This is a genomic window from Myxococcales bacterium, assembly GCA_016699535.1.
Classification (GTDB): domain Bacteria; phylum Myxococcota_A; class Polyangia; order Polyangiales.
The window spans coordinates 1,654,779-1,712,449 of the sequence record CP064980.1; the positions used below are offsets into that span (position 1 = coordinate 1,654,779).

Sequence of the window (57,671 nt, forward strand, 5' to 3'; positions counted from 1 at the left end):
CTCTATCCAAAAGAGCTCCGGAGCGCTCCTATCCGCCTGGCTTGGAAATGGTTTTGTTGCGCGCGATGGAAAAGGATCCCGACGAACGTTTTCAAACAGCCAAAGAGTTTTCTCAGGCGCTTCATGCCTGTATTGATCCTAGGGGGCAGAGTAGTCCACCCAGAAAAAACTCTGGGCGCGTACATCCACGTGAACAAAGCCACTTACAGGGTAGATGCCAACCCCGACGTAGCCCTGTTTCCTAAAGTAGGCAGCCAGTTTGCGATCGCTCACTCCGGGCAAAACCACATCCGCAGCACGCCCGTGCGAATGCCGGCTGGTGATTCGCGTTTTTCGATACCCGCTAATTAACCACGCAAAGGGCGTCTCAAAGTGACGTAAAGCGCCGTATAAGATTGATAAAAGACGAGGATGCACCGGATGGGTCGAGCCGTCTTCTTTCCAGGCGAAGGCTTGTTCCGCTTGTTGTATTGTGGCGTCATCAAATTCACCGTCTTCGGATAAGGGCAGCAGCGTCGCTTCTGGGTTTTTACCTACCGGGACAATGCGCAAAGGCGGAAGTTCAGAGCGCAAAAAACTTCTTCGAAGTTGCCCGGATGCTGGCCTATGCCATCTGGATCGTGCACGTCGATAACTCCGACTTATTGCGCGTGTGAAGCTTCGTTTGCGTCGTTTTCGAGAGCGCGACTGCTTTTTTCGCTTCCGTGCTTTCCCTGTTTTTTTTCTTTGTTTTTTTTGATTTTTAAGATGCCTCTGCGCTTGAGCACTTTGGGTTCCCAACTCATATGGCACTATGGAGGTGCTCAGAAAGCAAGCGAGTACGAGTCGCAGTATCAATCGTCTAAGCATAAGAACGTTATAGCGCATTTGTGAGGCAAAATGAGCTTTCCCATGATTGTGGTCTTATTGCGATGGATCCGAGGAAGGCTCGCGCTCGCTGTCTAGAGCAAATTGGGCCGCTTGTTGCTCAGCTTCCGTTTTTGTTTTTCCACTGCCTTGACTTACCGTTTTTTCTCCGAGCAGCATATCGACATAGAAGGTTTTATCGTGATCGGGACCTTCGGTATGGCTCAGTACATAAGAAGGTGTGGGGCGCCCTTGGCTTTGAAACCACTCTTGAGCGCGAGATTTATAGTCACCCGCACCGGCTTGAGTATGTTCAAGTCGTCCTTGAAACCATTGGCGGCCGCATTGCATGGCGCGATCAATCCCTGCGTCGAGAAAAATCGCAGCCAGGCAGGCTTCTAGCGTGCTCGATAGAAGTCTTGGTTTTTTTTGACCACCGGAAAGTAGCTCACCTTTTCCTAGTTGAAGAAATTCTCCGAGTCCAAGATCGACAGCGACTTCAGCTAACCCGCGTTCGCTAACAAGTTCCGCGCGTCTGCGCGTAAGTTCGCCTTCTGTGGCCGACGGGAAAGCATCCCAGAGCAAGCTCGATACAACAGTTGAAAGAACCGCATCCCCAAGGAACTCAAGCCGCTCGTTATCACCATGGGCGATTTGCGGGTTTTCATTTGCGTAGGAGCGGTGCGTAAGTGCTTCAGAAAGCAGCAATGGATTTTCAAATACATGCCCAAGTCTCTGTGCGCATGCAACAATTTGATCGTGCGGATCAGTCATTTTTAGTCTTTGGGCTTGAGCTCTTGGTTTCAATCCCGAGTTGCTTCATGCGCACTGCAGCATCGAAGAGGTAATCATAGCATTCTGCGTGTGTTTTGGCTTGAATCCAGTCTTTCCCCCAGACATAGACCCCGTGGGCTTTGACGAGCACCGCATAGCTCTGGGGATAATCTTTGATTGCTTGAGCGAGTGAATCTGCCAGGTCTGCTTCGTGTGCGGTGTTTTCGATGATGGGCACGACAAGGCGGTCGTAAAAACCCATCCCGGCAATGCCTTTGATCATTTCGAGCTGTGTGACACTAAACTCACGATCCCAAAGCAGCGAGGCCAACAGCGCATGCTGGCTATGGCTATGGATGACAGCGCCTGCATCACGTAACTCAAAGGCATGCATGAAAAGTGGTTTGCACGCGCTCAGCTTTAGCGATTTGTCTTTCGGGCTACCTAGTATTTTTCCATGTGCATCAAGGGTGAAGATATCTTCTTCACTGAGCATTTCTTTTTGAACCCCGCTTGGAGCCATGTAAATAGTCTCGCCCTGCCGGATACTTACTCCGCCACCTGTGCCCGATACCCAGCCAAGCTGGTAGAACGATCTGCATAGCTTGCTTACCAAGCTTTTTAGGTTAGCATCACCCATCATGGCTGCTCGGACTATCCCAGTCGCTGGCTTCATGCAAGTTAGGGCTTTAAGAGTCTTTTAAACGTTGTGCGAAGGAGAGGACTTGAACCTCCACGGGGTTACCCCCACCGGAACCTAAATCCGGCGCGTCTGCCAATTCCGCCACCCTCGCAAGGCCCCTTTTTTCGGCGTTGTTGAGCGAGCTGTCAAGTTGTTTTGTTAAAGGATCATTTTCGCATTGATCTAAGCAGCAAGAGAAGTATATTGAGCTCCCGTGGCCGATAGGCCGACGGGGGTTTTCGTTGAAACGTACTAAATTCATTTTTGTAACAGGTGGAGTGGTGAGCTCCATTGGTAAAGGCTTGGCAGCCGCGTCCATTGGGGCGCTCATGGAGGCCCGCGGCCTGAAGGTGACTCACATCAAGCTGGATCCCTACATCAATGTGGACCCAGGCACGATGTCGCCGTTTCAACATGGCGAGGTGTTTGTCACCGATGATGGGGCAGAAACCGATCTCGATTTGGGTCACTACGAGCGATTTACTTCAGCTCGCATGACACGAGCTAACAATTTTACCACCGGACGCATCTATGATGCGGTGATTTCAAAAGAGCGCAAGGGCGAGTACCTCGGTGCGACAATCCAGGTGATTCCCCATATTACTGACGAGATCAAAAAACGTGTTCTCGATGCTGCAGGTAAATCCGATGTGGCTATTGTCGAGATCGGCGGCACGGTGGGTGACATCGAATCGCTGCCTTTTATTGAGGCTGTTCGTCAGTTACGTATCGATCTTGGCGCCCAAAACTCGGTGTTCGTTCACGTCACGCTGGTGCCGTATATTGCTGCTGCAGGAGAGCTCAAGACCAAGCCAACCCAGCACTCGGTCAAAGAATTACTTGGTTTAGGCATACAGCCGGAGATTCTTATTTGCCGTGTCGATCGTGCGCTGCCTCGATCGTTGAAAGAAAAGATCGCCCACTTTACCAACGTATCCGTTCAGCAAGTGATTGCTGCGCGTGACGTGTCCGTCATCTATGAACTTCCAATTGCGATGCATGCAGAAGGGGTTGATGACCGGATTGTTGAGAAACTTAACATTTGGTCAAGGCAGCCAGAGCTTGCGAGCTGGAACCGGACTGTTGAGCTGTTTAAAAAGCCCAGCAATGGAAGCATTTCGATGGCTGTGGTCGGCAAATATGTTGATGTGCGTGACTCCTATAAATCGCTGCACGAAGCCTTAGTTCATGGCGGTCTGGCCAATGATGTCAAAGTCCAGCTTTTTTACGTCGACAGCGAAGAGCTAGAGGATGCTGCCGATGTCGAGAGTATTCTCGGGGCGCATCATGCGGTGCTGGTGCCAGGTGGCTTCGGCGATCGCGGCTCTGAAGGCAAAATTCGTGCTATCCGTTATGCTCGGGAGAATGGAATCCCCTTCTTTGGCATTTGCTTAGGTATGCAAATGGCCATCGTTGAGTTTGCACGCTCTTGTTGTGGTCTTGAGGGCGCCAACAGCGTTGAGTTTGACGACAGTCCCCCCTATCCGGTGATTCATCTCATGCCCGATCAACATGGCATTGAAGAAAAGGGTGGGACCATGCGGCTTGGTGCTTTTCCCTGCTCAATTAAACGTGGAAGCTTAGCGCATCAAATCTACGGGCGAGAGCAGATCAATGAGCGGCATCGTCATCGTTTTGAAGTAAATAACGAGTATCGCAGCCAGTTTGAAGACAAAGGCTTGGTACTAAGCGGCGTCTCTCCGGATTCGCGTCTGGTCGAGATGATCGAAATACCCGCGCATCCCTATTTTATCGCTTGCCAGTTTCATCCTGAGTTTAAGTCCAAACCTCATGCACCGCATCCTCTGTTTATTCGTTTTGTCCAAGCGGCGATGCAGCGCCGTGATGTCGGAAAGCATGACTCATCGGAACTTACGACGGCCGAAAATCAAGAAGCTAAAACACTCGTTCACTAAGGGTTTATCTGCCTTGCTCATAGGTCTTGGCGTGAGTGATGGGCCCATGCAGGGTGTCGTGAACTGTCGCACCGTCTTCCTTTCTTTGAAGCTAAGAGGGAAAGGTAGAAGGCGGCAACACTGACATTTGTGTCAGAGCTTGGGTTTTAACCTGAAACTATTTTCGAATATGCGGGTAGTTTGATGATATGAACGTAAAATTCATAATGATTTGCCTTATCCGGTTGGCACGGTGTATGCATAGTAATCCTTAGGGTCCTTAGGCCAATGTACTTTAAATTCTCGCGCTTAAACTTATCTTCTGTCGCACTGCTCGGAGTGTTGATCGCTATACTTTCGTCTTGTGGATCGGACAGTGATTCCAGTGGAGATTCAAACACAGGTCCCGCAGACAAAACGGATGCTGGCGTTGGCGCCACTGTTGATATCGACTCTTTTCAAACAGACTCTGGTGTTGTTAACGGAGTAGGCTTTGCTGCGTGTGAGAACACGCAATGCGATCCGAGCCTTCAGGATTGTGCCAACGGAGATTGTGTACTCAGCCTGGGTATTGCGGTGTGCATGGATGCGACACCGGGGATCAAGAGTGTGGGTCAAGCCTGCACCGACACCAGTGAGTGTGAGGTGGGGCTTGCATGCTTCGATACGAAGGGTGGAAAATTTTGCGAGAGATTGTGCTGTCCTGGATACGATAGCTGCGATGCAAATGAAGTCTGCGGTGGCTCGGTTCTACTTGCAGATAGCGCGGAGCAAAGTTCATGGGGCTATTGCAAGAGTGCCGTCTTTGGCTGCGACCTTTTTGACTATAGCAATGTGTGTGAGCAGGGCGAAGCTTGTTATATTACTTCTGCCGATGGCGATACGCAGTGTTTGAGAGAAGGCCGCGCAGATGTCGGCGAAACTTGCTCATCTGACGGTCTTTCAGTTCAGAACCTTTGCAAGCCCGGATTAGTTTGCTTGAGTTCACAGCGCTGTGCTCAGTTGTGCTCGCTTGAAAACGGGGGCAGCGCTCCAAGTTGTTCTGTAGACACTGAGCGTTGTGTTGCGACGCGCTTTACCCCAGAAGGGGTCGGCATTTGCTACAGCTCGCAGCCGCACTAGAGCATTTTGCGGAAAGCTTGCAGTAGTTTCTGCCCGCTTTCGCTGTCTTTGGCTTGTGTGCTTAGTGCAGAGGGATCGAGTCCTTCTTGAAGCAGCACTTCTTGACGGGCTTCAATATATGCGCGGATGATCTCGGCATCGAATTCGGGATGAAACTGCACGCCCCAGATATGGTCATCCATGCGAAAAGCCTGATGGGCGTCTTTGTCATTACTTGCAAGGCAAACTGCTTTCGGCGGAAGCTCAAGGACGCTTTCACGATGTGTTGCTTGCATCCAGAAATCTGATCCCAATCCAGTTAATAGTGGGTCACACCTCCCCAGTTCCGTGGACGTGATTTGCACACTGCCTATTTCACGTCCCTTGGGATTGCTTCCGACTTTCCCGCCGAGAGCGTGAGCCAAAAGTTGATGGCCATAGCAAATGCCAAGGATAGGCAGTTTGGTGTTTGCTCGTGCTTTTAGCCATTGGGCGCTTTGCTCCGACCAAGGCTCGCACTCTGAAACCATAGCACTTGATCCAGTGATGATAATGCCGCGGACAGCTTCCGAGAGTTCGGGCAGAGCTTCGCTTTCATAAACCGATACGACCTCTATTTCGTCTTTGCTAAACCCAGCTTTGGCGGCGATCCATTGCTCGAAATCACCACGCGTTTGGCGGATGGTTTCTACGGTGCTGCCGGTTTTGACGATGATGACTCTGCTCATACGATTCCGTTGATAGCATAGCACAGCAAGGGGGAGCCGAACTTGGCGACAATGGCGTTAAAATGCGCCTAAATAGCCACTTTTGTCATGAAAGAAGCCTAAAACACGCCAGTTTTGTCTGTTTTAGCTTGCAGGTGCTGCGCGTCCTTTGGCCCAATTGCGCAAGGCCGAGATTTTCTCGGACATGGTCACGGAAAGCGGCTGAGTGCTTTTTATTTCGCTGTGAATGAGTTCTGTATCGAGCGGGCGCTGCTCCGAAAAGGCCGTGTAGAGTGCGGAGACAATGGCTTGTTCAAGCTCAGCTCCACTAAAGCCCTCGGTAGCTTCAGCGAGGGCATCGAAGTCAATGGAGTCGGCTAGATGACCGCGCCTTTTGATATGAAGCTTCAGGATGGTTGCTCGAACTTCGGTGCTTGGTAGGTCGACGAAAAAAATTTCATCAAAACGACCTTTGCGTAAAAGTTCAGGAGGCAGCTGGCTAATGTTGTTGGAGGTGGCGATGACAAAGACATTGTCTTGTTTTTCTTGCATCCAAGATAAGAGCGTTCCGAAGATACGGGAGGAGACACCTCCATCGTTGTCCGAGCCCTGACCAAAGGCTTTTTCGATTTCATCAATCCACAAAACTACCGGTGCCATTGCTTCAGCCGTTTGAATGGCGCGCTTTAAATTCTTTTCGCTTTCGCCCAAATACTTTTGGTAGAGATTGGAAGGATCGAAGCGAACCAATGGCAATTTCCATTCAGCAGCTACCGCCTTTGCGCACATGCTTTTGCCGCAACCCTGAACACCGAGCAATAGAATGCCTTTGGGAGGATTGAGGCCAAATTCCTTGGCACGTTCAGGCTGCTGGAAGATGGCTTCTCTCTTTTTAAGCCATTTTTTTAGATTTTCGAGGCCAGCGATGTCCTTCATACCGTGCTCCGCTGGGAAAAACTCAAGGACACCCGAGCGACCGATAATCTCCTTTTTTGCCTCTAGCACATGCTCGATGGTCTTTTCATCAAAACACTGCCGGCCTGCGATGGCTTGGGTCATTACCTTCTTCACCTCAAACAAAGTGAGACCATGAAGTAGCGTGATGAGTCGCGATACGCCTTGCTCATCAAGGTTTACAGCCACTGGCATGCGAGCGCGAAGGTCGCGAAGCAGTGCATTCAAAAAGACGTGGTATTCGCGGTTGCTTGGAGGCTTGAGCGCAAGCACTGTGAAAAGCGGTGCAAGTTCTGAAGGGAGCTCCGTGTCTTGTCCGGTAAGCACAATGGCAGCTTTGTGTTTGTAAAATACATTATAGATTTCTTTGATGCGCGCGATGACTTCAACACGTTCCAGTTGAGAAGAAAAATCTTGAAGGTGATAGATAGCTTCAAAGTTTGCGGTCATGACATGATCGAGTGCTTGCAAGGGGTCGGCTGTGCCGTAGATGCTTTTCGAGCTTTGATCTTTGCGTGCGAGGCCCTTGTGAGCTTGCCAGCAAAAAAAAGGCAGCCCCTGATCGTCGGCAAGGTGTTCAAGAAGTGAACTCGCACGCTGCTCATCGGCAGTGTCAATCCAAATCAAGGGATGATGGGCTTTGACCAGGAGGGTCAGATCATGAAGCTGTTCAAGCGGAGCCGCTGCTTGCATGCTTCCATTCTACCATGGGCTCTGTGGGGTTGAAGTTTTTTGGTGTGATTGACGGGCTGTCTGCTGGTATTGAATCGACTTTCGCCAGACAGCAATCGCAACCAGCGCTGCGGTTCAGCGTGAAAAGGCCTCTAGTCGGCTTTTTCTTTGATCTTAAGCGCACCTCGCTCTTCGTCTTGCTTGATCGAATAGCGCACTAAAGCGCGTAAAACTTCGTTGCGCTCGAGATTACCTACCAGGCGTTTGAGGTCCTCGTAAAGCGACGGATCAACCAGTAGTCCGCCAAGGGTGCCTTTGCCATCACGCATGTCGTGGCTGATGACTTTGAAGTCTTCGCTGATTGCCGTGATGTTTTTGAGAAAATCATCTGCTTTGTTGCCGTAGAAAAGGTCGTGAACCGTGCTGTCTGTGGTCCGAACATCGTGCATGAGCATTGAGAGTTCACCCGTTGCATTTGCAAGGTTGTCTACCAGTCGTTTGCCATCTTTACCGTAGATGAGTTCGTGGCCGCCGCCGCTGCCGTGCTCAACCTCGGAGACGATGGAGCGAACCGAGGCCAGGGTTAGAGACAGTTCTTGGGTCGCTTGCTTTACGTTGCCTATGCTTTGCTGCATAGAATCGGCCAGCGCTTTGTCGGTAAACAAACGATTGGCAAAACCGTTGCCCTCAGCGACATAGCCCAAAATGGCGGACAGGTGATGCGCGGTGTTTTTGATGTCTTTTTTGAACTCAGGATCCGCCAAAGGCTCGGTAGCCGATTCAATATTTTGGGCGATGTTTTTGGCACTCTCGAGAATCGGTCCGGCTTTGTGACCGAGTTCTTTAAGTGCTTCAAAAGCGTCTCCACCGGTTTGGGTGGGGATGCTCCCACCTGGCGGGATGTTTTTTTTGTTTTGAGAGCCAGCGGTAATTGCGACAAGGCGATCGCCTAGCATACCTTTGCTGCCGATGGTTGCCAGAGAATCCGTACGAATGAGATGGGTTACATCATCGACGATGTAAAGCTGTACTTTGATTTCGCCGTTCTTTTGCAGTTCGACTTTGCCAACAGAACCCACGTTCACACCGCCCATGTGAATGGGACCGCCAGGCCTTAGTCCAGAGACATCGTCAAAGACAGCAAGATAGGTGGTTTTCATCGAAAACACATTGCGACGTCCGCCAACAGCAAACACCAATGCTCCGCCAATGAGGAGTGAGGTCAAGACAAAGATTCCGACGCGGATTTCTACTTTTCTATTCTTCTGCATGGCAATCTCTAAAAAGCGTTTCGCATAAGAGTTTCAGGATCTTCGTCTTCAGGAGCGATGCCTTCGACAAAATTGCGTACCCGCTCATCGTCACTGCGACGCATTTCCTCCGGGCTGCCTGTGAAAATTACTTCGCCTTCGTGAATCATAGCGATCCGGTCGCTGACGTAGGCAGCACTGTGCATATCGTGGGTGACGATAATCGAAGTAACATGTAAACGCTCTTTCAATTGCAAAATAAGCCGGTTAATCCGGGTCGTGTTGATAGGGTCAAGTCCCGTTGTAGGCTCATCATAAAGCAATACTTCGGGGCGAATGGCAATAGCGCGAGCCAAAGCCACACGTTTTTTCATGCCTCCTGAGAGGCTGGATGGCATCATGTCTTCGATTCCTGCAAGACCCACGTAAGCGAGTGATTCGGCAACGCGTTCGGTGATTTCTTGTTCCGAGGCGTGCTCGTGTTCGCGCAGGCCGTATGCGACATTTTCGCGAACACTGAGTGAGTCAAACAATGCTGCCCCTTGAAAAAGCATGCCGATGCGTTTGCGAATGGGAGCAAATGCTTTTTCATCAAGATGGGTCAATTCGTTTCCGTCGAATTCAATCGATCCGGCATCGGTGGAAAGCAAACCGATTAGCATCTTAAGCATGACGCTTTTGCCTTGGCCTGAGCCGCCGATCACTCCGAGTGATTCGCCGCGTTCGACTGAGAAGCTAAGATCACGATAGACTCGTTTGTCGCCAAAAGCCTTTTTGACATGAGAAAATTCTATTAGGGACACGGTTTTGGAGTATAGCCGTCTGGCTTGCGTCGCGCTAGCGCTGCCGGAGGACTAAATGCGGCCCGATGAATCAATCTTTTCCAAACGGAGCATGGGCGTGTATTAATGTAGCTGGAGGCGTAGTGTTGCTCGAGACAATGAGTTTGCGGCAAATGATTCAGGCCGTGTTTTTGGCGGCCTTGGTCCTGGCAATTGCTTGCCCAAGTTGCCAGCGGTCAAAGACGAAAGCACTGGATGAAGCAAGCGTTCCTTTTTTGGATCGCTTTTCTGAGTTTGATCGTTGGGTAAGACACGCCGCTGAAGGTGAAGGTGGTTTTGGCGACGATGGCGCTTTTTCAGAAGCGCTTTTTTCGAAACTGCGCGGCGATTCACAAGTGCTAGCCGCTTGGGTGCTTCGGCCGGATGCGGATCGTTCAGTCTTGGCTTTTCCAAAGGCGCAGGAGCTTCCCAAAACATTGCGATGGACGCGCTTGCGAAAACAGTCTTTTGACGAGCTGCTGGTCAGCCCTTGGCAATTGCGCACAGCCTCTTCAAATCAAGGCATTCCCGGTCTGCTTATTTCCCATCGACGCAAGGAATCCCACCAAACCACGGTAATCGTGGCTTATCGACTTGATCTTGAGTAGTTGAGTGAAGCAACGCTTGCTAAAGTGACGGTTGCTTAAGGCGTTTTCTTCTCGATTTGGATGATAGCAAAGCGGTGGTTTTGCAAATGGCAGCCGATGACTTTTAAATCAAGACTGCTTACTCGTACGCATTGTTCGGGATCAAGTTGCAGGCTGTCGGCGACGGGAGCATCCTCGGTGCTGGACAGCAGGATGGCCTCGGATTGGTCGCGATCAGCAAGCGCACTAAGAGACTTTTTATCGACCAAGCCGATTTTAGTTTTGATGTCGTTGCGTAAGCTCGGATGAAAGTAGTCAGCTACGCTTTTGCAATCGTCCGATTTGCATCCCGCCATGACGCTGCCAAGTGCGATGCCAACGTGCATGCGGCCGTTTTCGCTAGCCAGGGTTTCACGCAGCGTAAGTGCTGCCGCGTTCGTGCGCTTTACGAAATTGATGAACACAACGGCGGTTGCGAGGCAGGCTATCAGTCCCAATGCCGCGGCGGCTCCCATAATCCAGATGAACGGGTTGGTTTTCCTGGGCAACAGGGCTTCGCTTGCGTAGCTGTTGAGGCTGCGAGGGGCAGTTGGCGGTGGTGGCGGGGCATGGTGATCGAGCTGAGGGGCGGAGGGCCTGTGAGATGGGATGGCCGCCGCTTGAGCGCGCGCGGAAGGCTGCACTCGGGCTGGTGTGGCTGCTGCTGGGCTTGGCTCTTCGTTGGCAAGGCTTTGGGTTCGTGCGGTGGCCGCTGGTTGCTGAGTGTGAGGCTGCTTCGGACTTGCTGCCGGTGCGGCGGATGCAGCTCCCATAAGCATGGTGCCGTGAGCGCTGCGTTGTGCCACTGCAACTTTTTCTTCAGGGACCGCTTGGGCATGAGGGTTCGGCGCAGGTGCGGACGATGCAGCCCCCATGAGCATGGTGCCCTTAAATTTCTTTTTGGCCTGCTGTTTTAGATCGTAGCCGCAGGCGATACAGCGACTCGCGCTTTCTTTGTTTTTGGTTCCACACTTTGAACAATACAATGCCACCTTAGGCCTCCTGTCTTAGGGGGACTTTGGCAGACTATACGGATTTGCCCTATTTCGGAAAGGAAAGGACAATTGAGCCACCATGCACTGAGGTTATATGACGGAGACGATCCTTCAATCTCAGCTTAAAACCAGGCCCAAGAGCCTTTCCTTGCTGCTTGTATGTCTGGAATGGGAGCATGTGCTTGTCGGCCGAGCCCCAGAATGGTAAAGCGGCGCTCGGAATATGGCCTTTGCACTTTCAGAAGACCGTGAAAAAAAGGTCGAAGAACTACTAAGTCGTTACCCACGCAAACGCGCTGCCTGTTTGCCTTTGTTGCATCTGTGCCAAGAACAGCAAGGGTGGATAAATGCGGACGTTGTCGATTTTGTTGCCGGACGCTTGGAACTAAGCACCAGCCAAGTCAAAGGGGTACTCACCTTTTATACGCTGTATCATCAACAACCAGTGGCTCCGAATGTGGTTTGGGTGTGCCGAACCTTATCTTGTGAGTTGCGCGGTGCCAAAGCAGTGCAAGAACGGCTTGAAAAAAAGCTGAACTGTAAAATGGGACAAACCAGTCCTTGCGGCAAGTTTACCCTGAAAAAGGCCGAGTGTTTGGCCGCTTGCGGTTATGGCCCGATGATACAAATCAACGACAAGTATTTTGAAGATCTTACGGAAGAGAAACTTGACGCTATTTTAGAGGAGTACCGTGGCCGTGATTGACGCTCCCAAAATTATCTCAAAGCGCTACGGCCACGAACGCAGCTGGACCATCGACGAGGCCGAAAAGCTTGGAGCCTATGCATTGGCTCGAAAAGCGCTGCATGAGATGAGCCCGCAACAGATTAAGGATGAAGTTAAGGCGGCCAACATTCGCGGACGCGGTGGAGCAGGCTTTCCGGCGGGAATTAAGTGGGGCTTTATCAATCAAGGTCCCGATCAGCAGGTATATCTGGTGGTCAATGCCGATGAAGGCGAGCCGGGTACCTTTAAAGACCGCACCATCATGGAAAAAGATCCGCATGCGCTCGTCGAGGGCTGCATTCTTACCTGCTATGCGGTGGGTGCTCATGTGGCTTACATTTATGTACGGCACGAGTTGCAGTTTGCGATTAAGCGTCTTGAAGATGCCATCAAAGAAGCCTACGCGAAGGGTTATCTCGGCTCGAGTCCCTTTAGCAAAGATTATCGCATCGACGTTTATGTGCATCCTGGCGCCGGTGCTTATATCTGTGGTGAGGAAACCGCGCTTCTGAACTCGCTCGAGGGCAAACGTGGCGAACCTCGGCTCAAGCCGCCTTTCCCTGCGCAAGTTGGTGCTTTTGGCCAACCGACCCTAGTGAACAATGTTGAGACCATTGCAGCGGTGCCCAGTATCTTGGAAATGGGTGGGGAAAAATGGTCTGCGCTTAGCCGACTTGAGCGCGATGGTGGAAGCCGGCTCTATGGCGTGAGTGGCCATGTGAAAAAGCCTGGCATCTATGAAGCACCTGTGGGACTGACTCTAAGAGAGCTTATCTACGATTTCGGTGGTGGGATGTTGCATGAAGATCGTCCGCTAAAAGCAGTTATTCCTGGCGGCTCTTCAACTCCGGTACTGAGGCCTGATGATCTTGTTCATGCGCCCTATGAAAACGACCCGCTGCATAAATGGCACGGTCAAAGTCATATCGATGTGCCGATGGGAGTGGATACCTTTCGTGCGCTAGGCACTATGCTCGGCACCTGCTGCGCTATCGTGATGGACAGTTCCGTTAACATGGTCGATGCATGTTTGAATCTGATGAAGTTCTACAAACACGAATCCTGTGGTCAGTGCACCCCGTGCCGAGAAGGATCGGGGTGGCTGGTCGATGTCCTTGATGGATTTAGCAAGGGCAGAGCCAAGACTGAAGATGCGGCGCTGTTGGTTGATATAGCAAACAACATGATGGGCAATACGATTTGTGCTTTTGCAGACGGTACGGCCATGCCGATGTTAGCGATGGTACAGAAGTTTCGTGATGAATTTATCGAAGCCGCGCAAAACAAACGCGGCTTTGGGCGTCTTGATGATTCGACCCGTTCGCTGGTGCTAGGAGCAACGGCATGATCCCCTTGTCTAATTTTTATTTTTATATCTGTGCGTTGGTGGCCTTGGGTTCAGCGCTTGCCACCGTTTCGGTGCGCAGCCCCTTGCGTGCAGCCATGGCGCTATTGCTTCACATTATAACGCTTGCTGGTCTTTATCTTATGTTGCATGCGCAGATGCTTGCTGCACTGCAGTTGCTTGTATACGCCGGTGCGGTGGTCGTGCTTTTCGTCTTTGTTATTATGCTCGTTGGCCCGAGCGCAGTGATCGAAGGCACCGAGCGTGGTGTGATTGTACGCAGCATGGCCGTAAGTGCGATGTTGCTGGTCACTGTGGCACTTGCTTTTAGTATGGCCAATATAAAGCGAGAAGCTGGTGCGATAAAAGGATGTATTGAGAGTCCTTCCTCGGATTGTGCAACGTTTGGCGGAGTGCGGGCATTTTCTCAGGAGCTTTTCGGAACAAGTCACGGAGGAGTGATTCGCGCAGGCGCTTTGGTGCCCTTCGAGTTGATATCCATTCTTCTTCTTGTTGCGATTGTGGGGGCGATTGCCGTGGCCCGAGGCCGAAGTCGTGCTGAAATCAAAGCCTTGGAAGATCGTCGTGCAGAGTTAGCCCAGGGCGACACAAAGCACACTCAACCGCTTTCCTCTTCGGCTGCTGATTCGGGTGCGACGTGAAAGGAACAGACTTATGCAGGTAGGTTTGGGAGAATATCTTGCGCTGTCTGCTCTGATTTTTGGCATTGGAGCGATGGGTTTTTTGTCGAGGCGCAATGTGCTTATTCAGCTCATGTCGATTGAGTTGATGCTCAATGCCGTGAACCTCACGCTCATTGCCTTCAATCGTTGGATGCCCGCCAATCATACCGGGCAGTTGTTTGCTTTTTTTGTGATTGCGGTTGCTGCAGCAGAAGCTGCTGTAGGTCTTGCTATCCTTATTAGCTTGTATCGCTTGCAGAAAAATATCCGTAGTGATCAAGCCAAACTGTTGAGGCATTGAAATAGCTATGAACTTAGGTTTTGCAATCGAACGTACCTTACTTTGGATAGTGCTGCTTCCGCTTTTTGGAGCAGTGATCAATGGTTTTTTCGGACGAAGCAGTACCAAGCGTATGGTTGGCTTGGTTGGTGTTGGCACGGTTGCGCTCTCCTTTGTGCTTGCGCTCGTTGTGGTAGGCCAGGTTTGGTACAGCGGAAATCCCATTCGTTACGAAGTGTATGAATGGTTTTCTTTAGCCGTAGGTGAACATACCATTCCCATCAAAGTTGCCTTTGTGCTCGACCGCCTCAGTGCAGTGATGGCGATCATGGTGAGCGGCATTGGTTTGTTGATTCACATCTACAGTCTCGGCTATATGCACGACGATCCGGGTTACGCTCGGTTTTTTGCGTATCTGAATCTCTTTATGGCTTCGATGCTGATTTTGGTGCTTGCCAGCAGCATGCCGGTGATGTTTGTGGGCTGGGAAGGCGTTGGTCTGTGTAGCTATCTTTTGATTGGTTATTGGTATGAAAACCCCGACTACGCCAAAGCCGGACGTAAAGCTTTCGTCGTCAACCGCATTGGTGACTTTGGCGTGTTGCTAGCGATGTTTTTGCTCTTTAGCACCGTCTATAGTTTGGAGTTTGACACCATCAATGCCAGTGCGGGCAGTCTTTCATCGATGTTGATGCCGGGGAGCGTCAGCGTGACGATGACCTTAGCAACGGCGATTGGCTTGCTGCTCTTGCTCGGTTGCGCAGGCAAAAGCGCACAGATCCCTCTGTACATTTGGCTGCCGGATGCGATGGCAGGACCCACTCCTGTTTCGGCGTTGATTCACGCGGCCACGATGGTCACGGCGGGTGTTTATCTCTGTTGTCGTCTCTCAGTAGTATTTGCTCAAAGCGCAACTGCGATGGCGGTCGTAGCAGTGGTTGGATCACTCACTGCGCTTTTGCGGTGATGCACGCCGTTGGAGCGCATGGTGATGCGGACTTGTTCAAGCTCGGTGGCCTTCGAAAGAAGTTGCCCAAAACCCATTGGACCTTTCTGGTAAGTTGTCTGGCGATTGCGGGCGTTCCTGGCTTTAGTGGTTTCTTTTCCAAAGATGAAATCTTGCTCGGCGCAGCGCTTGGTAGCTCGGAGCATGGCGCAAGCTTCTTTCCCATTCCATGGCTTGGCAGTTTTGTGCTGATTGTGCTGTTGATTGCCGCTACCTTCACGGCTTTTTATATGTTTCGCCTTTATCTACTCACCTTTGCAGGTGAGTACCGCGGCGACGCTCATCCTCATGAATCACCATCAAGCATGACGGTGCCACTTGCTGTGCTTGGTGCTGGCGCAGTGCTCGTTGGTTACTTGGGCTTTCCGCATGTTTTGCATATCTTGCCAAACCTTTGGGGCTTGTGGCTGGAGCCGGTTTTCCGCGTTGCAAGTGTTGAAATCTACAGTGGTGAGGCTCACGCTCCTGCCAGTCTTTCGTTTCAGCTTATGGCTTCGGGCAGCACTGCAGCCTTGCTTGGCATCGGAGCGGCGTATGGCCTTTACCGTCGCGGACCCTCTTCAACGACCGAAACTTGGGCTAAGGCTATGCCAGGTCTCTATCAATTGTTGCTTGATAAATGGCGCGTGGACGAGCTTTATGGTTTTTTGATTATTCGACCGATGGCGCGCTTTGCTCGTCTGCTAGCTGGGGTTGACCGCTATGTCGTGGATGGCTTTACGAAGCTTATTGCAGTTCTGGTAAGGCTTGCCGGCTTTTTGGTTAGCCGCATCCAAACTGGCGTGATTTTTTCCTATTCTGCTGCACTCGTTGCAGGCCTTGTGTTTGTCGCGTGGTGGCTTTTGTTCCCACATGCTCAAGTTGAAGCGCATGCCGAAGGCAAGCAAGTGGAGTTCGAAGCTTCGCAGGGGCTTGGCTATATGTATCGCTGGGATTTTAACTCCGATGGCAAATTTGAAACGCCATGGAGTGCATCGAGTGCTCAGCAGGTAAGCGACTTTAGCAACGCAGAACCGAAGGGTGGCGTGCTCTTTATTGAGGGCGGACGTCTTGCTCCAGCGCGCAAGGAGATTCACTTGGCACTTGGTGAGCGTAAGAAGCTGTATCTCAACAAGATGCTGTACGGCTCAGCGGTGCAAGAAGTCTATAAGCGCTATGCACCCACAAGCGCCATGGTGGTGCAGTACGGCGCGGCTTTGCTTAGTGGTGCTGGCAAAGAGATTGAGCTAAGTGAAGGTGAAATTCCTGCTAACCTCCTGGGTGAAGCTTGGCATGCACAGGGCAGTGGCTTTAAGTTGCCAGAGCTGGTGCTGAGACATGGCCGCTACCTGCTTAAGCCTCACGGCGCTCAGGTGTTGTTTAAAGGCAGGTTAGTGAGTACGCCTATTTCCATGCTGACGGGCGATACCGTTCGGATCGGCGAAGCGCGGTTGCGCATTGTCGGCTCTCTTTTCATCCGGCCGAATGGCAATCCTTTGTTTGCTGGCGGTCGTGAAGTAGGCCCGCATCAAAGTGTGGTTGAGTTCAGGCCTGCCGATCGATTCTACCTTGGCCTAGTGCCCAACGGTGTAACCTTGCGTGCCTCTACCTATGTCGAAAGTACGGTGGCCGTTCGAAATGCTTTTGGCAACGTGCAGAAACGTAAAATACGCAGTGTGCTTGGCGCAAAACCATCTTCAAAGACAGGTGAAGCCAAGCCCCATGCCAGTTTGACCACTTTTGGAGGTGCTTTGTGATTCCTCATCTGCTTAGTGTGCTGCTGGCTCTACCGCTGCTCGGAGCGGTTGCTTTGTTGTTTTTCCCGCGGCAATCCCCAGGAGCGGTGCGGGTCTTTAGCTTGGCATTGTTGCTACTTGAGTTTGTGATTTCCGTTGCCGGTTTGTTGTGCGATCCGAAGGTTGTCTTCGGCGCCGACTACCAGTTGATTGAGCAGATCGAGTGGATACCAAGCTTAGGGATCGCTTATAAATTAGGCATCGACGGTATCTCCCTGTGGCTTGTGCTTCTGACCACCTTGCTTACACCGATTGCGCTTTATTCGTCGTGGAGCTCTGTGAACACCAAAGTTAAAGAGTACGCCATTGCCTTTTTGTTGCTTCAAGTCGGTATGCTTGGTGCGTTTGTGGCGCTCGACCTGTTCCTCTTTTACGTTTTTTGGGAGCTGATGCTGGTTCCGATGTATCTCATCATCGGTATTTGGGGCGGCCCGAGACGTGTTTACGCAGCAGTTAAGTTTTTCCTTTACACGATGGTGGGCAGTTTGCTCATGCTCGTGGCGATTCTTTACACCGTGATGCAGTACAAAGCTCTTGCAGGGCACTATTCTTTCGATATCCAAGAACTTACGCGACTGGTTCTTCCTGTTGGCGCACAGTATTGGCTCTTCATTGCCTTTGCGTTGGCCTTTGCCATCAAAGTGCCACTGTTTCCCTTCCATACCTGGCTTCCCGATGCGCACGTTGAAGCCCCAACGGGTGGTTCGATCATTCTTGCTGCGGTGCTCCTGAAGCTCGGCGGCTATGGTTTCATCCGTTTTGCGCTGCCGCTCTTTCCTTATGCAGCGCACAAGTTGGCGCCAATGTTCCTAGCGCAGTTTGCTGTGGTGGGAATCATCTACGGCGCTTACTGCGCTTGGGTGCAAAAGGATGTTAAAAAACTGGTAGCCTATAGCTCGGTAAGCCATTTGGGTTTTGTGATGCTCGGCATTTTCTCAATGAATGCGCAGGGTATCTCTGGCGCCATTTTGCAAATGGTCAGTCATGGCATCTCAACTGGCGCGCTCTTTTTACTCGTGGGTGTGATTTACGATCGCCGTCACACACGTGAGCTCGATGAGTTTGGCGGCTTGGCCAAAGTCATGCCGGTTTATGCGACGCTCTTTGTGATTATCACCATGAGCTCAGTCGGCCTTCCCGGCACCAACGGCTTTGTCGGCGAGTTTATGATTCTTGCCAGCACTTTCGTGTCAGGTTTTGGTGGCGCAGCAGGCCTTCCGTGGCCACGAACCTTTGCCGCATTGGCGGCAACGGGTGTAATCTTGGCTGCGATTTACATGCTTCATGCTGTGCTCAAGATGTTTTGGGGCCCGCTTAGCAATCCTAAGAATCAAGAACTACCGGATGTCTCTCGGCGTGAACTTCGTGCTTTGTTGCCTCTCGTGGTGTTTGTGTTTTGGATAGGACTCTTTCCAAAGACCTTCCTTGATTCGATGGAACCGTCGGTCGGTCGTTTTGTAAAAGAGTACAATGCAAAACTCATTGCCATTTACAATGACGACAGTGCGCGTTTGCTCGAAGCTTTTCCCGCAGTTCAGCCGGAACCTGAAGCGATGCCCGAAGCGCCTGCTGCAGCAGCAGTGAGTGCGCTTTCCCCAAAGAGCGATAGTCTTAGTCGAGCGCGCGTTGAGGCGGCGCGAGCATTACGTCGAGCGCGCGCTGGCGCGGCGCGAGCACTACCAGGAGATGCATCATGAGCGCTTGGATTCCTCTTACCCCATTGCTTTGCGTCGCATTGGGAGGCTTGCTTGTGATGGTGGCCGATGTTGTGTTCAAGAAAGCCCCTGACTATGCATTCATTGCTTCAGGCGCCTTGTTTTTGGCTGTGGCGCTATCCTGCACTCTTTGGAGCCATCATCAGGACTACACCTTGCCGGCTTTCTTTGGGAATTACCTTGCGGTCGATCGCCTTGCTTTGTTTTTCGATGTGGTGATTTGTGGCGGAGCTGCGCTGTGCACTTTGTTGGCCGGCGCTTACCTGCGTGAGCATGATCTCGAGCGCGGTGAGTTTTACGTGCTGATTTTGTTCAGCACCTTTGGTGCGATGGTGCTTGCACGGGCCACTGATTTGCTCAGTGTGTTTATTGGCCTTGAGACCATGTCGCTTGGTGTTTACTCCCTTGTGGCTTATCGGCGCTCCTCGATACGTTCGGCCGAAGGCGGGATTAAATATTTTCTTTTAGGGTCCTTTGCAGCAGCGATTTTCCTTTTCGGATCGGCCTTGCTTTACGGCGCCACCGGCTCAACCGAGCTTGTCGCGATCGGCCGTCAGATAAGCCAGGGCAGTGCGGATACCCGTTTGGTGATGTTTGCTATGGTTTTCCTCATCGTGGGCGTCGCTTTCAAAGTAAGCGCGGTGCCTTTTCACATGTGGACTCCCGATGCTTATGAAGGGGCGGTGACGCCCGTCAGCAGTTACATGTCCGTGGTGGTCAAGGCGGCAGCCTTTGCGCTTATGGCGCGTATTGTGCTTGTGGTTTTTGGTGATCCGCTGAGCTCCAACTTTGTGACAGGTTGGCCTAGTGTGATTGCTGTGCTGGCGGCACTTAGTCTCATTGTGGGCAATCTCTCTGCTATCGTGCAGCGCAGCGTCAAACGCATGCTTGCGTACTCATCGATTGGCCATGCCGGCTTCATTTTGATGGGCATTGCTGCTTCAACGGAGATGGGCGATGCAGCGCTATCAAGCGTGTTTTACTATTTGATGGCTTACACGGTATCGAACGTGCTTGCCTTTGGTTCGCTGATTCTCATGGGCTCGCGCGGCAAAGAAGCTGTAAGCTACGAAGATTTAGCAGGCGTGGGTCTAAGACATCCTTTGGCGGCTTTGCCCTTAACGGTAGCCATGCTCTCGCTTATGGGCATGCCTCCGACAGCGGGATTTTTTGCGAAGTATTACGTGCTAAGTGCAGCGGTGAGCATGGGCGGCGTGATGACCTGGCTTGCTGTGCTTGGGGTGCTTAGCAGTGCAGTGGCTGCTTACTATTATTTGCGGGTGCTTGTCTTTGCCTACATGAAGAGCCCTGAGCCGGGTGCTCCCATCGCGGTGCCGATGCGTTCTGGATACGTTGTCGTTGGCCTGCTCGTGGCTGCATTTTTTGTTATCAAAATGGGAATCACGCCCCAGAACTATCTTGACTGGGCGATTGAAGCGGCCGGTCGTCTTGTCTAAGTTTTATCGTCAAACCACCTCAACTGTTTGTTGTCGCACGAGCATAGGCTATTGCGTGTTGCTACTTTGCATGCTTGCTTTTTTGGCGGGCATAACTGGGTGCAGCAAAGAATCGAAGGATGCAAAGAAAGCCTCACCGGCGCATCCTTTGGTAGCAGAAAAAGAAACTTCGCCCGAGACGCAGACGCGCGCTGAGCGACCGGATGTTCCCGTAGGCACGTTACGAGGCGTGGTGAGTTTGAAAAAAGGTGAAGCGCTGCCCGACCTGCAAGGGCGCCCTCTTTTCGGCTACATTTCTGCTGGGAAAAAGCCCTCGTCTTGGCCGGCAAGCTGCACGGCTTTGAGTAAAGAGGATTTTCAGCCTTTGCATGCTTCTGCTCAGCGTGGTTTAGAGGGGTGTTAGTTAGCGTGACTGGTTTTTCTGTTGCACCCAAACACGAAGCAAAAAAGCGGCATATGCGCATCGAAAACTGTCGTCTCAAGCCCAGCTTTTTGGCAGCAGTGCGAGGCGATGAGCTTGTCATTGAAAACAAATCCGATTTTCCCTTTCTTCCGAAGCTAAAACGCGATTCTTTTTTGCAGGCTATCCTCAAAGGCACAAGCAGAAAAGCGCGACTTGATGGTGTGGGGCCACAGCGTATCAGTTGCGGTTTTGCCTCTCCCTGTGGCGTGGTCGATTTGGTAGTGCTTGGTCATCCCGTATTTGCGATGACGGACGCGCAGGGACGTTTTGAAATCGATAACTTGCCCAAACTCGGCGACTCTGAACAGAGTCTGATACTTCATGCATGGCATCCTCTGCTCAAGCAACATAAGGCGTTGCTCAGCAAGCAAACAGATCTGTCGCATGAAATACAAATAGAGATGCAAGCTGCACCTGCCAAAAATGGCATTAAATAATCGGAACATTGCCATGGTTGGCATGTTTTATGCCTCAAATAATGCCAAATTCAGATTTGCTAAGGGTGACGTTTTCTGGCCCGTGGCCATCGATTTTTGCGGCCAGAGCAAGGCTGTAGTGCTCCATGATGTGATAGCTTGAGAAAAGCCATTGCGCATTTTCGTTGTCCTGCAAGTGCTCGTTTGCAAGAAGGCGAATGGAATCACTTAGCGGCAACTCAAAGCAAATGTGTTTGAGCGAAAGAGCAAAACCAAGTCCGCGTGCTTTCATGTAGGCTTCTTTGAGTGTCCAAAGCTCAAAAAATAGTTTCTGCTGTTCAGCTTCTGTTTTGTTTTGGAGTAGATCAAATTCGTGCGAACTAAAATGTCGTCTGGCGAGTGTCAGGATATTAGCAGAGCGGGACTGATTTTCGATATCAACGCCAAGGTAATGGTGCTGTCCCAAGGCGAGCGCGATTGCTCCATCCGTGTGCGCTATATTGAACTGCAAATGTTTAGCGTTGTCTGGGGAAGCAATAAAGGGCTTGCCGTGTTTGCCAAAAGCAAAGCGCCATTGATCGGGTTTGCAATCATGGTGCTTACTGAGTACGGAACGCAGCATGAAGCGTGCACATAAAAACTGCCACTGTGTGGCTCGATGAGAAATGTGTTTCCAGCGTTCGCGCTCGTCATCCGAGAGAATGGCGCAAAAATGCTGTTCGCTTTTCGAACGATGAGTAGGGGTGGCGCTGTACCATAGCTCAAGCGCTGTGCTTGGTATGGGAGCTGTTTCGGTCATGGTGTTGCTCAGCGGATCCGACTGCCTACACGGCAGCCCCGGATACGTTCCCACCACGAAGGGGGCTGTTTTCCCATGTTCAGATAGTCGTCGGCATTTTGCGAAGACCAATAGATGCTAAGAGCTTTGCCTTTGACTCGATTGACCGGAACGAGGCCAAAATAACGGCTGTCGTTGGAGTGATCGCGATGATCGCCCATCACGAATACATGGCCTTCAGGAATAGCAGTTTTGCGGGTGCTGACCATATTATCCACCGCATCCGTGGCATAGCTTACCGCATAGCGATGCTCACCAAGTTGCTCTTCCCATAAAGTACATTCAAATAAATCGGAGGACCCACCGTAGGTTGAGCATGCATCGTCAAGACACTCGCCCTTGCTCCTGTGGGAGATTTTTTTTCCGTTGCGAATGATCGCATCTTGATCAACTTCGATCGTGTCTCCGGCCACACCGATGACGCGCTTGACGATGTCGATGTTTTCCATGGGGCTTTTGAGGATGACGACATCACCGGCTTTGGGCCCGCTCCAGTTGAACAAAGCATGGTCGGTAAAGGGAAGAAACAGGCCGTACTTGTACTTGGCCACGACCACTCGATCGCCGTTCAAGAGGCTTGGCTCCATGGAGGGCCCTTCGATTTCAAAGGCTTCAAACAGGACGATGCGAATGAGCATGGCTAAGGCAAGGGCGCTGCCGAGGGTTTTGATATTTTCGCTGAGCCAGTGTTCGGTCTTGGGTTTTGTATGGGACATAAATTGGGTTTCTTTGCTCGAGGGGTGGGCCTATCCGTGTACCGTGGGGCCAAGAGGAAGCTGGGATGCTACCTTCGATTCGTATTCTGCAAGGTGCTCAAAACGGCGTTTGGATGCGAGCAGCCCAAAGCACTGCTCCGAGAGCTCGCGGAATAAACGATAGTGTCGAGCCTCCGAAGCCATGAGCTCGCGGTAGAAGCTTCGCAATGAAGCGTCGTTTAGTTTCTCAGACAGCAAACGGAAACGTTCGCAAGAGCGCGCTTCAACCAAGGCCGAAATGAGAAGTTTATCAAGCAAAAGGGGAGTGCCAGGATCAAGCTCTTTGCTCGCCAACAGCAAGGCATTGACGTAGGGGTCTTTGCTAGGAGGACCCAGAGTGCTGCCGCGAGAGGCCAGACGTTCATGCACCAGTCCAAAATGTTCGGCCTCTTCTTGGGCGAGGGCGGACAGAGGCGCAGCCAAGGAGGGCTGCTCGCCAGCGAACTTGGCCACAAGGCTCAGCGCGGTGTGCGCGGCCTTGACCTCGCAGTGGGCATGATCGGACAGCAAAGCATCCAAATCGGCCTGAGCCGCCTCGACCCACGAGGGGTCCGTATCGCATAAAAGTCCAAGCATAAATGCGTTCACCTTCTATGATCCCCACCCCCAGCGGTCAAGCTGCTCTTCCCCCGAGCCCCGCAGGACAGAGAGTTTGGAGCGCTGCTGTGCAGCGGTCCAAACAGTAAAACCTCAAACTACCGCAAATAGGTCCAGTCGACCTCGGGGACAAGCTCGAGATGGACATGGTTTCGATGGGCTTTGTTGAAGTGGGGGGTTAACACCACTTGGAACAGTCCTCGATGGAAAGCTTCGCAGACGAGATCTCGAAATAGACGATTAGCTTCGCTTTGCTCTGGGTAGGATGCACAAGGCGGTGTGTTTCGTTTGTATGTTTCCCAATGATCGAGCACGTTGAGCGAAGTGTCTTCTTCAAAACGTAGATAGGATAGGTCGATAGCAAGACCTGTGGCATGGCCGCTTTGCTTGGAGGTGCCTGCCACAGTTGCGCCAGGACGATATATCGAAAAGTGTTCGATGCCGATAACCCCTGCGCCGCGTAAGATGGGACTCCATGCCAGAATAGCCAATGCTAGGCGGCAATCCAGAATGCTTTGATCCTCGTGTCCTCCATGTGTGTGAACAGTGATTCCTCCGATATCGCTTTGAAGCGACAAGGGCTGCTCGATGCTCTGAAACTCATCCGGATCGAGATTGGTAAATTCAACGTCGTGCTTTTTTAGAAGTGTCTTGCACGTGTCACTGTCGGTGCTGGCAATAGCTTTACCTGTAGGGATATCCGAGGCTGCTGTTTTTTGTTGTAGAAAACTAAGCTCAGGATAGACCTGCGGAATGGGATTGCGTTGCTTTGCAGCAGTAGTCGAAGTTCGATGAGTGCGTGTTTTCCCTCGTCGCACTAGGTTTTTTCGAAGCATTCGCTTTTTTCGTCTGATGCACGCAGCAGCCTTAGCTTTGTTGCGAATTTTTCGACACGATTGGTAGGGCAAAGCACGTTTTTTTTGAACACGTTGTTTTTGTGTTCTTGGCTTGTGCGTGGTTGCTTTAGGCGATGCGGTGACTAGTTCTGCTGACACCATGTGCAAAGCACAAAGAAAGAAAATCGCAAACAGAAATCGAATTTGCTTGGTGTGCACGACAGAAGTTGTCCCAATAACCTTTGTTATTTAGATGCTTACATATAGTTGTACAGCTATTTGACGTCCACAAAGTGGAGTTTATTCACGTAAAAATTAGGTCATTGTTAGCCACGGAAGCGTAAGGCTTGCGGAAGGACCTTAAATTCTGCAGGTAAGAAGCCTGGAGACTCGCCATCGAGGTCAATGGGTATCTGGGATGACGGATCGCTCGGTAGAGCTTTCAAATGCTGAATGCGATGTGCAATGACTTCATTAGGTAGTTTGCTTGTGTTGCCATACAAGGACGTTCCAAAACTCAGTTTTTTCAAGAAGCTCATGGTGCCGATATCGATTAGCTCGAAATAGCCATCTTGAAGGTTAGCGTTTTTTGCAATGTGCATGCCGCCACCGAAAAACTGGCCGTTGGCAATAACCGTGCACCAACTTTTACGTTTAATGCTTCCTCGCCCATCGGGGATAAGTTCAATATCCTGGGGCTTGTACTGATGGAGAGCGCGCAACGCTCCATTGAGATGGGCAAAGCGGCCAAGAAGTTTCGAGGACCGATTGACAATGCGATCCGTAGCACCGCTCAAACCAAAGCTCGCGATGTTAAGAAAATAGCGTTCTGCCATCTGCCCATGCTCTGTCGTGTACTTGACATGACCAACGTCCAAGGAGCGTGTCGCGGATGCGAGCATGTAGCGCACGGCCTCGCCGCCTTGTTTCGGTAAGTGCATGCTGCGCGCGAAGTCGCTGCCGGAACCCGAGGGGAGTAGCCCTAACCAGCTTTCTCGACCAAGCAAACTTCCATCGTCTGCGAAAAAACCATTGACCGCTTCATTGAGCGTTCCATCTCCACCGACCACGGCGATACCAACCTTAGGGCGAGAGGATAGGGCTTGACGTACGATGGCAGCGGCATGCAGGTCGGTTTCCGTGAAGCGCAGGCGGTAGTTTACCTTGCATTCGTTAAATGTCGCCTCGATAGCGGGCAGTTTGGCGCGTGCCTGACCTCCTCCTGAGGTAGGGTTCACCAAAAGAAGAACCGGAGCATGCTTTTGCATGTCTCGACTATAACCTATCGCAGGGCCTATCGTGTAAGAGTTGCTTGCCTCAAACGAAGGTAGCGGACGAGCCAGTCGATTCGATTTTGGAGCTGGAATACGGCTTTGCTCCTCCTCGCTGTAGACGGCATGCCTGGAGCGAAGCGTCGAGAAGTTCGGCTATGGCTCGTTGTTCCGACTTGTTTCACAGACCCCAACCTGGGCGATCTCTCGGGCAATTGAGCGGCGCTTGGCTCTATTTACAGTTGCGCCCGTCCAATGACTTGACCGCATGGCCGAAAGCGTCGAACATTTCGGCCATGATGATTACTGAAGAGGCCATTACCCGCCTCTCGCGACCCAATTTTAGTCTTATGCGGTTGCGAGCGCTATCGGGCTTTGTATTGATGGCCTATTTTTGTTTCAGCTATGGGAATTTTGGGCCGCGCGGCAAGGTCTAGCTAGTTTTTACGCTCGTTTTGAGCTTTTGCCGAGTGCTGCGCGAATCGGGCTAACCGTTTTAGCGATGGTGATTCCATTTCTTCTGTACGCGTATACGGGGCTGTTGTTAGCAATCCGCGGTGAAGGTCTTGCTCCTTCTCAGTATGGCAGTGTTGGGCTTCGTCGTTTGCAGCGAATCGCTGGGTTTGTTGTCATTGTCTTTTGCAGTGTTCATCTTTGGCAGTTTTGGCTGTCTAATCTTGGAAAGGCCGACTTAGCATCGGCTGTTTTTTTTGCGCTTTATGCTGAAGCAGGGAAGCCAATCTATATTGTGCTTTATGTGCTCGGTATCACTGCCGTGTGTTTTCAATGGGCCCAGGGCATCGTAGCCTGGGGTGTGCTTCGAGGCTGGGTTAGCAACGATGCGGTACGTCGACGCTGGCGTACGGTTTCGGGCGCAGTTGCTTTGTGCATGTGGCTCGTTGGTATAGAAGTGTTTAGTTTTTTTGCAACAGGTGACTATTTGTCTAAAGATCTCGTCAACCGCACTCAAGCGGTGTTCGAATCAACTTCTCATCTAACAGGCGGAAAATAACGGTGCTTTCTAGAGTCTATGCAATAGCGTTGAATACTTTTCGTGAAGCAGTGCGCGACCGAGTGCTCTATGGAGTTCTGGCCTTTGCAACGGCGGTGCTTCTTTTTAGTCTTGCGCTTGCTGAGCTATCGTTGAACCAAGAGCAGCGGATTGTCCGAAACATTGGTATGGCATCCATATCCTTGTTTACGGTTCTGGTGGGTGTGTTTTTGGGATCGTCTCTTTTGTACAAAGAGATTGAGCGAAAAACACTCTACGTTATTCTTCCCAAACCCATTCACCGTGCGGAGTTTCTAGTCGGAAAATTTTTTGGCATCGGTCTAACGGGCGCTGTGTTTGTGATGACCATGGGTTTTGTTCAGTTTTGGGTGATGGCTTTGCAAGCCGGTTTAGGTTTTTGGATCATGAGCCTTGTTCCTGGGGCGCTGGCTCTCGCGTTGGCTTTGGGGCTATGGCGAGTGCGTGATCGTACAGCCGTACTCATCCCTTGGTCTTTTTTGGCCATTGTGGCGGGCCTTTTTCTTCTGTGGAAAGCGAATATCGCCGTGTTTCCGATGGCAGCGATGCTTTCATTGAGCATTGCTGAGCTTGTGGTGCTGAGTTCGGTGGCATTGCTGTTTTCTTCGTTTTCGACTCCTTTTCTAACCGGGGTGCTTACCTTTGGCGTTTGGGTTGCTGGGCGCTCGGCGCATGAAATGGCCACCATGAAATCAAAAGTGCTTGCCCCAGCCATCCGCTCGGTTATGCACGTTTTAGCAGAAGTGGTTCCAAACTTTAGTTTGTATGTTCCGGGCTACCGCGCTCTTAGCCTGCAGCTGCACGATCAGGGAGGCGCCGTTCAGTATCTTGGCATGACACTCGGGTACACCGTTTTTTATTCGGCTATTTTGCTGCTTTTTGCCGCGCTGCTGTTTCGAAAAAGAGACTTCTTGTGAGCAAAGCATCGTTTGAAAAACGCATGGTTTATTTGGCACTACTGATCGTGCTAGCCGTGATGGTCATTCGTGTAACGCTAGCTGCGCATGCAGAATATGAAGAAGCCGCTACTTTACAAAAGAGCGGCGATCTTGATTCCGCCATTGTGCACTATCGCCGCGCGGCGCGATGGTATCTGCCTTTGTTCTCGACACCTACACGTGCCTTGGATCAACTTGAACGCATTGCGAACACCTACAAAAAGTCAGGCGATGTGCATGGCGCGCTTGCCGCGCGTCGTTCAATGCGGGCAGCTATCATGTCTTCGCGAAGTTTCTATACACCGCATGGTGATTATCTCGAGCGTAGCAACCGAGAGATCGCCAGCCTCATGGCAAGTTTGCCCCCTCTTCCCAAAGATGTCGCAAAGAGCAAAGCGTCGTTGCGCAAAGACTATTTCTCAGAGCTAGAACATTCTCGCGGTCCCAATACGTTTTGGACTCTTGTTTTGCTGTTGGGTTTTGCTCTTTGGGTAGGTGGCGCTTTTGTGTTTTTTCATCGAGCTTTCGGTCCTGAGCAGCAGCTTCTCAAAAACGAAGCAGTCCGCTGGGGCGGGTTGGTTTTTGTAGGGATATTTTGTTTTGTCCTCGGAGCATCCCTTGCATAGCTGAACTCCTGTCGTCTGCGTACTGCGTGGCCGACTTTCACAAATGCTTGCCTAAGCGGCAAGAGCGGGGTACAGGCCGTTTATGGACAGCATTGTCATCCAAGGCAGACGACGTCTGTGCGGGGAAATAAAAATAAGTGGAGCGAAAAATGCAGCGCTCCCAGTCTTGTGTGCTTCGATATTGGCAGAGGGGCGACACGAGATTACAAATATTCCACAGCTACGTGACATACAGACAACACTTAGTTTGCTTGAGCATTTAGGCCTGAAAACCAATCGGCAAGGCTCCACTGTGAGCATTGAGAACACGGGCGTGCATGAATACGAAGCCCCCTATGATCTTGTGAAAAAAATGCGTGCCTCGGTGTTGGTGCTTGGCCCCTTGGTAGCTCGTTACGGTCGAGCACGCGTTTCGATGCCCGGAGGCTGCGCCATAGGAGCAAGGCCCATCGATCAGCATGTCGACGGACTAAAAGCTCTCGGGGCGAGTGTATTGCTGCAGCACGGTTATGTCGATGTCACCGTACCGCCGCATGGTTTACGCGGAGCGGATATAGCACTGAAAACTCCTAGCGTGACAGGCACTGAAAACCTTTTGTGTGCCGCGACACTTGCGCGAGGCGAAACCATCCTTCGTCAAGCTGCCAGAGAGCCCGAGATTGTCGATCTTGCCTGTGCCCTTCGCAGTATGGGAGCGGTAATCGAAGGGGATGGTACCGACACCATTCGTATTGTTGGGCAGAGCGAGCTTGGTGGGATGAATCATAGCGTGATGCCAGATCGCATCGAAGCCGGCACCTATATGGCAGCGGTTGCTGCGACGGGGGGCGAAGGGCGTATTGTTGGAGCTCGCGCACGAGACCTTGGAGCGACTTGTGATGCATTTCGCCAAATGGGTATAAAAGTGGAAGAGAACGAAGATGTGTTATGGGTCTCTGCAGAGCTGCCTTTCACGCCCATCAACCTTACAACCGCGCCTTTTCCTGGCTTCCCTACCGATATGCAAGCCCAGTTAATGGTCTTGATGTGTATGGCTGATGGGCAATCAAAGATTACTGAGACGATATTTGAAAATCGTTTTATGCACGTCGGTGAACTTAGGCGCATGGCTGCCAACATTTCTTTGCATGGCCGAGAGGCCACCATTTCTGGTCCAACAAATTTTCAAGGTGCCGAGGTGATGGCTACCGATTTGCGCGCAAGCGCTTGTTTGGTTATTGCCGCTTTGGTGGCTGAGGGCAGCACTCAAATCCGGCGTGTCTACCATCTTGATCGCGGCTACGAAGGTTTAGAGCATAAGCTCGCAGCGGTCGGAGCCAGCGTTCGACGCATCAAAGGTGGCCTGTAGGCCTCTAACTTTTTTCTTGAGCAGTTTTGCGTTTTTCTTTGTTTGCCTTCGGCACGTGGTTTTCCCCGCTAAGCTTCAACATGGGTTGCAGTCGTTTTAGCGTTTTGCGGCCAATGCCTTTTACACGCAAGATTTCATGGATTTTCTTGAAGCTTTTTCGTTTGTCACGGAGCTTAATAATGGCTTCTGCTTTCGCTGGGCCGATCCCTGGAAGTAGCATGAGCTCTTTTAGGGTTGCTGTGTTGAGATTGATTTCTAGCGAATCGGTCGGCTGTGGCGATTGAGGCGCCTGCACCTCTTCTTTTTTCTCAGCAAACGATTTGCTTGGCGCTACAACCGGACTTGCCAGTGCGATTGATAGAAATATACCTGAGATGGTCTTACGGTGGAACATAGATCTCCTTCTTGGGTTTTTAGAATGCGCTTGTTGAGTGCAAATTGATGACCAAACGAGGCCTTTTGAGTTTTTCAGTACTTAGCGCGAGCATTTGGTGAATTGGCGGATTTAGAGCCGGCGACCGTCAGGCGGCATAGTTGAGCTTCGGCGTGGGCCGTGGCAGGATGCACTTCGTAATCACGAAAAGAGAGGCTTCATGAAACTGAGTTTGGCCACCGACGGAATTAAAAAGATCAAAGCAGACGTAGTTGGATTGGGAGTATATTCCAAGCAGCTAAAAAGGACGAAAGTCTCGCGCAGCTGGATCGAATGAGTAGTGGCGCACTGAAGCGAGTGATTGCGGAAGAGGGATTTAAGGGCAGCAAGGGGCAAATACTTCAATTCCAGTTTTCAGGCAAAGGCCAAGTGAAGCGTATCATTCTTGTCGGGTTAGGCGCGGCTAAGGTTAGCTCAGCGCATTGCAGGACAATTGCGGTGCGAACCGCGCGGCATGCGCGACGCTTCACCAGCATCGCGTTGATTCTTCCACAGACCGATATTCCAGCAGTACGCGCCGCAGCCGAGGGCTTGTTAGGTGGTTCGTATCTCTATGATCGTTATTTTTCTGAAAGTAAAAAACCAAAGACCAAACTTAACCGAGCAGTGCTTCTTGTTGATAAATCTCAGAACACTCCGGAGCTAGAACGTGCGCTTCAAGAAGGCGCTATCATTGGTGGTGCCGTCAACTTCGCTCGTGACTTAGTGAATTGCCCTCCGAATGATTTGACGCCAACGGCACTTGCTGATGCGGCAAAGCAAGCTTGTGATCAGGTTGGGGCGAAGTGCAAAATCTACAATAAGAAGGAGATTCAAAACATGGGCATGAACCTGCTTCTGGCTGTCAACCGTGGCAGCGCCCAGGAGCCGCGTTTTGTGCATATGAGCTACAAGCCTGCTCAAGCAAAAAAGCGAATTGTTTTTGTTGGGAAAGGCATTACGTTTGACGCAGGCGGTTTGTGTATCAAACCTTCGAAAGCTATGTTGGATATGAAATGCGACATGGCGGGTGCTGCCGTGACCATTGGTGTTGTCGTAGCAGCAGCAGCATTACGTCTACCCGTTGAAGTTCATGGTTTGGTGGCTTCGACCGAAAATATGACGGGAGCCGATGCCTATCGGCCTGGTGACGTCTTTACTGCAAAGAATGGCAAAACGGTTGAAATCATCAACACCGATGCCGAGGGCCGACTTGTTCTGGCCGATGCGTTGAGCTATGCAGATGAACTTGAGCCGGATTTGCTCATCGATCATGCAACACTAACCGGAGCGTGCATGGTGGCCCTTGGACCGCGTCGCGCTGGTTTCTTTTCAAACAGCGATGACATTGCACAGAGCTACATTGTGGCTGCCGAACAGCAAGACGAGATGTATTGGCGCATGCCTCTCGATACTGATTTACGAGAGCTTTTGAAGAGCAGTATCGCCGACATGAAACATTGCGATGGACCTTACGGAGGGACCATCACGGCAGCGCTGTTCCTAAAAGAGTTCATTGGCAAAAACAAATGGGTGCACGTTGATATTGCTGGCCCGGCATTTTTGGAAACAATGCACGGTGATACGCCCAAAGGCGGCACTGGCTTTGGTATTCGTACTGCATTAGAATACCTTCGCTCGATCGCGTAGCTTTGTTTTCTTAGAGTCTAAACGGGTAGTTGATACTGAAACTAGACTGCTTGAATTTAGGAAAACGGGCTTTGCGCACGGCGCCTTCGATGCACCTTGCTGCTGGGGTACCCGCAAAATTTCCTGATACTTTTGCACTCGCAACTCGACCTGTTGAGCCGGTTACACGAATGGCTGTTTGGGCGATTCCTGTTTTACCTGCGCCACAGCTTTAACACTTCCTTCTACGGCACGTAGTGCCGAAACCACATCGGAACGACTCGGTGTGTTAGGCAAGTTGCTTGAAGTTTTCTTGGACGAAGCGCTGCTAGTGGAGCCACCCGAAATAGCTTGATCAAGCAAGTCATCGATACTGCCCGATGATTTCTTGGTTGTCGTCTCTGCGGTGTCATTTGATTTCGATGATGTTTTTCCGCTGCTTCGTGATTTAGAAGTGCGGTGCGACGAGCTTTTTTTCTTGTCCTGCTTTTCATCACTGGCTTGTTTTTCGTTGTCTTCCGTAGAGGGGTCTTCTTTTCCCGCCGGTTGCTCTACCGTTGCTGCAGGCTGAGGAGCTTCCTGCTCTGTCGGTTGAGCTGTCGCTGCGGCTTGGCTGTTAATAGCGGTTGGTGCCGATGCGAGAGTGTCTTGCTTGTCGTCAGAGCCTGTAAACATAGAGACTGCTACGAGGACAATAGCAACCAGTGCTAAAATACCGACCACCCCTAACGCAATGAGCAATGTTTTATTATTGAGCTCAGAGCTAGACTCAGCGCGCAAGGACGGAGCAGCAAGCGGTGCGAGTGGAATATTGTTTTGCGCACTGAAAAACACCTGGTCGGCAATCGAGGAAGAGGACTCCCTGTTCTGAGTTGCTGCTGCGGTGCTGCCTGCTGCTGATGCCAGTGCCTTAATGTCTATTAGACCGGAAGCGTCATCGGATGCTGCCCCAGCAGGTACACCGGCTTTTACGGCGGCAGACTGTTGCTGGGTCTCGGGACGTTGGGTCGAGAGATCTTTAAGGTTGGACAATGAAAAAGTACGGAGTTTTCGTGACGAGCTCCAATTAAGTTATCGTCACCTGCATTTGAAGGAGCGCTCCCTAACGACTCAGAGTTGCTTGGTTGGATTGCTGCAGAGTTTGGCCCGTTCGCGCTTCCAAAAGGAGAGAAGGCGGCTGCTGTTGAAGGTGTGGGCTGCGCAGCGGGCGCCGTTGCAGGCAAGGGCTCGGGGCTGGCTGAAAACAAATCGGCTCCTGCGGCTGCCGAAGCGCGAGTTACTTTCGATGCGGATGCAATGATATCTTTGACGCTCTCAGTGCTTTGAGCACGCGTGACTTCATCGTCGCTATCAAACAAATCGGCTTCATCGGCACTGCTTCCCACTTGAATCGCGGCTTGGGATGAAACAGAGGAGGATCCCTTTACGGCTTGGACAAGTTCTTGGACGTCTCGCGCAACTTTCCAGTCATCAAAACCCTCCCGCCAGACGTAGCCATCCCAATCAATGTCGCCACCTGCAATGAGTTGACCCACGCGCTGTGCACTAAGCGGTCCCTGTTGTTCCCCATCGACTACGACGTGCCAAAGTTCAGTGCTACTATCGTCGGTCTCAGAAACACCCTGCTGCTCATTATGGATAACGATCGAAGCATTGCATTTCTTGCACTGAATCTTAAAAGCTTTTCCAGCTACTTTTTCATCGGCAATGGAGTATTTTGCGCCGCAGGCTTCGCACGTGATTTTCATTCGCTTTTTGATTTCCTATGTTATTTCAGCGGATTTAGTACAGCATACAGCGTTGTAGGCTACCAATTCCTCTTACTCTAGCATAGCCGGTCTGACCGGCGGCGATCAAGCTAATGCCTTTTATTTGGCGCGGTGTAACGTCTTTGTCTAGTTTTCCCTACCTGTTGCGAAGAGCCCACCACGCCATAATAAGTGCGGCTACACCCAAGCAAGTGGCTAATAATAGCCAGATATCCTGCTTTTCGCTCGGATTATTTGCAACCGGAGCGTAGCTTTCCAGTTGAAATGGCGCCGTTATCTCTGTGGGTGGCTCGGTGTTTTCAGGGGCAGAATCATAACTCGTTCCAATTTTCCAGCGATTTATAATCAGATCGGCAAGCTCTTCAGGTTCAGATTCCTCAATTTGACCGTCTTTCTCTCGCTTTTTTCCATGCATTTTGTCTACTGGAATGCTTTTGTCCGGCGTCTCATGGACTCGAGTATGCAACTGAATTGAAGTGGTCGTCGCAACACAATGCGAGCCGCGAAGTTTCCAGTCATAGCGACTCAGATCTTTAAACACTAACTTCTCAGGTCCCTGTGCTTTGATTTCATAGCGACCGTTTTCTGCACGAGGATCGTTTTTTGCCGTGCTGCAAACAGTGACCCATTTCTGTTTTGAATAGCTTGAGGACCGTTTTTTTACGGCGAGGTTTTCACTCCAGCAGGTGTCACTCTCGATGCTGCGACGTCCTTTGACTTGCAAATGCTGGCCCTTGGCTGTGATGGTAACGATTTCATTGTTTTAAAATGGATAAACGTTGCATGTTAGCCTTGGGCTTTGATTTTCTTTATCTCTTCCGTGAGCGCGGGCACAGCATCAAAAGATCGGCTGCCCAAAAATAATCAGCGACTTGAGCTATCGGTGCTTCTTTGTCTTTGTTGATTGCAACAATGACCTTTGAGCCTTTCATGCCAGCGAGGTGCTGGATAGCGCCACTGATACCTACTGCAATGTAGAGGTTGGGCGCAACGACTTTGCCAGTTTGCCCAATTTGAAGATCCCCAGAGACGTATCCTGCGTCGCAGGCGGCGCGAGAGGCTCCATGGCGGCTCAAGTTCATCAACAAGTGGTTCAAGGATGTTTTAAAGTTGTCAGCGCTTTTTAGGGCACGACCGCCTGATACGACGACTTTCGCATCTGTGAGCTCGGGTCGTTCACTTTTTACGCTTTTTAGCTCCAGAAATTCAATTTTATCAGTGGGTCCGGCCGTGATTTTAGCAAAGGGCGCAATAGGACTCTGGCTGCCTTGCTCTTCGGCTGCGCCGAACTCCGATTGACGCACGGTCACGACTTGGATGGGAGTTGAAATTTGCACCGTTGCAAAAACGTTTCCTGCATACATGGGGCGAACAAAACTTAAATTTTGGCCATCATAGTTCATCGAAGTGATGTCACTTGCCATGCCAGCATCAAGGCGGGCTGCTGCTCTGGGTAAGAGATCTTTGCCAAAAGAGGTCGCTGTCGCAACAATCACATTGTATTGCTTCTGTTGGACAAGTTCGGCGATCGTTGGTGCGTAATGTTCGGCAAGGTAGCCCCCTTCGATTTCCGTACTCCATACCGTTTCAGCGCCGAAGCCTTTCAATTCGTCAGCGGCGCTCGATGCGCCTTGTCCAATGCTTAAAATATCAAAGGGAGCTTGCGCTTTCTCTTTAAGGTCCAAAGCAAAACGAAGAGCCGACAAGGTGTTCTTTCGGAGCTTTCCATCTAGCAATTCAGCGACAACAAGTGTTTTCATGGTCAATCTCCTTTAGATAACTTTGGATTCAGAGCGAAGCTTATTGACAAGGTCACTCGCGTTTTCAACAAAGGTTGTTTGTCCGGATCGTGCTGCTGGGAGACTGAAGCTTATATGTTTAATTTTTAGGCTTGGCGTGATGCCCAGGCTACTGAGCTCGAGTTCGTCTATAGGTTTTTTCTTTGCTGCCATGATTCCTTTAAGCGAGGCATATCGACCACCTTCGGCTTCAGGATAGGCATGATCCGCTGGCGTTACACCGTTGCGGACTGCTTGTGGTGCAAGAATGCGGTCCGCTGAGGTAATCACCGCCGGCGTTTGAATTTTGATTCGCATTTCACCCATATCCACTTCTCGTCCAACGATGAAACTTTTGCCTCCATCCAAGCTTTCAAGGTCCTGCGCTTGCGTTGCCATCGGCCATCCAAGAAGTTCTGCGAGCATTTGCCCGCAGACGTTAGCATCGCTATCGACCGCAAGCTTGCCCATGAGTACTAAATCAGGCTGCTCCTTTTCGACAATCTTGGCTAGAATTTGGGCCACACTAAAAGAATCAAGGTCCGTGTCATTTGCTTTAACAAGCACGGCTCGATCGGCTCCCATGGCCAAGGCTTGGCGTAAGGTTTGTGTGCTTTCAGCGGGCCCGACAGAAACGATGATTGTCTCTCCAAGCTTTTCGTTGCTTTGTGCGTTTTCATTGAGACGAAGAGCTGCTTCTAGTGCGTATTCGTCGTAAGGATTAATTTTGTACTCCATGCCATCGGTGTTAATCGATTTGCCGTCAGCAGATACTTTTGCTTTATTTGCATTGTCGGGGTCGGTCACACGTTTAATTGGAACGAGGATTTTCATAGTCGATGTACTCTCTGTGTTAAGTCACGGTACGGAGCTTGGCCTCGGTAAAAGCCTTTGCCACCGGAAGAGATAGAAAGCGTAGCACAAGCTGTCAATAACAGACTAACTTTGTACCGACGGCCAAGGCACCCTAAAATGGGCTTACCGAAGGCTTTACTTCGGAGAAAGCTTCAACTTGAGCTTCGATGGTTGAAGGATCTTGTTCAGGCAGTTGTTTTGCAAGTGTAAAAAAGCGCGCGAGTGGACTTTCGTAGTCCGGCCACATCCCAGCATTCTGCAAAACTCTGGCTGCATAGCCCCTAAAGCGGCCCTGTGAACGGAGGGTTTTCGCCACATTTCGAAATTCTTCGACCGGATCTGCTTGCTCATCGAAGCTGGTTTCGATTTGCAGTCCTACCCAAATGGCGGAATTCCATTCTTCGACAAAGGAAAACTTTGTTTCGTAACCACGTTGTTTGCGAATGCCTTGCGCCATTGCGTGCATAAAAGCTACCGCAGCGCTTTTTGGAGTTAGAGTCGGTTGACGGCTTGGTCCACAAAACAAGCCAGCGGTTAGGCTGCTTTTGTTCGGGCTGCTCCGGTGTTGCTTTCCTTTGATTGGACCCTTCGGGTGGCAGGTCACTCTTTTTCCCCTCTGGGAATCTTGCCAGTGCTTTACCCACCATTTCAAATACTGTATCGATTGGCAGTTCGCCGCGCATGTGAAATTGAATGTTGTTTCCAACAACATGCTCCAACCAGGCATCGCGAAATTCGGAAAGAGAAAACATGGAGATGCCTTGCTCTGATCCCTGCGGAAAAATAGCTCCGGGAGTGCTCGGCGCAAGTTGCTGAGCCACAGCGATAAAGAAATCCGCGGCGGGTCCTTGATTGCTGATCTCGTGCCGGAGGAGGTACTTGGCTTGGTGCAAGGTGGTTTGATTGAAAGAGGGCATGCGTATGCAGTGCAGTAGCAGGCGGAGCGCCTCGTGCCATTTTTCTTCAGGCGCATTCAGGTACAAGCCCCATGCATTTGCATCGACCCAAGGTCGGAGGATAATATCGTTTTCTAGCAGCATGCTCTTGAAGACAGCTTCTGGAAGTCCCCCGCAGCTAAGCGAAGTTGATAGACTCATAAGCGCAGCGCGTCCATGGCGAAGCGGTGGATCAAAAGCGGCTCCGCTAGCAACCGCCCATTCGAACTCAATCCGGCCGGAAGGGGCATGCTTTTCCCACAAAACACGCGCCCCGTTTTCAAGGATTGCCTCTTTGCCAAAATCGGTGCTTTGGGCAGAAGTATTCAATCGTGCTGCGGCAATGCCTCGTTTTAGATGAAGGTCGACTTCTTCTGCATTGCATTTGATCGGAACACGTAGAGCAAGGGAAAGTTTTGAGAAATCGCTTTTGCTGTAAGGAGCTGCGGCCCAGTGTAACCCGACTGCTGTCATCGTATCCGTCGCTGAGAAAAAACGATCTTTCCAGTTTGTCTCTTCGTTATGTTGTTGTTGAACTTGAGCCAAGGCAAACCCCAAGCGCTCCGCGAAGTTATTGGCGTCAGTCGATTGGCTTTGCAGGGTCAGCAGAACACCTCCTCGCACTTCAATGCCGGCGGAGACAAACGGTGTTGAATTAAATTCATCGGTTGATGCAGCCAGCTCTCCCCAAACAGGGTGAACAAGTTTGAGGATGAAAACATCGTCTAAGCTAAGATCCCGCGTCGCTGCGCTTTTTGCTTGGGCGAGGTGGGATGTATTTCCAACCACGAAGTCCTCAAAAGCAGAAAAGTCTGGCACGCCCTCGGCAAGAATGAGCGCACGGTTTGGCGCGAATTGTTGCTGCATAAAAGCTGCGATGGTGGAGCGATTTGCCTTTACCGAGAAGTTTTGAGTATTGGGAAAGAAACGAGCTCCCTGTTTTCCTAGAAGCTTTAGCAAAACAGTCCAATCCAGATTGCCCAATTCCGGATTGTCGTTGTTTTTAAGCTTTTTTTGCGCTTGACTCAGTTCGTAGTCGCTGGCTTCACGCGTGTTAAAAGAGGCCAAAAGTTGCCGTGTGCAACTTTTCCAGAGCAAGCGAGGGCAGGTTGCGTGAATCTCGATAGCATCGGGGTAGGTGTAGGCTTCTGCATAGTCGCCTACGCGTGTGGCCGCGATCTGGGCAGCTGCTGCGGCAACTGGACCGGGCATCGCGTCTCGAAATCCGGCATTGATCCACAAACTTACTTTGAAGAGTTCGGGATGGCTTCCGGGGACTGAAGCGATGCTCAGTCCACTCCCTTGAGCCGCTTTTATCTTGGTTTTTAAAAAGTCATCTGGCTTGCTTCGGGAAGAAGCAACACAGGCGCTAAGCATGACAAGAACACAAATAATGAAGGTGCGCATGGGAGTCCGAGCCTACAACAAGGAGGAAAGGGTGCGAAATACCCTAAAGCCAGGTATTTTAGAGATGATGCTTGTATCGATTGCTCATAAGGCCAGCTGGCTTTGCCTTATTCTCATGTGCACGCTCTCGTGCGGTGGCGATCCGGCCACACGCGATAGTGCGACGAGATCCGGGCATGAAGTCCACATCGTTACGATGAGAAACCCCGGAGGAGGCTATAGCTTGCATAGTTATGATGCCGAGCAGTTATTTCGAAAGGGAAACAGTTTTCTGCGACGAGGTCAATGTGAGCTTGCTGTTCATTACTACGATCAATTAGTGAACACTTTTTTGTCCAGTGGATATGTTTCCCCCGCTTTGTACAATGCGGGTCTTTGTTTAGAGCAATCCAATAACTTTGCGGCAGCCGCCACGCGCTTTTCATTGCTTCTTGAACGTGCTCCTACGTCCGATGATGTCAAACATGCTTCCCTTCGATTGCTGGCCCTCGAGATAAGGCTTAAACGAAATGAAAAAGCCCTTGAGCGAACGGAAAAGCTTTTGGAAGATGAAACGCTTAGCATCGCAGATCGTGCAGAAGTTATGGCCTCTCGGGCGCAGGCGTTGTTTGCACTCGGGCGTTTTGCGAGCGCGGAACATCAGGCTAGACAAACCCTGCAATACTACGAGTCAATTGATCTTCATTCAGAATTTGGCGATCGGTATTTTGTCGCTGCGGCTAATTTTATCTTGGCTGAGGTATTGCGCACTCGAGCGGAGTCTGTTGCTTTTGGGAAACAAAATAGGGACGAGCAACGTCAGAGTTTCAAAAAAAGAGTGAACTTGCTTTTGGATGCACAAAAAGAATATTTTAAGTGCATACGCTGGGCTGTGCCGCATTGGGCTGTGGCTGCCGGTTATCATATTGGCGGAATGTACGAAGCGCTTTGGCAGGATCTCATGTCAGCGCCTCTTCCCAGTGATGTGAGCAAAACGGATGAGGGCACTTATCACGACGAACTCAAAGCTTTGCTTCAGCCTTTGGTACGCCATGCGATTCGCTATTGGGAGCTCACGCTTCGCATCGTGGAACGCACCGGTACGCGGAGTGCGTGGACAAAACGAACGCGAGCTGAACTTGAGAGAATCCGTGTCAAAGCGTACGAGGAATGGCTTCCGGAAGATGGCACGCTCTTTTATGGTGTTGAAGGATCGGAGCACACTGTCGAAGCAACTGGGATAAGATAAGCAGATGTAGTGATACATCCGCCCTTTTTTGCAGCACTTGCTTTACCTCAACTTTGGATCTCTATTACGCTAAATCAATCGTGACGGCATTTCGTAGTTCCATTCCCGCAGCCATGGATTCGCAGCTAACTTTGCCTGATTCGAGCACAACACCGACCTTGCACAGCGCTTTGCCCAAACTAAACCTGAACTCACGCGGCTACATGGTTTCGTTTTGGTATGATTGGTTGTTGTTTCTTTCACCACCCGTGCTTGCGCTTCTTGCTGGCATCTTTATTTCAGGCTCGACTTTCACCAAAGAGCATTTTCTGTTTTGGGATCAGAAATATACGGGAGCCGGGTTGTTCTTAGGCATCATTATTCATGCTCATCTTGTAGCGGTTTTTTTTCGCTCGCATGCCAATAAATACATTTTCCAGCAGCATCGCCTACGGTTTTTACTTGTCCCACTTTGTGTTTGGGGCCTTATGAATCTTTCCCCGTGGCTACTGGTTACGGGATCGGTAGTAGCAACCTTTTGGGACGTTTATCATTCGGGTGCTCAGACTTTTGGCTTCGCTAGAATTTACGATAGCAAGGCCGGAAATCATCCTCTTGAAGGTCGACGTTTGGATTTTTGGATTAATCAATTGCTTTATGCCGGGCCAATATTGGCGGGTGTTTCCATGATGGATCACTTCGGTGATTTTAATGAGTACAAAGACGTCGGTGATATTTTCTTCTTAAGTATTCCCCCATGGATGCAAAGCCATCATGCATACTTTACTTGGGCGGTCGTTGTTGGTGGAAGCGCCTTTGTTGTTTACTACATTTATGCCTATTGGCGACTTGCTAAGCTAGGGCACACGATTTCTTGGATCAAAATTTACCTGTTGAGCAGCACAGGTGTCGTCAGTATTTATACTTGGGGCTTTAATAGTTGGGGCGAGTCCTTTTTTATCATGAACATATTTCATGCGGTGCAATACTTTGGCATTGTTTGGGCCTTGGAAAAGCGTAGCATCGTTTCTGTTTTCGGTTTGAAGAAGAGCTCTTATGCAAAACCAGCTGCTTTGATTCTATTCTTGTTGTGTACCGGAGCATATGGCTATTGGGTTCAAGCGCTCAATACGGACTACACTATGCTTTGGAGTATCACTCTAACTGTATCGCTCATGCATTTTTGGTACGATGGTTTTGTTTGGTCTGTGCGTAAAGCAGAGCTCTAGTTTTACTTCGCTCGCCATGGTGTAACCTGGGCATTTAAGCTATGTCGTGAATTCGGAGTTGTGGGGAGGCAACGGATTTGGCAATCCCAGACCTCTAATGATAGCCTTTTGCTCAGCTGCAGAGTTTCAATCTCCCACGATTAGCGGATTAGACAAGAAAGTTTCTCTTTTCGATCGATGCTTAGACAACGCTTGTTAGATATTAACACTTGGTACGGCTTTGCGTGGCTTGTTTTCTACTTTGGCGTGTGCACCTTTGTATGTTCTTTGTGGCTTCTGCGCGACATGCATTTACATAATTGCGCAAAAGATGGCGTGCACTTTGTCTCCGTTGACCAAAACACCACGCGGCGTCCCTATGCTTTGCGAGCTCTTTATCCCATGCTCATGAAAGGCAGCCATGAACTATTGGATAAAGAAATCCGGACGAATATTGCTCGGTCCTTGGAGCGCAAGTTTCCCTCTTTGAAGAAGTTCGCCAAGCGCAGCTGTACCCCTCCGCATCTTCTTTTAGACTTTCTGATCTTTGCAGGGGTCACATGGCTGTGTTTCTTTTCTTTTTTGTTTGTTGTTAAGAAAATTTTTCAGCATGTTTTTGTGTCTCGTGGTTGGAAAGCCAATCTGGTAGCGCCCATGGCTTTGCTCTTCATGAGTTATTTGTTTAGGCAAGGCGGCCACTTTTTCTACGATCCCTTTGTCCTTGCGCTTGTGCCTTTGGCGGTGTTGCTCTTCGCACAGAAAAAGTGGCTTCTTTTTTATGTCGCATTGAGCTTTGCTTTTATTAATAAAGAAACGGCTGTGGTGATTAGTCTTGCGTTTGCGGCCTATACCTATGGCGATCTGCCACGAAAAACTTGGTTCAAACACCTGCTTGGCCAAGCTTGCATGTATGCAGCTCTCCGAGTGGGCTTATGGACGTTGTTTGACCCAGGGACGGAGTCCAGCCAGTTTGACAACTACCTTCGTGGTTATCTGCAGAGCAACTTGTTTTTGCTGTGGAACGCAGCCTTTTGGTTTGATTATTCAGCGCAAGTCGCATTGGTTGCAGTTGCGATTGCCGTGTTCTACGGTTTCAAGGATCAGCCGCGTCTTTTTCGCAGCGCCTCCCTTATGACGCTGCCTCTCATGGTAGGCTACTTTAAAGTGGTGTGTGGGCGGAGCTTCGCGTTTTCTTTGAAGTGTATCCCTTTTTGTTTTTGATGGCTTATAAAAACCTTCTTGCTTTTGTCGGCCAACCGCTAAGTCTTCGCAATGAAGAAACAAGAGCCGAGCTTTTCCCTCCCCAAGTAATAAAAGCCATTTGGCTTATCGTACTACTTACTCTCGGCGCTCTTTTAACCGCATCGGCTTTGCTGGCTTACCGACGTTTATTGTAGCGCACAATCATCCAAGCGCGATCAATAGCGGTAGAGGTCTGGGAAGAATTCGATGTTGTCTTTATATCTGGGATTAATCAGAGGATCGATGCCTTGCGGCGTGAAACGCAAATGAATACTTCGCTTTAAAGGCGTAAGCGAGTGCACACCTTTTTTGAGAAACAAAGTGCTTTTTCCGTGCTGGACCTTTCCATCCAGTTCAATGGCTCCGGGGCTGCCCAAGATGGTGTAGCGACCGTCAAAAGGTAATTCGAAATTGGATGTCTGTTTAGGGATAGAAAGCTGAAACACAAAGACTGAAGCATGCAAATGCACATAGTGTTTTTGTACATAGCGTCGAATGCCAGGTGGCAGCCCCCGAAAGCGGTAGTTTTGCACGAGCAGTTTGGGAGGGTCGTTTTTAAGCTCGCGAACAAGTTCTTTTTTTTCTTCAGGCGGAAGGTTTGCCGTTTGCACGCTGCGTGGGTAGTCCATCCATCTCAGGCTACGTGGGCGATGCTGATGATGAGGGAAGAGAGGTGCAAGAGCCATGTAGCTGTCCTCAGGCCGCAGAATCGCCGTCGCAAGTTCAATGTTTTGTTTTTGATAGCCACTATCCTGAGCAAGTACCGCTTTGCTGCGTTGCAGTGGGAAGATGATTCCGAAGCAGAGCAGAATCGCCAGGCCAAGATAGCTTGTGTGTTTTGCTCTTTTTATCTCAGCGTCGAACAAATCAACAATCAGCACAAAAAATGTTGGCAGAAGTATAACGATAAAATAAGGCCAGGGCTGACGGTGCCAAAGACAAAAAGCCAGCATCGTGGAGCCGTAGATGACAAGTTTGAGGTTTTTATGCACATGGCTTTCGTTGTTTCGTTCCCAAAAAAGATGCCCCAAACTAAATAGGGCGAGCAGGTAGAAGAGTGGGTTTCGCAGCAAGGACTGGAACCAGTACATCCTAAGGTCATCGAGATTATACAAGACTTGTGTGGCTATCTTCTTTACGCCTGAACCGAATACCGTGTTTGTCACAGCATCAAAGGATGCAACGATGGTCCAAAACAGGAAGTAAGTGGCGATAGTGCCGCACAAAAGCAAAGCATAACCAAGAAGTTGTTTCAGAGCATTGCGGCGCGGATGGCTAAGGAGCACAAGGCTTGAGAGAGCAAGTCCTCCGGCGAAAATAAAGTACACGCCCTTTTGCGAAACTAAGAACGACAGCCCGGCGAGCAGACCACTCCATTGCGACTGTCCTCGCAGTAGAAAAACCAAACTTAGAAGGCCACATAGACTCGTTAGCATGTCAACGCGGAGTTCTGCTGAGCGTTCTAAAAAAGTACTCATCGAAAAAAGCAACGCCATCGCGAGCAGCAGAGCTCCACTTGAATAGATTTTGCGAAGCAGTTGCCCCGTAACTAAAAACAGTAGTGAAACAAGGCCAGCGGTGAAGAACTTAATGCTTAGCAGTTTGCTCCACATGGGCTGCACAAATAAAGTGGGTAAGAGTTGTACATAATAACCAAGGACGGTTTTATAAGGACGATGATCGCGATAGGGCAGTTCGGAGCGGAGCTTTTCGACTTGAGCGAAGCCCCCATATTCATCGACAATGAGCGGCAAGTGTAAAATATAAACACTTTCAAGAATCAAATAGGAGAGGCACAGGACGATAAGTCCAACCGTGAATGCCCAGCGGTTGTTTTGTAGCCAGGTCGAGATATGTTGTTTAGTGATTTTCATTGACGCAAAAGCGATAAGGTTGCTTTTTGTCCTGCTGGATCATTCGTTTATGGCGAAAGGTGTTTTGTGTGCTTCTTGTTCTTCGAATGATGAGCAAAAAAGATCAAGTATATGCAATTTGACGGTCGCTGCTGTTTTCCGAAATGGTGGTTAATAGAGACGGAGGGCTTACGCTAGGCATCGAAGCTGCTGGTGAGGACGCGGCAGCTATCGATTGGAGCGCAGAAGTCATCGGGATAGCATTTTATGAATTGTGAAAAAGAGACTTGGTTTGCCAGTTTTGGCGTGTTTTTGGTAAAAAGAAGACACTTTTGGCAATTTTTATGGGATTTTTATGACAATTTGAATTTTTCGTTTTAGGGAGGATGGTTCTTTGGACATTTAGATTCAAGGAGGGAGGAATCTTTGGTCGGCGATCTACCGCTGTGAAGATTGTCGTTACTGTCCTTAGATGCAAAGCGTGCTTGGTTTCGCCATTTCGCGGCAAGGATGCCTTGCTCGTTGCTGCCGATCCAGTATCCTTGGGCCATTGTGCCTCTAAAGAGGCGTTTTTAACTGAGGTCATCTCTTGACATAGAAGTGTGCAAAGAGTACACAGCGCACTCTTCTTTTTGGGCCGTATGGTGAGGTGCGTCCGTGACTGTAGATTTGGACGAGCAGTGGAGTCATTTCAGAACGAGCAAGGCTCCTCGTGCTGGCGTAGCTCAATTGGTAGAGCACCTGCTTTGTAAGCAGGGGGTTGCGGGTTCGAGTCCCATCGCCAGCTCCACCCCGCATGCAGACGACGTTTTGTTTGCGAGGACTTTCCGCGAGGCTTCCGTGGCTTCGGCTTACCTCCTCGGACCTCGTCGTCAGGTACAGCAGTACCATCCTCCTCGGTCCTGTGGGGGCACTCGAACCCACGGAAGCCTCGTGGAAAGATTTGTTAGTCAAACGATGCGTTTGTGTTTTCATGATCTAGGTTTCGAGTCCCAGAGAGGGAACCGGAGCATACATCCTGTATGTGAGGATTCTCCGCGAGGACGTAAGCCGTTGCTGGCTTGGTCGAAAATTAAATTAAAAGATGTTAATGGCAAAACTGGCCAGATGGGTCAGATTTCGAGCGCGCCCACAGCGGGGAACCGGAGCATACGTGCTGTATGTGAGGATTTCCCGCGAGGACGTAAGCCGAAAGCTGGGCCATCTGGCCAGTTTTGCGGAGGGTTGCCCGAGCGGTCAAAGGGAGCAGACTGTAAATCTGCCGGCTTATGCCTACAGTGGTTCAAGTCCACTACCCTCCACCAAAAGTGTCGCATAGCTTGCGATGCGCGGCGCGAGAGAACCTCGCTTTCTGCGGTGCCTGCTCACGCACATGAGTGCGCTGCGCGGGCTCCTCGAAACCGAGGCTCTCTCGCTTGCACCTCCCAAGCTATGCGACGCTTTTGGAAAAAGCATGTTGAGCTGGATAGAAGAGTAGTATCGGTAGTATGCGGGAGTAGCTCAGTTGGTAGAGCCTCAGTTTTCCAAACTGAATGTCGCCGGTTCGAGCCCGGTCTCCCGCTCCATTTTCCCACCCAATTCATGGTGAGCTCTTCGGATGCGCCAAATAAGTTGGTTGGTAACTCTGCTAGCTCAAAGCAGTCACGCAAAGTGAGAAGGAAATTCTTCGCACGAGGTTTTTCCGGGTTCGAGCGCCCCACACCCGGCGGCCAAAAAAGGGAACATGAAAAAGTAGCAGTTAAATCGTCGTCCGAGCTTTTCTGGGTTCGAGCGCCCCCACAGCGACGAGGAGGCACGTACATGATCGGTACTTGCCGACGAGGAGCGAGGAGGTAAGCCGAAGCCAGAAAAAGCTCGGGCGACGTCCTAGCAAGCAACAAAAGCTAGATGTATTGTGCCCAGGTAGCTCAGTGGTAGAGCACCTCCTTGGTAAGGAGGAGGTCGTGAGTTCAATCCTCATCCTGGGCTCCGTGAAAAATATCAAGCCAGCGCTGGCGCTGCGAGAGATTGTATGTGAAGTGAGTGCTCACGCTGCTTAAAACTGTGGTGTGACTAGACAAAGAGGATATTGGCCATGTCGAAAGAGAAATTTCAAAGATCGAAACCCCACTTGAACGTTGGCACGATTGGTCACATTGACCATGGAAAAACAACGACCACCGCAGCCATTACCAAGGTGCTGAGCGAGAAGTTTGGCGGCTCTGCGATTTCCTATGCTGACATTGCCAAGGGCGGCACGGTGCGTGACGACAGTAAGATTGTCACGATTGCAGTGAGCCATGTGGAGTACGAGACGGACAACCGCCACTACGCACACGTGGACTGTCCCGGACACGCCGATTACATCAAAAACATGATCACGGGAGCCGCGCAGATGGATGGCGCGATTCTGGTGGTGAGTGCTGCCGATGGCCCGATGCCGCAGACCAAAGAGCACGTGCTTTTGGCGCGTCAGGTGGGTGTGCCGCAGATCGTGGTGTTCTTGAACAAAGTGGATACGGTGGATGACAAAGATTTGCTTGAGCTTGTGGAGATGGAAGTTCGCGACCTTCTGAGCAAGTACGAGTTTGATGGCGACAACATCCCAGTGGTTCCTGGCAGTGCGCTCGGAGCACTTCAAGGCAAGCCAGAGGGTGTTGAGTCGATTTTGAACTTGATGAAGGCAGTGGATGAGTGGATCCCCGAGCCAAAGCGCGACATCGACAAGCCATTCTTGATGGCGATCGAAGACGTGTTTAGCATCAAGGGCCGCGGCACGGTGGTGACCGGACGTGTGGAGCGTGGAGTGATCAAAGTCGGCGAGGAAGTGGAGATTTTGGGCTTCACGGACCCCAAAAGACGGTGGTCACTGGCGTAGAGATGTTCCGCAAGCTGCTTGATCAGGGACAAGCAGGAGATAACGTGGGCTGTTTGCTACGTGGTATTGAAAAAGACCAGGTGGAGCGCGGTCAGGTGCTAGCGCATCCCGGAACGCTAAAGACACACGAATTTGAAGGTGAAGTGTACGTTCTAAAGAAGGAAGAAGGCGGAAGGCACAAGCCGTTCTTTACGAACTACCGTCCGCAGTTCTATATGCGCACAACGGATGTGACCGGAACGATCACCTTGGCAGATGATGTGAAGATGGTGATGCCCGGCGACAACGTAAAGATCAACGTGGAGTTGATTACCGTGGTGGCGCTTGAAGACAAGCAGCGCTTTGCGATTCGTGAAGGTGGCCGCACCGTCGGTGCCGGTGTTGTGACTAAGATTTTGGAGTAAACATAGAAAGCAACGATTTTTTCCAAAATTGGGGAAGAATCGTTGGTGTGTGAAGTTAAGTCATTGAAAACGCGAGTGAAAATTGCTTTGGTGTGCAGCGAGTGTGGGGCGCGGAATTATCGAAGCACCAAAGCGATAAAGCAGGGAGAAACAGAATTCCTGAGTCTCAAGAAGTTTTGCCCCTCCTGTGGTAAACACACGGTGCATAAGGAGTCTAAATAGACGAAAATAGTTAATAAATTCACATGCCATCAAGTCGCAGTACGGACTTTTGGCATATTTAGGCCAGTAGCTCGAACTGGTAGAGCAGCGGATTCCAAATCCGCGGGTTGGGGGTTCGAATCCCTCCTGGCCTGCTGGTTTCAAGCAAATTGCGTCAGGGGGTGGCACACCGGCAATTTGTGAAGTAAAAGGCAGCCCCAGATCCTAAATCAAGTAATTGACGTATCGAAAATACTATGAACGACGAAAGTAACAGCAACGAATCTGTAGAAGCGGTGGGCACACGAACCATGGGCCTGGAGCGCTACGTGCAATTTGCGTTCCTAGTCTTTGCGATCGGAATGTTTTGGTTTGTTGATAACTTCGTGAATACGGTTTGGGCTTATTTTGCTGAACCCGATCAAAAACTTATTTCAGGAATCGCGGCAGTTGTTGGTATGGTGGGTGCCTTCCTTCTTTATCGCAATCAAAAGGTAAAGGGGCTTTCCGATGACGTCGCCCAAGAACTTGCTCGTGTGACTTGGCCAACACGCAAGGAAACCCGCTATGCGTCGTTGGTTGTTGTCATCACTTCCATCGTTGCAGCTGTTTTGTTGGGGCTCATGGATGCTGCGTGGTCGGCGCTTACCGACTTTATCTATACAGGGAGTATTCCACTTGGTTGAAGAAAGCATAAAACCGGTAGCGGAACCCGCTGCAGCAACATCAGTCGATTCGGAGTCTGCAACGCAGAGCGAAAACAGTACCGCTGCATCCTCTGTTCCAGAGAGTTTGGCTGAAGCCAAGCCCGGTATGAAATGGTATGTCGTTCAGGCCTATTCTGGTTACGAGACAAAAGTTCGCGCCTCGCTTGAGGAGCGTATCCGACAAGTTGAGATGGAAGCGGACTTTGGTCAGATTTTAATTCCTAAAGAAAATGTTCAAGACAACCGTGGTGGAAACAAAAAGCTCAGTGCTCGTACTTTTTATCCTGGTTACATTTTCGTTCAGATGAACTTAAATGAAAAGACGTGGTATCTTGTTAAGGATACTCCTAAGGTCAGTGGTTTTGTGGGTGGTCGACATCCTGCGCCCGTGCCGATGAGTGAGATCAATACAATTGCTCAGCAGATCGTGGATGGACAGGCTAAGCCCAAGCCACGCGTCGTTTTTGAGCAGGGTGACCATGTGCGTGTGGTTGATGGTGCGTTTGCAAACTTTACGGGCTCTATCGAGGGAAGTAAACACCGACAAGCAGAAAGTTCGTGTGTTGTTATCTATTTTTGGGCGGGCGACGCCTGTGGAACTCGACTACGGCCAAGTAGAAAAGACGGTGTAAGGCAATGAAGAAGGTAATTGGTCAAATCAAACTACAACTTCCAGCGGGTAAAGCGAATCCATCGCCTCCGGTGGGTCCTGCTTTGGGTCAGCATGGTGTCAATATCATGGGCTTCTGTAAGGAGTTCAATGCTAAGACTCAAAAGGACGGCGACCTGATTATTCCTGTGGTTATCACGGTTTACTCGGACAGATCGTTTTCCTTCATTACGAAAACACCCCCGGCTCCTGTCCTTATTAAGCGGGAAATTGGTCTAAGTCTTGGTAAAAAACCCGGCTCTGGCTCAGCACGGCCTCACAAGGACAAAGTAGGGAAAATTACCCGTGAGCAGTTAAAAAAGATTGCAGAGATTAAATTTCAGGATATGAATGCGGCCTCAATCGAGGCAGCTGCTGAAACCATCGCTGGAACTGCGCGTTCCATGGGAGTGGATGTCATTGATTAGTTTTGACCACCTTGAGGTGGGAGGCGGTGTTGTTTCGATGCCGTCGTTAGGGAGAGAAGATGCAAAAAGGTAAGCGAAGGCAGCAGGTCGCCGGAAAAGTCGACCGGGATGCCCAGTACAATCTCAATCAAGCTTGCAGCTTGGTTAAAGAAGCGTCGTTTGCACGCTTTGATGAAAGTGTTGATATTGCCGTGCGTTTGGGCGTGGATCCAAAACATGCAGACCAAATGGTGCGTGGCGCTATCGTCCTTCCTCATGGAACAGGCAAAACCGTCCGTGTAGCTGTTTTCGCTAAAGGCGAAAAAGTTAAAGAAGCCGAAGATGCTGGCGCTGACATCGTGGGCAGTGATGACCTCGTTGCCAAAGTTAGTGAAGGCTTTTTGGACTTTGACACCGTTGTTGCAACACCGGATATGATGGGTGGCGTAGGCCGCTTGGGTAAAGTGCTCGGTCCGCGCGGTCTTATGCCGAACCCTAAAGTGGGCACGGTAACCATGGATGTGGCTAAGGCAGTCAGAGAAGCGAAGGCTGGCAAGATTGAGTTTCGCGTCGAGAAGGCCGGCATCGTTCATGCTCCTGTTGGAAAAAAGTCCTTTGATGAAGCTCACTTGTTAGAGAATGTGAAAGCTCTCATGGGAGCGCTCCTGAAAGCTAAACCCGCAGCAGCCAAGGGCAACTACGTACGTAGTATTACGCTCAGCTCGACGATGGGCCCTGGCATCAAGATTGACCCTGCAACCATTGAAGCGGAGGCCTAAGATGGCAACATCGCAAGCAACAAAAGAGGCGCAGTTAAACAGCATTCGTTCGCGATTTGAAAAAGCAAGTTCAGCCGTGCTGCTTGATTTCAAAGGTACGGACGTTGAGACAGTGACTGATTTGCGAAATAAATTTCGTGAAGCGGGCGTTGACTACGCAGTCGTTAAGAACACTTTGATTGAAAAAGCCATTGAGGGGACTGCTCTTGATGCGCTTGACGATTTCAAAGCTCAGCTCAAGGGACCCACAGCGCTTGCGTGGGCCTATGAGGATCCTTCCGCGGCAGCAAAGGTTCTCAAGGCCTTCAAAAAAGGCCTTGAAAAGGATACCTTGAACGTCAAGGGCGGGGTAATGGATAGTAGCTTCCTCAGCGCTAAGCGCGTTGAAGGGGAGCTAGCGAATCTTCCTGGCAAGGATGAAATTCGTGCTCAGTTGCTTGCAACCTTGCAAGCCGCAGCAAGCGATCTTGTCCGGCAGCTCAATGCTGCGGGTCAAAACTTTGCTCATGTGCTTAGTGCTCGTGAGCGTTCATTGTCGAGTGGGCCCTAGGGCTACGCGAGCTATGTAAATGTCGAGCGAGCCCTAGGGCCGCGCGAGGTGTGTAGGTAGGGAATCAGCATAATAAAGAAGTGGGGATAGAAGAGATGGCAAACATGACACAAGATCAGATGGTTGATGAGCTCAGCAACTGGACCATCATGGAAGTTGCAGGCTTGGTTAAAGCTTTGGAAGAAAAGTGGGGCGTGAGCGCTGCACCTGTTGCTGTGGCTGGAGCTGTTGCTGCTGGTGCCGCTGAAGCAGTTGAAGAACAGACCGAGTTCTCAGTGGAGCTTAGCGCTGCCGGTGACAAGAAAATCAATGTCATTAAGGCAGTTCGCGAAATCACAAGCTTAGGCCTTGCAGATGCTAAAAACCTTGTCGAGGGCGCGCCCAAGATGATCAAGGAAGGCGTATCTAAGGACGAAGCCGAAGACATCAAAAAGAAACTCGAAGAAGCTGGCGCGAAAGTCACTGTTAAGTGATTTTCGCGGCTTCGCGTCCTCGAAGCTTAAGTCGTCGGTAGCGAGTTGCCGTGGCCGCGGGTTTTCTTGCGGCTTTAACGGCGGTTTTTCTTGGTCCGAAAAACCGCTTGAATTACTAACTGCAGAAACGCAGGGACCGAGCCGGTATAAATAAGGAGCCTAGTTAATGGGGTCAGTAATACAAACGAATTTTCGTACACGTCATAGCTTTGGGAAAATCTCCAAAATAATTGACATCCCAAATCTCATTGCGATTCAAAAGCGCTCGTATGAGAAATTCCTTCAATTGAACGTGCCTCACGAGGAACGTGAAGATACTGGGCTTCAGGGTGTGTTTAAGAGCGTTTTCCCAATTCGGGACTTTAACGGCACCAGTGAGTTGGTCTTTGCGGGCTATACGCTTGAGCGACCAAAATACGACGTGGACGAATGTCGGCAACGAGGCATGACCTTTGCTGCGCCTATCAAAGTCACTATCCAATTGGTGCTCTATGATACCTCGGCTGGGGATGCCGCAGATCGACCTGTAAGGGACATCAAAGAGCAGGAAGTCTACTTTGGTGAGATTCCTTTGATGACCGATAACGGTACCTTCATTGTGAACGGTACCGAGCGTGTTATCGTGAGTCAGTTGCATCGTAGTCCAGGCGTGTTTTTCGATCACGATAAAGGCAAAACCCACTCTTCGGGTAAGTTTCTTTATCAGGCTCGTGTGATCCCATACCGTGGTTCATGGCTTGATTTCGAATTTGATCCCAAAGATATCATCCATGTTCGTATTGACCGACGTCGCAAGATTCCGGCGACTGTATTGCTAAAGGCACTTGGCTACTCGGTGCAAGAGCTTTTGGACTTCTTCTACGATACAGAGACCATCTATGTTGAAAGTTCGAAGAAAGCTTCTAAGTCAATCGAATTTGATTTGCTTTCTGGTCAACGTTCAACCCGAGACATTAAAGTCGAAGGGGAAGTTGTGGTTCGCAAGAATCGCAAGTTCACACGTGCTGCGATTCGTAAGCTTCGTGATGCGAAGATCGATCGTTTGCCGATGGATGCCTCGGAGCTGTTGGGTAAAGTCAGTGCCGAAGACGTAATTGATCCAAGCACCGGAGAAGTGATTCTTGGCGTCAACGATGAAGTAACCGAAGAAAAGTACGAAGCAATTCGTAAAGCTAAGGTCCCAACCTTTAAAGTTTTGTTTATCGATGGCCTAAACGTCGGAAGCTATCTTCGTGACACCTTGAACGTTGATAAGATTGGTACTCAAGATGATGCAATCTTGGAGATTTATAAGCGTTTGCGCCCAGGTGATCCACCCGCGCTTGAGACAGCTCGCAATCTCTTTCAAAACTTGTTCTTCAATCCAGACCGCTATGACCTATCGAAGGTTGGCCGCTTGAAGCTCAACTATAAGTTCTATAAGGATGGTGAAGAGAAGCCTTCGCTTGATCAAGGTGTGCTTACCAAGCAAGATATTCTTAACACTGTTCGGCATTTGATTGATTTGAAGAATGGCCGTGGCATCGTTGATGACATCGATCATCTCGGCAATCGTCGTGTACGTGCCGTTGGCGAACGCATGGAGAACCAATACCGTATTGGTTTGGTTCGCATGGAGCGTGCCATCAAAGAGCGCATGAGCATGTCTCAAGAACTTGAGACGCTTATGCCGCATGATTTGATCAATGCAAAACCTGTGAGTGCTGTGGTCAAAGAGTACTTTGGTTCAAGCCAGCTCTCTCAGTTCATGGATCAAACCAACCCGCTTTCCGAAGTGACGCACAAGCGTCGTCTTTCGGCACTCGGACCAGGTGGTCTTACGCGTGAGCGTGCAGGTTTCGAAGTTCGTGACGTGCACACCACTCACTATGGTCGTATCTGCCCGGTTGAAACTCCGGAAGGTCCAAACATTGGTTTGATTGCATCGCTTTCAACTTACGCTCGCGTGAACGAGTATGGTTTCGTTGAAACACCCTATCGCACAGTGAGCGAGGGACGAGTCAGTGAAGAAGTGCGTTGGTTTAGTGCACTTGAAGAAGAGGGGCATTTTATCGCGCAGGCTAATGCTCCTGTGGATCCCAAAACAAGCAAGTTGACCAACAACCTTGTGAGCGCACGAAACAATGGCGACTTTGTGATGGTTCCGCCAGATCAAATCACCCTGATGGACGTGTCTCCAAACCAGCTTGTGTCGGTGGCTGCATCGATGATTCCTTTCTTGGAGCACGACGATGCGAACCGCGCACTTATGGGCTCAAACATGCAACGCCAGGCGGTGCCGCTCATTGATACGCATGCTCCGATTGTTGGAACTGGCCTTGAAACGCGGGTAGCTCGTGATTCTGGGGTATGTGCAGTCGCTAAACGCGATGGCATTGTTGAGTCTGCGGATGCAGGCCGTATTGTGGTGCGTGTTGAAGGTGAGGGCGGTGAGTTTCCAGACATCTATCGTCTGAGAAAGTTTCAGCGTTCAAATCAGAACACTTGTTACAATCAAAAGCCTGTGGTGCGTCCTGGGGACCGCGTCAAAACAGGTGATGTTCTCGCTGATGGGCCGGCTTGTGATATGGGCGAACTGGCCTTGGGCCAAAACGTTGTGGTCGCTTTCATGCCTTGGGGTGGATACAACTTCGAGGACTCGATTCTTATTTCTGAGCGCGTGCAAAAAGACGACGTATACACTTCGGTTCATATCGAAGAGTTTGAATGTGTAGCGCGTGATACTAAGCTCGGTAAGGAAGAAATAACACGCGACATACCAAACGTGGGTGAAGAAGCCTTGAAGGACCTTGATGAGGCAGGTATTATTCGCATTGGTGCAGAAGTTGCGCCCGGCGATGTGCTCGTTGGAAAAGTTACTCCGAAGGGTGAAACACAACTTTCTCCCGAAGAGAAACTGCTTCGCGCGATCTTTGGTGAAAAAGCTGGTGACGTGCGTGACAGCTCGCTGCGTGTGCCTCCTGGTGTTGGCGGTATCGTCATCAATGCACGAGTATTCTCTCGCAAGGGTACCGAAAAAGATGATCGCACCAAGGTCATTGAGGAGCTCGAACGACAGAAGCTTGAAAAGATATGGCGGATGAAATCAGCATTATCCGTGCCTCTGCCAAAGCACGCGTAAAGCGCTTGCTATCGGGCGGCACGACCACATCAAAGCTTGTGGATGACAAAGGCAATGTACTTGTTGCGAAGGACACCAAGCTTAGTGCAGAGGTGTTGGACGAGGTTCCGCTTAAGTATTGGAGTCATCTTGAAGTTGATAAGAGCAACGATCGTGTTGTTCGTATTCTGGCGCAACTTGATGAGCAGATTGCTGCTATCGAGAGCATTTGTCAGGAGAAAATTGAAAAGCTTTCACGTGGTGACGAGCTACCTCCTGGCGTGATCAAGATGGTCAAGGTCTACATTGCTATCAAACGCAAGCTTCAGGTTGGCGATAAGATGGCAGGTCGACATGGTAACAAGGGTGTTGTGAGCCGTATTCTTCCCGAGGAGGACTTGCCCTACCTTGAGGATGGGACTCCCGTTGATATCGTCTTTAAACCCTCTCGGTGTGCCGTCTCGTATGAACGTCGGTCAGATCCTAGAGACTCATCTTGGATGGGCAGGCCTTTTGTTAGGGAAGCAATTGGATCGCATGCTGGAGAGCCAGAAGCCGTCTGCTTCAGAGCTTCGCAAACACTTGCTCAATGTGTTCAAGAAGGGCGCAACTTACGAGTTGATCAAGGAACTTGGCGATGACGATGTCGAGCGGCTCTCTGAGAAATTGCGACGCGGTTTCCATTTTGCCACACCTGTATTCGATGGGACTACCGAAGAGGAAATCCGTGACAAACTAGCTCTTGCTGGAGTAGCCACAAACGGGCAAAGTGTTCTCTTTGATGGTCGCACCGGCGAAGCGTTTGATAAAAACGTTACGGTTGGCGTGATGTACATGCTCAAACTTCATCACCTTGTCGACGATAAGATTCATGCACGTAGCATTGGACCTTACTCGTTGGTTACTCAGCAACCGCTCGGTGGTAAAGCACAGTTTGGTGGTCAGCGCTTGGGTGAAATGGAAGTCTGGGCGATGGAAGCCTATGGTGCAGCCTATGCGCTGCAGGAGTTCTTGACTGTCAAATCGGATGACGTGCAGGGACGAACTCGCATGTATGAAGCAATCGTTAAAGGCGAGCATACCTTGGATGCCGGTGTGCCCGAGAGCTTCAACGTGCTTGTCAAAGAACTTCAGGCATTGTGTCTCAACGTAGAATTGATGGAGCGAAGTGTAGCTATGCAAAGCTTGGATAAATCTGCCGCAGGCGGGGAAGGTTAATCATGAAAGATATTTTTAGCTTTTTCGAGAAACCCAAAGACCCGACTGCTTTTTCGGCGATTCGCATCTCCTTGGCCTCTCCGGAAAAAATCCGGGAGTGGTCACACGGTGAAGTGAAAAAGCCAGAAACGATAAACTACAGAACCTTCAAGCCTGAGCGTGATGGCTTGTTCTGTGCAAAAATCTTTGGTCCAGTTAAAGACTACGAGTGTAACTGCGGAAAATACAAGCGCATGAAGCACCGCGGCATCGTTTGCGAAAAGTGCGGCGTTGAAGTCATTCAAAGCAAAGTACGTCGCAAGCGTTTGGGTCATGTGACCTTGGCGACGCCAGTTGCGCATATTTGGTTCTTGAAAAGCCTTCCTTCGCGTATCGGAGCGGTGCTTGACATCACACTTAAGGAGCTTGAGCGTGTTCTTTATTGTGAGTCCTATATCGTCATGGATGCGGGGGATACGCCTCTGAAACAAGGCGAGATTCTTTCTGAGGAACATTATCAGGAGCTCATGAACGAGTACGGTCCCGGCTCGTTTGAAGCGGGCATGGGTGGTGATGCGATTTTAGAATTGCTCAAAGTGATTGACGTGCACTCGGAAGCTGAGATTTTGCGCTCTGAAATGCGCCAGACCACCAGCGAGACCAAGCGTAAGAAAATCGCCAAGCGTCTAAAGGTCATCGAGTCTTTTCGTGATTCAGGCAACCGTCCTGAGTGGATGATGCTCTCGGTGATTCCCGTTCTGCCACCGGATTTGCGTCCCTTGGTTCCATTGGATGGAGGCCGATTTGCGACTTCCGATCTAAACGATCTGTATCGTCGGGTAATCAACCGTAACAATCGTTTGAAGCGTTTGATTGAGCTTAACGCTCCTGAGATCATTATCCGCAACGAACGACGCATGCTTCAGGAAGCTGTCGATGCGCTTTTTGACAACGGTCGTCGCGGTAAGACTATTACTGGTCCAAATAAGCGCCCACTTAAGTCCTTGAGTGATATGCTTAAGGGCAAGCAGGGTCGTTTCCGTCAGAATCTCCTTGGTAAGCGTGTTGATTACTCGGGTCGTTCGGTTATCGTTGTAGGTCCTGCACTTCGTTTGCATCAGTGTGGTCTGCCTAAGCGTATGGCTTTGGAACTCTTTAAGCCGTTCATTTACAACAAGCTCGAAGAGCGTGGTTATGTCACCACCATCAAGAGTGCCAAGAAGCTTGTTGAAAAAGAAAAGCCTGAAGTCTGGGATATCCTTGATGAGGTAATCACGGAACATCCCGTTCTGCTTAACCGTGCGCCTACCTTGCACAGGCTTGGTATTCAAGCTTTTGAGCCTGTACTGATTGAAGGCAAAGCTATTCAGCTCCACCCTCTCGTTTGCGCGGCATTTAACGCGGATTTCGATGGTGATCAGATGGCTGTTCACGTGCCATTGTCAGTCGAGGCGCAGATGGAGGCTCGCGTGCTGATGATGAGCACGAATAACATTCTGTCGCCTGCCAGCGGTAAGCCCATCATTAACCCAACTCAGGATATCGTTCTTGGCCTTTATTACATGACGCGCGAAAAACCGTTTGCGCGAGGTTCGTATAGGCCTGGTAGTGAGAAGGAAGGCGATTTCAGTGGTATTTACGCCTCAGCAGAGGAAGTGCGCATGGCGTACGATGCTGGTGAGATCGATTTGCATGCTCGCATTAAGTCTTATGTGCGTGGCCAGCTCTATGAAACCACTGTAGGTCGTGTACTCGTCAGCGAAATTTTGCCGGAGCAAGTTGATTTCGAGCATGTGAACAAGGTGCTCGATAAGAAGGCTCTAAGCGCGCTTATTGACCATTGCTATCGTCAGAGCCGCAACAAAGCCACAGTGCTTCTTGCAGATAGACTCCGAACCCTTGGTTTCACGATGTCTACACGTGCAGGTATCTCCATCTGCATGGAAGATATGGCGATTCCTGAGTCCAAAGCCGAGCTTTTGAAGGCAGCGCAGACAGACGTTGAGACCGTCGTGGAACAGTATCAAGAGGGTCTCATTACGGATGGTGAGCGCTACAACAAGACCGTCGATATTTGGGCTGACGCTGCTGACCAAGTGGCGCGAGACCTGCTCGATGGTATTGGCCATGAGACCATCACCGATCCAAAGACAGGCGAGACGGCTGATACGCCATCCTTCAATCCTATCTTTATGATGGCTGATTCTGGTGCGCGTGGTTCGAACCAGCAAATTCGTCAGCTCGCGGGTATGCGTGGTTTGATGGCAAAGCCTTCGGGTGAAATCATCGAAACCCCAATTACGGCGAACTTCCGTGAGGGTCTTACTGTGCTTCAGTACTTCATCTCGACGCACGGTGCTCGTAAAGGTTTGGCCGATACGGCTCTTAAGACAGCGAACTCTGGATATCTGACACGTCGTTTGGTGGATGTTGCACAGGACGCTTCGGTGACTGAATACAACTGTCAGACCATCGATGGTATCTGGGTGCAGGCTCTTGAAGAAGGTGGCGAAGTGGTTCAACCACTTGGTGACCGTATTTTGGGTCGTGTTGCACTTGAAGACATTATCGATCCAATGACCGATGAAGTTATCGTAGCGGCGAATCAGGAAATCGACGAGGA

Annotated in this window: 49 protein-coding genes, 6 tRNA genes and 4 pseudogenes (2 of these 59 cut by a window edge); 36 read left to right on the forward strand and 23 right to left on the reverse strand. The window is 50.5% G+C overall.

Features of this window, described 5'->3' with window-relative positions:
• Window positions 1–245, forward strand: partial view of a serine/threonine protein kinase gene (locus IPJ88_07885; protein ID QQR91990.1) — the 3' portion only. The gene continues 655 nt to the left of window position 1, outside the view; the window shows 245 of its 900 coding nt (coding positions 656–900); the start codon falls outside the window, past its left edge; it ends in the stop codon at window positions 243–245.
• Here IPJ88_07885 and IPJ88_07890 read toward each other — a convergent pair.
• The 4 genes from IPJ88_07890 to IPJ88_07905 all read right to left on the reverse strand — a co-directional run bounded on the left by IPJ88_07890 (window position 139) and on the right by IPJ88_07905 (window position 2,414).
• Window positions 139–573, reverse strand: coding sequence for a DUF882 domain-containing protein (locus IPJ88_07890; protein ID QQR91630.1), 435 nt, complete (start codon window positions 571–573; stop codon window positions 139–141). The two genes, IPJ88_07885 and IPJ88_07890, sit on opposite strands and share 107 nt — an antisense overlap.
• A gap of 330 nt (window positions 574–903) precedes the next feature.
• Window positions 904–1,620, reverse strand: a complete 717-nt coding sequence (rnc, locus tag IPJ88_07895) for a ribonuclease III (GenBank protein QQR91631.1) — start codon at window positions 1,618–1,620, stop codon at window positions 904–906.
• Window positions 1,613–2,263, reverse strand: a complete 651-nt coding sequence (gene mtnB / locus IPJ88_07900; protein ID QQR91991.1) for a methylthioribulose 1-phosphate dehydratase — start codon at window positions 2,261–2,263, stop codon at window positions 1,613–1,615. The genes rnc and mtnB overlap by 8 nt, the downstream gene beginning before the upstream one ends.
• Before the next feature lie 67 nt (window positions 2,264–2,330).
• Window positions 2,331–2,414: transfer RNA gene (locus IPJ88_07905), tRNA-Leu, on the reverse strand.
• 109 nt (window positions 2,415–2,523) lie between these two features.
• Here IPJ88_07905 and IPJ88_07910 point away from each other — a divergent pair.
• Both IPJ88_07910 and IPJ88_07915 read left to right on the forward strand, forming a co-directional pair.
• Window positions 2,524–4,218: a CTP synthase gene (locus tag IPJ88_07910; GenBank protein QQR91992.1), complete on the forward strand. Its 1,695-nt coding sequence runs from the start codon at window positions 2,524–2,526 to the stop codon at window positions 4,216–4,218.
• A 267-nt stretch (window positions 4,219–4,485) separates the two neighbouring features.
• Window positions 4,486–5,319 carry a hypothetical protein gene (locus IPJ88_07915; protein QQR91632.1) on the forward strand — a complete coding sequence of 278 codons (834 nt, stop codon included), beginning with the start codon at window positions 4,486–4,488 and terminating at the stop codon, window positions 5,317–5,319.
• Here the strand turns inward: IPJ88_07915 and IPJ88_07920 are convergent.
• From IPJ88_07920 to IPJ88_07935, 4 genes are all read right to left on the reverse strand, one after another.
• The gene (locus IPJ88_07920; GenBank protein QQR91633.1) at window positions 5,316–6,026 is read right to left on the reverse strand and encodes a glutamine amidotransferase; all 711 of its coding nucleotides are present in this window, start codon (window positions 6,024–6,026) and stop codon (window positions 5,316–5,318) included. The two genes, IPJ88_07915 and IPJ88_07920, sit on opposite strands and share 4 nt — an antisense overlap.
• 123 nt (window positions 6,027–6,149) lie before the next feature.
• A complete protein-coding gene (locus IPJ88_07925) occupies window positions 6,150–7,652 on the reverse strand; it encodes an AAA family ATPase (GenBank protein ID QQR91634.1) in 1,503 nt (500 codons plus the stop codon).
• A 131-nt stretch (window positions 7,653–7,783) separates the two neighbouring features.
• Window positions 7,784–8,902 carry an MCE family protein gene (locus IPJ88_07930; protein ID QQR91635.1) on the reverse strand — a complete coding sequence of 373 codons (1,119 nt, stop codon included), beginning with the start codon at window positions 8,900–8,902 and terminating at the stop codon, window positions 7,784–7,786.
• 8 nt (window positions 8,903–8,910) lie between these two features.
• Window positions 8,911–9,684, reverse strand: coding sequence for an ABC transporter ATP-binding protein (locus tag IPJ88_07935; protein ID QQR91636.1), 774 nt, complete (start codon window positions 9,682–9,684; stop codon window positions 8,911–8,913).
• A gap of 65 nt (window positions 9,685–9,749) precedes the next feature.
• On the opposite strand from IPJ88_07935, the gene IPJ88_07940 reads away from it, so the two are divergent.
• On the forward strand, window positions 9,750–10,310 hold the full coding sequence (locus tag IPJ88_07940) for a hypothetical protein (protein QQR91637.1): 561 nt from the start codon (window positions 9,750–9,752) through the stop codon (window positions 10,308–10,310).
• 35 nt (window positions 10,311–10,345) lie between these two features.
• Here the strand turns inward: IPJ88_07940 and IPJ88_07945 are convergent, their stop codons facing one another.
• Complete coding sequence (locus tag IPJ88_07945; protein QQR91638.1) at window positions 10,346–11,320, reverse strand: hypothetical protein; 975 nt, start codon at window positions 11,318–11,320, stop codon at window positions 10,346–10,348.
• A gap of 226 nt (window positions 11,321–11,546) precedes the next feature.
• Here IPJ88_07945 and IPJ88_07950 point away from each other — a divergent pair, with 226 nt between their 5' ends.
• The 9 genes and pseudogenes from IPJ88_07950 to IPJ88_07990 all read left to right on the forward strand — a co-directional run bounded on the left by IPJ88_07950 (window position 11,547) and on the right by IPJ88_07990 (window position 21,211).
• Complete coding sequence (locus tag IPJ88_07950; GenBank protein QQR91639.1) at window positions 11,547–12,029, forward strand: NAD(P)H-dependent oxidoreductase subunit E; 483 nt, start codon at window positions 11,547–11,549, stop codon at window positions 12,027–12,029.
• Window positions 12,022–13,398 (forward strand): NADH-quinone oxidoreductase subunit NuoF, encoded by a 1,377-nt coding sequence (nuoF, locus tag IPJ88_07955; GenBank protein ID QQR91993.1) that lies wholly within the window; start codon window positions 12,022–12,024, stop codon window positions 13,396–13,398. The genes IPJ88_07950 and nuoF overlap by 8 nt, the downstream gene beginning before the upstream one ends.
• Window positions 13,395–14,057, forward strand: coding sequence for an NADH-quinone oxidoreductase subunit J (locus IPJ88_07960; protein ID QQR91640.1), 663 nt, complete (start codon window positions 13,395–13,397; stop codon window positions 14,055–14,057). Before nuoF ends, IPJ88_07960 begins: the two co-directional genes overlap by 4 nt.
• Window positions 14,058–14,070: 13 nt before the next feature.
• Window positions 14,071–14,379, forward strand: a complete 309-nt coding sequence (gene nuoK, locus IPJ88_07965) for an NADH-quinone oxidoreductase subunit NuoK (GenBank protein ID QQR91641.1) — start codon at window positions 14,071–14,073, stop codon at window positions 14,377–14,379.
• 7 nt (window positions 14,380–14,386) lie between these two features.
• Window positions 14,387–17,100, forward strand: a pseudogene (locus IPJ88_07970) (hypothetical protein).
• Window positions 17,097–18,836, forward strand: a complete 1,740-nt coding sequence (locus tag IPJ88_07975) for an NADH-quinone oxidoreductase subunit M (GenBank protein QQR91642.1) — start codon at window positions 17,097–17,099, stop codon at window positions 18,834–18,836. Before IPJ88_07970 ends, IPJ88_07975 begins: the two are co-directional and overlap by 4 nt.
• The gene (locus IPJ88_07980) at window positions 18,833–20,311 is read left to right on the forward strand and encodes an NADH-quinone oxidoreductase subunit N (GenBank protein ID QQR91643.1); all 1,479 of its coding nucleotides are present in this window, start codon (window positions 18,833–18,835) and stop codon (window positions 20,309–20,311) included. The genes IPJ88_07975 and IPJ88_07980 overlap by 4 nt, the downstream gene beginning before the upstream one ends.
• Before the next feature lie 55 nt (window positions 20,312–20,366).
• Window positions 20,367–20,714, forward strand: a complete 348-nt coding sequence (locus IPJ88_07985; GenBank protein ID QQR91644.1) for a hypothetical protein — start codon at window positions 20,367–20,369, stop codon at window positions 20,712–20,714.
• A gap of 5 nt (window positions 20,715–20,719) precedes the next feature.
• Window positions 20,720–21,211 (forward strand): hypothetical protein, encoded by a 492-nt coding sequence (locus IPJ88_07990; protein ID QQR91645.1) that lies wholly within the window; start codon window positions 20,720–20,722, stop codon window positions 21,209–21,211.
• Between the two features lie 34 nt (window positions 21,212–21,245).
• Here the strand turns inward: IPJ88_07990 and IPJ88_07995 are convergent, their stop codons facing one another.
• From IPJ88_07995 to IPJ88_08015, 5 genes are all read right to left on the reverse strand, one after another.
• Complete coding sequence (locus tag IPJ88_07995; protein QQR91646.1) at window positions 21,246–21,989, reverse strand: 4'-phosphopantetheinyl transferase superfamily protein; 744 nt, start codon at window positions 21,987–21,989, stop codon at window positions 21,246–21,248.
• Window positions 21,990–21,997: 8 nt separating this feature from the next.
• Window positions 21,998–22,744, reverse strand: coding sequence for a signal peptidase I (gene lepB / locus IPJ88_08000; protein ID QQR91647.1), 747 nt, complete (start codon window positions 22,742–22,744; stop codon window positions 21,998–22,000).
• A gap of 30 nt (window positions 22,745–22,774) precedes the next feature.
• On the reverse strand, window positions 22,775–23,359 hold the full coding sequence (locus IPJ88_08005; GenBank protein ID QQR91648.1) for a tRNA 2-methylthio-N6-isopentenyl adenosine(37) hydroxylase MiaE: 585 nt from the start codon (window positions 23,357–23,359) through the stop codon (window positions 22,775–22,777).
• A gap of 119 nt (window positions 23,360–23,478) precedes the next feature.
• Window positions 23,479–24,378, reverse strand: coding sequence for an extensin family protein (locus tag IPJ88_08010; protein ID QQR91649.1), 900 nt, complete (start codon window positions 24,376–24,378; stop codon window positions 23,479–23,481).
• A gap of 164 nt (window positions 24,379–24,542) precedes the next feature.
• Window positions 24,543–25,484: a diacylglycerol kinase family lipid kinase gene (locus IPJ88_08015; GenBank protein ID QQR91650.1), complete on the reverse strand. Its 942-nt coding sequence runs from the start codon at window positions 25,482–25,484 to the stop codon at window positions 24,543–24,545.
• Window positions 25,485–25,881: 397 nt separating this feature from the next.
• On the opposite strand from IPJ88_08015, the gene IPJ88_08020 reads away from it, so the two are divergent.
• The 4 genes from IPJ88_08020 to murA all read left to right on the forward strand — a co-directional run bounded on the left by IPJ88_08020 (window position 25,882) and on the right by murA (window position 29,429).
• Window positions 25,882–26,499 carry a hypothetical protein gene (locus IPJ88_08020; protein ID QQR91651.1) on the forward strand — a complete coding sequence of 206 codons (618 nt, stop codon included), beginning with the start codon at window positions 25,882–25,884 and terminating at the stop codon, window positions 26,497–26,499.
• A gap of 29 nt (window positions 26,500–26,528) precedes the next feature.
• Complete coding sequence (locus IPJ88_08025) at window positions 26,529–27,434, forward strand: ABC transporter permease (protein ID QQR91652.1); 906 nt, start codon at window positions 26,529–26,531, stop codon at window positions 27,432–27,434.
• Window positions 27,431–28,081, forward strand: a complete 651-nt coding sequence (locus IPJ88_08030; GenBank protein ID QQR91653.1) for a hypothetical protein — start codon at window positions 27,431–27,433, stop codon at window positions 28,079–28,081. Before IPJ88_08025 ends, IPJ88_08030 begins: the two co-directional genes overlap by 4 nt.
• A gap of 82 nt (window positions 28,082–28,163) precedes the next feature.
• Window positions 28,164–29,429, forward strand: a complete 1,266-nt coding sequence (murA, locus tag IPJ88_08035; protein ID QQR91654.1) for a UDP-N-acetylglucosamine 1-carboxyvinyltransferase — start codon at window positions 28,164–28,166, stop codon at window positions 29,427–29,429.
• Between the two features lie 4 nt (window positions 29,430–29,433).
• Here the strand turns inward: murA and IPJ88_08040 are convergent, their stop codons facing one another.
• Window positions 29,434–29,823: a helix-hairpin-helix domain-containing protein gene (locus tag IPJ88_08040; GenBank protein ID QQR91655.1), complete on the reverse strand. Its 390-nt coding sequence runs from the start codon at window positions 29,821–29,823 to the stop codon at window positions 29,434–29,436.
• Window positions 29,824–30,078: 255 nt separating this feature from the next.
• On the opposite strand from IPJ88_08040, the gene IPJ88_08045 reads away from it, so the two are divergent.
• Window positions 30,079–31,491, forward strand: a complete 1,413-nt coding sequence (locus tag IPJ88_08045) for a leucyl aminopeptidase (protein ID QQR91994.1) — start codon at window positions 30,079–30,081, stop codon at window positions 31,489–31,491.
• Window positions 31,492–31,653: 162 nt separating this feature from the next.
• Here IPJ88_08045 and IPJ88_08050 read toward each other — a convergent pair whose 3' ends face one another.
• From IPJ88_08050 to IPJ88_08080, 7 genes are all read right to left on the reverse strand, one after another.
• Complete coding sequence (locus IPJ88_08050; GenBank protein QQR91656.1) at window positions 31,654–32,502, reverse strand: hypothetical protein; 849 nt, start codon at window positions 32,500–32,502, stop codon at window positions 31,654–31,656.
• Window positions 32,439–33,218: a zinc-ribbon domain-containing protein gene (locus IPJ88_08055; GenBank protein QQR91995.1), complete on the reverse strand. Its 780-nt coding sequence runs from the start codon at window positions 33,216–33,218 to the stop codon at window positions 32,439–32,441. The genes IPJ88_08050 and IPJ88_08055 overlap by 64 nt, the downstream gene beginning before the upstream one ends.
• Window positions 33,219–33,375: 157 nt before the next feature.
• Window positions 33,376–33,963, reverse strand: coding sequence for a hypothetical protein (locus IPJ88_08060; protein ID QQR91657.1), 588 nt, complete (start codon window positions 33,961–33,963; stop codon window positions 33,376–33,378).
• Between the two features lie 85 nt (window positions 33,964–34,048).
• A complete protein-coding gene (locus tag IPJ88_08065; protein QQR91658.1) occupies window positions 34,049–34,999 on the reverse strand; it encodes an electron transfer flavoprotein subunit alpha/FixB family protein in 951 nt (316 codons plus the stop codon).
• Window positions 35,000–35,011: 12 nt separating this feature from the next.
• Entirely contained in the window at window positions 35,012–35,851 is an 840-nt protein-coding gene (locus tag IPJ88_08070; GenBank protein ID QQR91659.1) for an electron transfer flavoprotein subunit beta/FixA family protein, read from the reverse strand.
• Between the two features lie 133 nt (window positions 35,852–35,984).
• Window positions 35,985–36,188: a hypothetical protein gene (locus tag IPJ88_08075; GenBank protein QQR91660.1), complete on the reverse strand. Its 204-nt coding sequence runs from the start codon at window positions 36,186–36,188 to the stop codon at window positions 35,985–35,987.
• A 31-nt stretch (window positions 36,189–36,219) separates the two neighbouring features.
• On the reverse strand, window positions 36,220–38,214 hold the full coding sequence (locus tag IPJ88_08080) for a hypothetical protein (protein QQR91661.1): 1,995 nt from the start codon (window positions 38,212–38,214) through the stop codon (window positions 36,220–36,222).
• 31 nt (window positions 38,215–38,245) lie between these two features.
• Between IPJ88_08080 and IPJ88_08085 the strand changes: the two genes are divergently transcribed.
• The 3 genes from IPJ88_08085 to IPJ88_08095 all read left to right on the forward strand — a co-directional run bounded on the left by IPJ88_08085 (window position 38,246) and on the right by IPJ88_08095 (window position 41,850).
• Window positions 38,246–39,442 (forward strand): hypothetical protein, encoded by a 1,197-nt coding sequence (locus tag IPJ88_08085; protein ID QQR91662.1) that lies wholly within the window; start codon window positions 38,246–38,248, stop codon window positions 39,440–39,442.
• Window positions 39,443–39,645: 203 nt separating this feature from the next.
• Window positions 39,646–40,650, forward strand: a complete 1,005-nt coding sequence (locus tag IPJ88_08090) for a hypothetical protein (GenBank protein QQR91996.1) — start codon at window positions 39,646–39,648, stop codon at window positions 40,648–40,650.
• A gap of 177 nt (window positions 40,651–40,827) precedes the next feature.
• Window positions 40,828–41,850, forward strand: coding sequence for a hypothetical protein (locus IPJ88_08095; GenBank protein ID QQR91663.1), 1,023 nt, complete (start codon window positions 40,828–40,830; stop codon window positions 41,848–41,850).
• Between the two features lie 197 nt (window positions 41,851–42,047).
• On the opposite strand, the gene IPJ88_08100 is transcribed toward IPJ88_08095, so the two are convergent.
• Window positions 42,048–43,745 carry a hypothetical protein gene (locus IPJ88_08100; protein QQR91664.1) on the reverse strand — a complete coding sequence of 566 codons (1,698 nt, stop codon included), beginning with the start codon at window positions 43,743–43,745 and terminating at the stop codon, window positions 42,048–42,050.
• 693 nt (window positions 43,746–44,438) lie between these two features.
• Here IPJ88_08100 and IPJ88_08105 point away from each other — a divergent pair.
• The 15 genes and pseudogenes from IPJ88_08105 to rpoC all read left to right on the forward strand — a co-directional run.
• Window positions 44,439–44,514 (forward strand) — tRNA-Thr (locus IPJ88_08105).
• A 428-nt stretch (window positions 44,515–44,942) separates the two neighbouring features.
• Window positions 44,943–45,028, forward strand: a tRNA-Tyr gene (locus IPJ88_08110).
• A gap of 185 nt (window positions 45,029–45,213) precedes the next feature.
• Window positions 45,214–45,289, forward strand: a tRNA-Gly gene (locus IPJ88_08115).
• Between the two features lie 331 nt (window positions 45,290–45,620).
• A tRNA-Thr gene (locus tag IPJ88_08120) sits at window positions 45,621–45,692 on the forward strand.
• A 106-nt stretch (window positions 45,693–45,798) separates the two neighbouring features.
• A pseudogene (gene tuf, locus IPJ88_08125) lies at window positions 45,799–46,985 on the forward strand (elongation factor Tu).
• A 63-nt stretch (window positions 46,986–47,048) separates the two neighbouring features.
• A complete protein-coding gene (gene rpmG / locus IPJ88_08130; GenBank protein QQR91665.1) occupies window positions 47,049–47,207 on the forward strand; it encodes a 50S ribosomal protein L33 in 159 nt (52 codons plus the stop codon).
• A gap of 60 nt (window positions 47,208–47,267) precedes the next feature.
• A tRNA-Trp gene (locus tag IPJ88_08135) sits at window positions 47,268–47,341 on the forward strand.
• 102 nt (window positions 47,342–47,443) lie between these two features.
• Complete coding sequence (gene secE / locus IPJ88_08140) at window positions 47,444–47,872, forward strand: preprotein translocase subunit SecE (protein ID QQR91666.1); 429 nt, start codon at window positions 47,444–47,446, stop codon at window positions 47,870–47,872.
• Between the two features lie 127 nt (window positions 47,873–47,999).
• Window positions 48,000–48,525, forward strand: a pseudogene (gene nusG / locus IPJ88_08145) (transcription termination/antitermination protein NusG).
• A gap of 4 nt (window positions 48,526–48,529) precedes the next feature.
• The gene (rplK, locus tag IPJ88_08150; protein QQR91667.1) at window positions 48,530–48,970 is read left to right on the forward strand and encodes a 50S ribosomal protein L11; all 441 of its coding nucleotides are present in this window, start codon (window positions 48,530–48,532) and stop codon (window positions 48,968–48,970) included.
• A 59-nt stretch (window positions 48,971–49,029) separates the two neighbouring features.
• The gene (locus tag IPJ88_08155) at window positions 49,030–49,728 is read left to right on the forward strand and encodes a 50S ribosomal protein L1 (protein QQR91668.1); all 699 of its coding nucleotides are present in this window, start codon (window positions 49,030–49,032) and stop codon (window positions 49,726–49,728) included.
• Between the two features lies 1 nt (window position 49,729).
• Complete coding sequence (locus IPJ88_08160) at window positions 49,730–50,278, forward strand: 50S ribosomal protein L10 (protein QQR91669.1); 549 nt, start codon at window positions 49,730–49,732, stop codon at window positions 50,276–50,278.
• A gap of 95 nt (window positions 50,279–50,373) precedes the next feature.
• Window positions 50,374–50,751, forward strand: a complete 378-nt coding sequence (gene rplL / locus IPJ88_08165) for a 50S ribosomal protein L7/L12 (protein QQR91670.1) — start codon at window positions 50,374–50,376, stop codon at window positions 50,749–50,751.
• 166 nt (window positions 50,752–50,917) lie between these two features.
• Window positions 50,918–55,069, forward strand: a pseudogene (gene rpoB, locus IPJ88_08170) (DNA-directed RNA polymerase subunit beta).
• A gap of 2 nt (window positions 55,070–55,071) precedes the next feature.
• Window positions 55,072–57,671, forward strand: the 5' portion of a protein-coding gene (rpoC, locus tag IPJ88_08175; GenBank protein QQR91671.1) for a DNA-directed RNA polymerase subunit beta'. It continues 1,585 nt past the right edge of the window; the window shows 2,600 of its 4,185 coding nt (coding positions 1–2,600); the start codon lies at window positions 55,072–55,074; its stop codon lies off the right edge, out of view.

Coding starts and splice junctions, on each gene's coding strand:
- rnc (QQR91631.1), bottom strand. CDS start 1,620: ATGACTGATCCGCACGATCAAATTGTTGCATGCGCACAGAGACTTGGG.
- mtnB (QQR91991.1), bottom strand. CDS start 2,263: ATGATGGGTGATGCTAACCTAAAAAGCTTGGTAAGCAAGCTATGCAGA.
- IPJ88_07915 (QQR91632.1), top strand. CDS start 4,486: ATGTACTTTAAATTCTCGCGCTTAAACTTATCTTCTGTCGCACTGCTC.
- IPJ88_07920 (QQR91633.1), bottom strand. CDS start 6,026: ATGAGCAGAGTCATCATCGTCAAAACCGGCAGCACCGTAGAAACCATC.
- IPJ88_07925 (QQR91634.1), bottom strand. CDS start 7,652: ATGCAAGCAGCGGCTCCGCTTGAACAGCTTCATGATCTGACCCTCCTG.
- IPJ88_07930 (QQR91635.1), bottom strand. CDS start 8,902: ATGCAGAAGAATAGAAAAGTAGAAATCCGCGTCGGAATCTTTGTCTTG.
- IPJ88_07940 (QQR91637.1), top strand. CDS start 9,750: ATGAATCAATCTTTTCCAAACGGAGCATGGGCGTGTATTAATGTAGCT.
- IPJ88_07950 (QQR91639.1), top strand. CDS start 11,547: ATGGCCTTTGCACTTTCAGAAGACCGTGAAAAAAAGGTCGAAGAACTA.
- IPJ88_07960 (QQR91640.1), top strand. CDS start 13,395: ATGATCCCCTTGTCTAATTTTTATTTTTATATCTGTGCGTTGGTGGCC.
- nuoK (QQR91641.1), top strand. CDS start 14,071: ATGCAGGTAGGTTTGGGAGAATATCTTGCGCTGTCTGCTCTGATTTTT.
- IPJ88_07980 (QQR91643.1), top strand. CDS start 18,833: ATGAGCGCTTGGATTCCTCTTACCCCATTGCTTTGCGTCGCATTGGGA.
- IPJ88_07995 (QQR91646.1), bottom strand. CDS start 21,989: ATGACCGAAACAGCTCCCATACCAAGCACAGCGCTTGAGCTATGGTAC.
- lepB (QQR91647.1), bottom strand. CDS start 22,744: ATGTCCCATACAAAACCCAAGACCGAACACTGGCTCAGCGAAAATATC.
- IPJ88_08005 (QQR91648.1), bottom strand. CDS start 23,359: ATGCTTGGACTTTTATGCGATACGGACCCCTCGTGGGTCGAGGCGGCT.
- IPJ88_08010 (QQR91649.1), bottom strand. CDS start 24,378: ATGGTGTCAGCAGAACTAGTCACCGCATCGCCTAAAGCAACCACGCAC.
- IPJ88_08015 (QQR91650.1), bottom strand. CDS start 25,484: ATGCAAAAGCATGCTCCGGTTCTTCTTTTGGTGAACCCTACCTCAGGA.
- murA (QQR91654.1), top strand. CDS start 28,164: ATGGACAGCATTGTCATCCAAGGCAGACGACGTCTGTGCGGGGAAATA.
- IPJ88_08040 (QQR91655.1), bottom strand. CDS start 29,823: ATGTTCCACCGTAAGACCATCTCAGGTATATTTCTATCAATCGCACTG.
- IPJ88_08055 (QQR91995.1), bottom strand. CDS start 33,218: ATGAAAATCACGTGCGAAGCCTGCGGCGCAAAATACTCCATTGCCGAT.
- IPJ88_08065 (QQR91658.1), bottom strand. CDS start 34,999: ATGAAAACACTTGTTGTCGCTGAATTGCTAGATGGAAAGCTCCGAAAG.
- IPJ88_08070 (QQR91659.1), bottom strand. CDS start 35,851: ATGAAAATCCTCGTTCCAATTAAACGTGTGACCGACCCCGACAATGCA.
- IPJ88_08080 (QQR91661.1), bottom strand. CDS start 38,214: ATGCGCACCTTCATTATTTGTGTTCTTGTCATGCTTAGCGCCTGTGTT.
- IPJ88_08090 (QQR91996.1), top strand. CDS start 39,646: ATGGTTTCGTTTTGGTATGATTGGTTGTTGTTTCTTTCACCACCCGTG.
- IPJ88_08095 (QQR91663.1), top strand. CDS start 40,828: ATGCTTAGACAACGCTTGTTAGATATTAACACTTGGTACGGCTTTGCG.
- IPJ88_08100 (QQR91664.1), bottom strand. CDS start 43,745: ATGAAAATCACTAAACAACATATCTCGACCTGGCTACAAAACAACCGC.
- secE (QQR91666.1), top strand. CDS start 47,444: ATGAACGACGAAAGTAACAGCAACGAATCTGTAGAAGCGGTGGGCACA.
- rplK (QQR91667.1), top strand. CDS start 48,530: ATGAAGAAGGTAATTGGTCAAATCAAACTACAACTTCCAGCGGGTAAA.
- IPJ88_08155 (QQR91668.1), top strand. CDS start 49,030: ATGCAAAAAGGTAAGCGAAGGCAGCAGGTCGCCGGAAAAGTCGACCGG.
- IPJ88_08160 (QQR91669.1), top strand. CDS start 49,730: ATGGCAACATCGCAAGCAACAAAAGAGGCGCAGTTAAACAGCATTCGT.
- rplL (QQR91670.1), top strand. CDS start 50,374: ATGGCAAACATGACACAAGATCAGATGGTTGATGAGCTCAGCAACTGG.